Source organism: Faecalicatena contorta, assembly GCF_022835095.1.
In the GTDB taxonomy this organism is placed as follows: Bacteria; Bacillota; Clostridia; order Lachnospirales; family Lachnospiraceae; genus Faecalicatena; species Faecalicatena contorta.
The window spans coordinates 1-40,374 of sequence record NZ_BQNQ01000002.1; the positions used below are offsets into that span (position 1 = coordinate 1).

Annotated in this window: 62 protein-coding genes, 1 tRNA gene and 1 pseudogene; 58 read left to right on the forward strand and 6 right to left on the reverse strand. The window is 42.6% G+C overall.

The window, feature by feature from the left end; translation table 11 throughout:
- From MWG26_RS22350 to MWG26_RS22585, 48 genes are all read left to right on the forward strand, one after another.
- A partial coding sequence (locus MWG26_RS22350; protein WP_244062784.1) for a DUF927 domain-containing protein occupies window positions 1–1,330 on the forward strand: 1,330 nt, incomplete at its 5' end.
- A gap of 229 nt (window positions 1,331–1,559) precedes the next feature.
- Entirely contained in the window at window positions 1,560–1,763 is a 204-nt protein-coding gene (locus tag MWG26_RS22355) for a hypothetical protein (protein ID WP_117441396.1), read from the forward strand.
- Window positions 1,763–1,939, forward strand: a complete 177-nt coding sequence (locus MWG26_RS22360; protein WP_181969624.1) for a hypothetical protein — start codon at window positions 1,763–1,765, stop codon at window positions 1,937–1,939. Before MWG26_RS22355 ends, MWG26_RS22360 begins: the two co-directional genes overlap by 1 nt.
- Window positions 1,936–2,100 (forward strand): hypothetical protein, encoded by a 165-nt coding sequence (locus MWG26_RS22365; protein WP_181969623.1) that lies wholly within the window; start codon window positions 1,936–1,938, stop codon window positions 2,098–2,100. The genes MWG26_RS22360 and MWG26_RS22365 overlap by 4 nt, the downstream gene beginning before the upstream one ends.
- Before the next feature lie 11 nt (window positions 2,101–2,111).
- Window positions 2,112–2,297 carry a hypothetical protein gene (locus MWG26_RS22370; protein ID WP_117441397.1) on the forward strand — a complete coding sequence of 62 codons (186 nt, stop codon included), beginning with the start codon at window positions 2,112–2,114 and terminating at the stop codon, window positions 2,295–2,297.
- Window positions 2,281–2,508: a hypothetical protein gene (locus MWG26_RS22375; RefSeq protein ID WP_244062785.1), complete on the forward strand. Its 228-nt coding sequence runs from the start codon at window positions 2,281–2,283 to the stop codon at window positions 2,506–2,508. The genes MWG26_RS22370 and MWG26_RS22375 overlap by 17 nt, the downstream gene beginning before the upstream one ends.
- Window positions 2,509–2,626: 118 nt before the next feature.
- Window positions 2,627–2,794: a hypothetical protein gene (locus tag MWG26_RS22380; RefSeq protein ID WP_153922385.1), complete on the forward strand. Its 168-nt coding sequence runs from the start codon at window positions 2,627–2,629 to the stop codon at window positions 2,792–2,794.
- A gap of 34 nt (window positions 2,795–2,828) precedes the next feature.
- Window positions 2,829–3,113 (forward strand): hypothetical protein, encoded by a 285-nt coding sequence (locus MWG26_RS22385; protein WP_117441337.1) that lies wholly within the window; start codon window positions 2,829–2,831, stop codon window positions 3,111–3,113.
- Between the two features lie 127 nt (window positions 3,114–3,240).
- Window positions 3,241–3,444 carry a hypothetical protein gene (locus tag MWG26_RS22390; RefSeq protein ID WP_025654757.1) on the forward strand — a complete coding sequence of 68 codons (204 nt, stop codon included), beginning with the start codon at window positions 3,241–3,243 and terminating at the stop codon, window positions 3,442–3,444.
- Between the two features lie 80 nt (window positions 3,445–3,524).
- Window positions 3,525–3,713 carry a hypothetical protein gene (locus tag MWG26_RS22395; RefSeq protein WP_025654758.1) on the forward strand — a complete coding sequence of 63 codons (189 nt, stop codon included), beginning with the start codon at window positions 3,525–3,527 and terminating at the stop codon, window positions 3,711–3,713.
- Window positions 3,714–3,756: 43 nt separating this feature from the next.
- On the forward strand, window positions 3,757–3,969 hold the full coding sequence (locus MWG26_RS22400; RefSeq protein ID WP_240285518.1) for a hypothetical protein: 213 nt from the start codon (window positions 3,757–3,759) through the stop codon (window positions 3,967–3,969).
- A 29-nt stretch (window positions 3,970–3,998) separates the two neighbouring features.
- Complete coding sequence (locus MWG26_RS22405; protein WP_025657882.1) at window positions 3,999–4,211, forward strand: hypothetical protein; 213 nt, start codon at window positions 3,999–4,001, stop codon at window positions 4,209–4,211.
- A gap of 19 nt (window positions 4,212–4,230) precedes the next feature.
- Entirely contained in the window at window positions 4,231–4,578 is a 348-nt protein-coding gene (locus MWG26_RS22410) for a DUF3850 domain-containing protein (protein ID WP_117441133.1), read from the forward strand.
- Between the two features lie 151 nt (window positions 4,579–4,729).
- A complete protein-coding gene (locus MWG26_RS23210) occupies window positions 4,730–4,876 on the forward strand; it encodes a hypothetical protein (RefSeq protein ID WP_416388525.1) in 147 nt (48 codons plus the stop codon).
- Between the two features lie 34 nt (window positions 4,877–4,910).
- Window positions 4,911–5,255, forward strand: coding sequence for a DUF551 domain-containing protein (locus MWG26_RS22420; protein ID WP_117441131.1), 345 nt, complete (start codon window positions 4,911–4,913; stop codon window positions 5,253–5,255).
- Window positions 5,256–5,304: 49 nt separating this feature from the next.
- Window positions 5,305–5,781: a Thoeris anti-defense Tad2 family protein gene (locus MWG26_RS22425; protein ID WP_244062786.1), complete on the forward strand. Its 477-nt coding sequence runs from the start codon at window positions 5,305–5,307 to the stop codon at window positions 5,779–5,781.
- 20 nt (window positions 5,782–5,801) lie between these two features.
- Window positions 5,802–6,044 (forward strand): hypothetical protein, encoded by a 243-nt coding sequence (locus MWG26_RS22430; RefSeq protein WP_117441130.1) that lies wholly within the window; start codon window positions 5,802–5,804, stop codon window positions 6,042–6,044.
- Window positions 6,025–6,459, forward strand: coding sequence for a DUF1492 domain-containing protein (locus tag MWG26_RS22435; RefSeq protein ID WP_117441136.1), 435 nt, complete (start codon window positions 6,025–6,027; stop codon window positions 6,457–6,459). Before MWG26_RS22430 ends, MWG26_RS22435 begins: the two co-directional genes overlap by 20 nt.
- A 397-nt stretch (window positions 6,460–6,856) precedes the next feature.
- Window positions 6,857–7,813, forward strand: a complete 957-nt coding sequence (locus tag MWG26_RS22440; protein ID WP_117441129.1) for a hypothetical protein — start codon at window positions 6,857–6,859, stop codon at window positions 7,811–7,813.
- A 31-nt stretch (window positions 7,814–7,844) separates the two neighbouring features.
- A complete protein-coding gene (locus MWG26_RS22445; RefSeq protein WP_244062787.1) occupies window positions 7,845–8,417 on the forward strand; it encodes a hypothetical protein in 573 nt (190 codons plus the stop codon).
- A gap of 50 nt (window positions 8,418–8,467) precedes the next feature.
- Window positions 8,468–8,540 (forward strand) — tRNA-Ile (locus MWG26_RS22450).
- 613 nt (window positions 8,541–9,153) lie between these two features.
- Window positions 9,154–9,657, forward strand: a complete 504-nt coding sequence (locus MWG26_RS22455) for a terminase small subunit (protein WP_117441127.1) — start codon at window positions 9,154–9,156, stop codon at window positions 9,655–9,657.
- The gene (locus MWG26_RS22460) at window positions 9,657–11,021 is read left to right on the forward strand and encodes a terminase (protein ID WP_117441126.1); all 1,365 of its coding nucleotides are present in this window, start codon (window positions 9,657–9,659) and stop codon (window positions 11,019–11,021) included. Before MWG26_RS22455 ends, MWG26_RS22460 begins: the two co-directional genes overlap by 1 nt.
- Window positions 11,018–12,550 carry a capsid protein gene (locus tag MWG26_RS22465; protein ID WP_117441125.1) on the forward strand — a complete coding sequence of 511 codons (1,533 nt, stop codon included), beginning with the start codon at window positions 11,018–11,020 and terminating at the stop codon, window positions 12,548–12,550. Before MWG26_RS22460 ends, MWG26_RS22465 begins: the two co-directional genes overlap by 4 nt.
- Window positions 12,551–12,552: 2 nt before the next feature.
- Entirely contained in the window at window positions 12,553–14,409 is a 1,857-nt protein-coding gene (locus MWG26_RS22470; RefSeq protein WP_181969597.1) for a phage minor capsid protein, read from the forward strand.
- Window positions 14,387–14,611 carry a hypothetical protein gene (locus tag MWG26_RS22475; protein WP_117441124.1) on the forward strand — a complete coding sequence of 75 codons (225 nt, stop codon included), beginning with the start codon at window positions 14,387–14,389 and terminating at the stop codon, window positions 14,609–14,611. Before MWG26_RS22470 ends, MWG26_RS22475 begins: the two co-directional genes overlap by 23 nt.
- 45 nt (window positions 14,612–14,656) lie before the next feature.
- Complete coding sequence (locus MWG26_RS22480) at window positions 14,657–14,980, forward strand: YjcQ family protein (RefSeq protein WP_117441123.1); 324 nt, start codon at window positions 14,657–14,659, stop codon at window positions 14,978–14,980.
- A gap of 199 nt (window positions 14,981–15,179) precedes the next feature.
- Window positions 15,180–15,797 carry a hypothetical protein gene (locus MWG26_RS22485; RefSeq protein WP_117441122.1) on the forward strand — a complete coding sequence of 206 codons (618 nt, stop codon included), beginning with the start codon at window positions 15,180–15,182 and terminating at the stop codon, window positions 15,795–15,797.
- Window positions 15,798–15,816: 19 nt separating this feature from the next.
- Window positions 15,817–16,710, forward strand: a complete 894-nt coding sequence (locus MWG26_RS22490; protein WP_117441121.1) for a capsid protein — start codon at window positions 15,817–15,819, stop codon at window positions 16,708–16,710.
- 12 nt (window positions 16,711–16,722) lie between these two features.
- Window positions 16,723–17,013, forward strand: a complete 291-nt coding sequence (locus tag MWG26_RS22495) for a hypothetical protein (protein WP_117441120.1) — start codon at window positions 16,723–16,725, stop codon at window positions 17,011–17,013.
- 1 nt (window position 17,014) lies between these two features.
- The gene (locus MWG26_RS22500; RefSeq protein WP_117441119.1) at window positions 17,015–17,401 is read left to right on the forward strand and encodes a head-tail connector protein; all 387 of its coding nucleotides are present in this window, start codon (window positions 17,015–17,017) and stop codon (window positions 17,399–17,401) included.
- A 4-nt stretch (window positions 17,402–17,405) separates the two neighbouring features.
- Window positions 17,406–17,744, forward strand: coding sequence for a hypothetical protein (locus tag MWG26_RS22505; RefSeq protein ID WP_117441118.1), 339 nt, complete (start codon window positions 17,406–17,408; stop codon window positions 17,742–17,744).
- The gene (locus MWG26_RS22510; protein ID WP_117441117.1) at window positions 17,744–18,124 is read left to right on the forward strand and encodes a hypothetical protein; all 381 of its coding nucleotides are present in this window, start codon (window positions 17,744–17,746) and stop codon (window positions 18,122–18,124) included. The genes MWG26_RS22505 and MWG26_RS22510 overlap by 1 nt, the downstream gene beginning before the upstream one ends.
- Complete coding sequence (locus MWG26_RS22515; protein WP_117441116.1) at window positions 18,121–18,507, forward strand: minor capsid protein; 387 nt, start codon at window positions 18,121–18,123, stop codon at window positions 18,505–18,507. The genes MWG26_RS22510 and MWG26_RS22515 overlap by 4 nt, the downstream gene beginning before the upstream one ends.
- A gap of 16 nt (window positions 18,508–18,523) precedes the next feature.
- Window positions 18,524–18,976 (forward strand): phage tail tube protein, encoded by a 453-nt coding sequence (locus tag MWG26_RS22520; protein ID WP_117441115.1) that lies wholly within the window; start codon window positions 18,524–18,526, stop codon window positions 18,974–18,976.
- Window positions 18,977–18,996: 20 nt separating this feature from the next.
- Window positions 18,997–19,350 carry a hypothetical protein gene (locus tag MWG26_RS22525; protein ID WP_117441114.1) on the forward strand — a complete coding sequence of 118 codons (354 nt, stop codon included), beginning with the start codon at window positions 18,997–18,999 and terminating at the stop codon, window positions 19,348–19,350.
- A complete protein-coding gene (locus MWG26_RS22530; RefSeq protein WP_243002530.1) occupies window positions 19,313–19,675 on the forward strand; it encodes a Gp15 family bacteriophage protein in 363 nt (120 codons plus the stop codon). The genes MWG26_RS22525 and MWG26_RS22530 overlap by 38 nt, the downstream gene beginning before the upstream one ends.
- Before the next feature lie 24 nt (window positions 19,676–19,699).
- Window positions 19,700–22,891 carry a phage tail protein gene (locus tag MWG26_RS22535; protein ID WP_244062788.1) on the forward strand — a complete coding sequence of 1,064 codons (3,192 nt, stop codon included), beginning with the start codon at window positions 19,700–19,702 and terminating at the stop codon, window positions 22,889–22,891.
- Between the two features lie 14 nt (window positions 22,892–22,905).
- On the forward strand, window positions 22,906–23,256 hold the full coding sequence (locus tag MWG26_RS22540; RefSeq protein WP_153920228.1) for a hypothetical protein: 351 nt from the start codon (window positions 22,906–22,908) through the stop codon (window positions 23,254–23,256).
- Window positions 23,257–23,265: 9 nt separating this feature from the next.
- Window positions 23,266–23,502, forward strand: a complete 237-nt coding sequence (locus MWG26_RS22545) for a hypothetical protein (protein ID WP_117441110.1) — start codon at window positions 23,266–23,268, stop codon at window positions 23,500–23,502.
- A gap of 44 nt (window positions 23,503–23,546) precedes the next feature.
- Window positions 23,547–23,888 carry a hypothetical protein gene (locus MWG26_RS22550; protein WP_244062789.1) on the forward strand — a complete coding sequence of 114 codons (342 nt, stop codon included), beginning with the start codon at window positions 23,547–23,549 and terminating at the stop codon, window positions 23,886–23,888.
- Between the two features lie 16 nt (window positions 23,889–23,904).
- The gene (locus tag MWG26_RS22555) at window positions 23,905–26,013 is read left to right on the forward strand and encodes a hypothetical protein (protein WP_117441108.1); all 2,109 of its coding nucleotides are present in this window, start codon (window positions 23,905–23,907) and stop codon (window positions 26,011–26,013) included.
- Between the two features lie 17 nt (window positions 26,014–26,030).
- Complete coding sequence (locus MWG26_RS22560) at window positions 26,031–26,774, forward strand: hypothetical protein (protein ID WP_117441107.1); 744 nt, start codon at window positions 26,031–26,033, stop codon at window positions 26,772–26,774.
- Window positions 26,775–26,831: 57 nt separating this feature from the next.
- Complete coding sequence (locus MWG26_RS22565) at window positions 26,832–27,188, forward strand: hypothetical protein (RefSeq protein ID WP_117441106.1); 357 nt, start codon at window positions 26,832–26,834, stop codon at window positions 27,186–27,188.
- 106 nt (window positions 27,189–27,294) lie between these two features.
- Entirely contained in the window at window positions 27,295–27,582 is a 288-nt protein-coding gene (locus MWG26_RS22570) for a hypothetical protein (RefSeq protein ID WP_117441105.1), read from the forward strand.
- A gap of 89 nt (window positions 27,583–27,671) precedes the next feature.
- A complete protein-coding gene (locus MWG26_RS22575; RefSeq protein WP_117441104.1) occupies window positions 27,672–28,652 on the forward strand; it encodes a hypothetical protein in 981 nt (326 codons plus the stop codon).
- 76 nt (window positions 28,653–28,728) lie between these two features.
- On the forward strand, window positions 28,729–29,214 hold the full coding sequence (locus MWG26_RS22580) for a phage holin family protein (RefSeq protein WP_117441134.1): 486 nt from the start codon (window positions 28,729–28,731) through the stop codon (window positions 29,212–29,214).
- 48 nt (window positions 29,215–29,262) lie between these two features.
- Window positions 29,263–30,240, forward strand: coding sequence for a peptidoglycan recognition protein family protein (locus MWG26_RS22585; RefSeq protein WP_117441103.1), 978 nt, complete (start codon window positions 29,263–29,265; stop codon window positions 30,238–30,240).
- A 495-nt stretch (window positions 30,241–30,735) separates the two neighbouring features.
- Here the strand turns inward: MWG26_RS22585 and MWG26_RS22590 are convergent, their stop codons facing one another.
- The 5 genes from MWG26_RS22590 to MWG26_RS22610 form a co-directional block, all read right to left on the reverse strand.
- Complete coding sequence (locus MWG26_RS22590) at window positions 30,736–31,914, reverse strand: tyrosine-type recombinase/integrase (protein ID WP_117440616.1); 1,179 nt, start codon at window positions 31,912–31,914, stop codon at window positions 30,736–30,738.
- A gap of 500 nt (window positions 31,915–32,414) precedes the next feature.
- Window positions 32,415–33,236 (reverse strand): S-layer homology domain-containing protein, encoded by an 822-nt coding sequence (locus tag MWG26_RS22595; RefSeq protein ID WP_181969556.1) that lies wholly within the window; start codon window positions 33,234–33,236, stop codon window positions 32,415–32,417.
- A 101-nt stretch (window positions 33,237–33,337) separates the two neighbouring features.
- Window positions 33,338–33,805: a hypothetical protein gene (locus MWG26_RS22600; RefSeq protein WP_117440618.1), complete on the reverse strand. Its 468-nt coding sequence runs from the start codon at window positions 33,803–33,805 to the stop codon at window positions 33,338–33,340.
- A 62-nt stretch (window positions 33,806–33,867) separates the two neighbouring features.
- The gene (locus MWG26_RS22605) at window positions 33,868–34,338 is read right to left on the reverse strand and encodes an ImmA/IrrE family metallo-endopeptidase (RefSeq protein WP_117440619.1); all 471 of its coding nucleotides are present in this window, start codon (window positions 34,336–34,338) and stop codon (window positions 33,868–33,870) included.
- A 53-nt stretch (window positions 34,339–34,391) separates the two neighbouring features.
- Window positions 34,392–34,715, reverse strand: a complete 324-nt coding sequence (locus MWG26_RS22610) for a helix-turn-helix domain-containing protein (RefSeq protein ID WP_117440620.1) — start codon at window positions 34,713–34,715, stop codon at window positions 34,392–34,394.
- 145 nt (window positions 34,716–34,860) lie between these two features.
- Here MWG26_RS22610 and MWG26_RS22615 point away from each other — a divergent pair, with 145 nt between their 5' ends.
- On the forward strand, window positions 34,861–35,112 hold the full coding sequence (locus tag MWG26_RS22615) for a helix-turn-helix transcriptional regulator (protein WP_117440621.1): 252 nt from the start codon (window positions 34,861–34,863) through the stop codon (window positions 35,110–35,112).
- Window positions 35,113–35,223: 111 nt separating this feature from the next.
- Here MWG26_RS22615 and MWG26_RS22620 read toward each other — a convergent pair whose 3' ends face one another.
- The gene (locus tag MWG26_RS22620; RefSeq protein ID WP_117440622.1) at window positions 35,224–35,571 is read right to left on the reverse strand and encodes a hypothetical protein; all 348 of its coding nucleotides are present in this window, start codon (window positions 35,569–35,571) and stop codon (window positions 35,224–35,226) included.
- Window positions 35,572–35,680: 109 nt separating this feature from the next.
- Here MWG26_RS22620 and MWG26_RS22625 point away from each other — a divergent pair, with 109 nt between their 5' ends.
- From MWG26_RS22625 to MWG26_RS22665, 9 genes and pseudogenes are all read left to right on the forward strand, one after another.
- On the forward strand, window positions 35,681–36,442 hold the full coding sequence (locus MWG26_RS22625) for an antA/AntB antirepressor family protein (protein WP_117440623.1): 762 nt from the start codon (window positions 35,681–35,683) through the stop codon (window positions 36,440–36,442).
- A gap of 63 nt (window positions 36,443–36,505) precedes the next feature.
- Complete coding sequence (locus MWG26_RS22630; protein WP_117440624.1) at window positions 36,506–36,706, forward strand: hypothetical protein; 201 nt, start codon at window positions 36,506–36,508, stop codon at window positions 36,704–36,706.
- Window positions 36,707–36,765: 59 nt separating this feature from the next.
- Entirely contained in the window at window positions 36,766–37,026 is a 261-nt protein-coding gene (locus MWG26_RS22635; RefSeq protein WP_117440625.1) for a hypothetical protein, read from the forward strand.
- Window positions 37,027–37,207: 181 nt separating this feature from the next.
- Entirely contained in the window at window positions 37,208–37,405 is a 198-nt protein-coding gene (locus tag MWG26_RS22640; protein WP_117440626.1) for a hypothetical protein, read from the forward strand.
- A gap of 197 nt (window positions 37,406–37,602) precedes the next feature.
- Window positions 37,603–38,244, forward strand: coding sequence for an AAA family ATPase (locus MWG26_RS22645; protein WP_117440628.1), 642 nt, complete (start codon window positions 37,603–37,605; stop codon window positions 38,242–38,244).
- A complete protein-coding gene (locus tag MWG26_RS22650; protein WP_117440629.1) occupies window positions 38,245–38,838 on the forward strand; it encodes a hypothetical protein in 594 nt (197 codons plus the stop codon). It begins immediately after the preceding gene.
- Between the two features lie 2 nt (window positions 38,839–38,840).
- Complete coding sequence (locus tag MWG26_RS22655; RefSeq protein ID WP_243002512.1) at window positions 38,841–39,359, forward strand: ERCC4 domain-containing protein; 519 nt, start codon at window positions 38,841–38,843, stop codon at window positions 39,357–39,359.
- 4 nt (window positions 39,360–39,363) lie between these two features.
- On the forward strand, window positions 39,364–39,846 hold the full coding sequence (locus MWG26_RS22660; protein WP_117440630.1) for a CHC2 zinc finger domain-containing protein: 483 nt from the start codon (window positions 39,364–39,366) through the stop codon (window positions 39,844–39,846).
- A 4-nt stretch (window positions 39,847–39,850) separates the two neighbouring features.
- A pseudogene (locus tag MWG26_RS22665) lies at window positions 39,851–40,374 on the forward strand (DUF927 domain-containing protein); the annotation flags it as partial.

Below are 40,374 nucleotides of genomic sequence, written 5' to 3' on the forward strand. Positions count from 1 at the left end.
ACTATTGGTGCGCTTTCTGTCAGACGTGGAGAACTTCAATGACAACGAAATCAACGTCCAATATTCCAGCAGTAAGTTGGGGTGGATAAAAGGCGGCTTTATTCCTTATGACAAAGATATCGTGTTTGACGGTGACAGCCGTTTTAAGCAGGTGTTTGAAAGCATCGAGGAGCGTGGAAGCAGGGCTAAATGGTACAGTCATGTAAAGCAGCTGAGATCCACAGGCCGGCTAGAAATCAAATTCATGATGGCCGCTGCATTTGCAAGTGTCCTGATCGGCCCGTTGGGTGCCCTGCCATTTTTCGTGGATCTTTGGGGCGAAACAGAAGGCGGTAAGTCTGTCACATTGATGTTGGCCTGCTCCATCTGGGCGAACCCAGACGAGAGTCGGTATATAGGAGATTTCAAGACAACTGACGTAGCTCTGGAGGCCAGGGCGGATCTGCTGAACAATCTGCCGATGATGCTGGATGATACCAGTAAAACATCGGCCAGGATCCGGGACAATTTCGAAGGCATTGTATATGATCTGTGCTCTGGAAAAGGAAAGAGCCGGTCTAATAAAGAATTGGGGATGAACAGGGAAAACCGCTGGAAGAATACAATTCTGACCAATGGGGAGCGTCCATTGAATTCTTATGTGTCCCAGGGCGGTGCCATCAACAGGATCTTAGAGATCGAATGTGGGGAAAAGGTTTATCAAGATCCCCAGAAGACGGCAGAGATAATCAAACAGAACTACGGTTTTGCTGGCCATGAATTTGTCCAGGCGTTGAAAGATATCGGGATGGAAAAAGTCATGGAGATTCAGCAGGAGATTCAGCGGCAGATACATGACGATGAGAAGATGCAGAAGCAGAGTATTTCGTTGTCTATTGTTCTCACTGCAGATAGGATCGCAACAGATTATCTCTTTCAGGATGGGCAATATATCAGTCTGGATGAGGCTAAGACCGTACTAATGGACAGGAATGAGCTTTCAGACAATGAAAGATGCTATCAGTACATACTGGGGGAAATTGTCATTAATGGATCAAAATTCGACCCTATGACCCAGACAAATGAAAAATGGGGAGTTATTGAGAATGGGTATGCCATCATATACAACAATGTTTTCGAATCAATATGTAGCAAAGGTGGATTTTCTAAGAAAGCTTTTCTTTCATGGGCTGATAAGAATGGACTAATCCAGACAGAAAGCGGGCGCCTTAATAAGACGAAGAAGATCAATGGAAATGTATTCCGGTGCGTGTTTCTAAAAATGGAAAATGATATGGATAAGGACGGATTTCAGGCCGTAGATGATCAGGAGGAGCTGCCATTTAAGTGATAAGGGTAACCGGTAACCATGGTCACCATCGAAAATCACTTTTATAAATAGAAAAAAATATTGAACAGTCAGATAAAAAAGTTCCCTCACATGTAGAAATTCAATGGTTACTTGGTTACCGGAAGGGAAAAATGGCTTTAACCACAGTAATTACAAGGGTTTGAACGTAAACCGCATCGAGGTTACTTTAGCAGCAAAATGGTTACAAAAGGTTACTTGGAGGGAATATATGCACGAAAAAATAGTAGACATCCAGAACGCTTTCTGGAAGGCATACACAGATTTCAGGAAGACTAAGGATATGAGACAGTACAACGCAGACACACGAAGGATCTGCGACAAGTATAGATCAGACCCGTACATGCTGCAATTCTGCCAGAACATCATGCTTTCATGGGCACCTGTCATAAATGGCATGAAGGAGTGGTCGTGATGAAAATGAACAAAGCAGATACGGAACCCAGATCTGCCAAAGCAGAAGAAGTCAAAATATGTGATATATGCGGCGAAATGATCATTGGGGAGTATGACTATGTACGATCCAGAAGAAAGACAGAGTTGTATTTCCACAAAGGCATGAGCTGTAGGAAGAAGGTGCGTGGTAAATGACAAATCATGAATGTCTACAAATTTATAGATCTCAGAAAGAATGGCTGAATGAAGAAAAGGGGCTGGAAATGGATATGGAACTTAAACCCTGTGCAAATGCAGAGTGTCCATTTCAGGACGGCAAATGTGCTATTAATGGTTGCGGTGGATATGGAGAGTAAGAGGAACGTTAATGAATAATCAGGAAGAGCGTAAAAGAGTATGCTGCAATTGCGGAAACAATCTGAGAATTAGAAATCAGCACTTAGATTTCCGCAATGAATGTGCAATAGACGGGCATTACATAAGCTATTTAGATTGTTTTGATGGCTGGTGCAGACACTGGAAAAAGGAGAAAAAGCATGAGCTGGGCGGATAAGCAACTCAAAAAGGCCAAGATACATAGCCTGGTGGAACAGGCGTTGAAGGATCCGCAATTTCAGGAAGCACAGAAAAAGCAGACCGAGGATGCGATAAGAGAGGCATTTGACTGTTTCCTGCTGATCAGTGCAGATTACTTACACCGGCATCATAAGTATGGGAAAAAGCGCCTGACAAGATTTTTGGCTTTTGCGGTGGATCAGATGTAGTACATACCAGACGATCCAGACTATTTTCGACTGCTGAATGATGCGCTGGAAGAGGAGACTGGCGTGAATATTTTAGGTAACTCAATTAATCAAATTAAAATTTAGTGGAGGAATAACAATGGAAGAAGAAATCAAAAAAGCAATTACTTTACTAAAAAACAATGGATATTTTGTAACTAAAATCCCAAAAAACCTGTGCGATAATGCAAAAGAGTGTTCAGAAACAGGACACGGAGAATGTACTGATTGCAGTTGCTTTGCTTGCATTATCGGATGCGATTTTTAAAATTTTTCGGGAGAACCGAAGGAAAGAAACAGATATGATGGATGCAGTTAAAAGTGTAAGCACTATTAGAAATTTTATGGGAAATGCGGGACGTAATACGTGTAATGAATATTTGTATGAAGCCCTGAAAGATGCAGATGAAGCCCTGCAAAGGCAAATTCCACAGAAGACCAAAGAAGAAACATTTGACAAGGATATGAAAATTGGGCATGTGGTATTCAAGGCAGGAACAAAGGTACACCATTGTCCAGAGTGTCTTAGTATGGTTACTTGTTCGAATAACTTTTGCAATAGATGTGGTCAGGCGTTGATTTGGTAACTTAATATTTAGGAGGGGCAGGATGAAAAATACGGAAAGGATCAGAGCAATGACAGATGAGGAGTTGGCGCATTGTATGGCAAGAAGACGGTTAAAAAGAGATTGGGACATTTAGGAGGAAAAAGTCATGAATGAAGAGACATTGAAATATGCTGCAAAGCAGTTAGAGCAGTTACGAAAACCTGAGTTGGCTGGCAGGAGCCACGAAGAAAAGTATACAATTAACCAAATATTGGATGCAATAACTCAGGCAGATAAAGAGATAATAGTTGCTCTAACACATAAAGACCGGGAAATGCTTAAGGATATATTAAAAGATTTTTTGAATTAGGAAAGAGTACGGGAGCCGTACAAAGAATTTAAGAAACTGATAGGTAGATTGCAAAATTAAAATTCAAGGGAGAGATGAGAATGGATGGAAAATGTATGTATTGTGAACACTGTGACCTTATAACAGACAGTGACAATGATCTTAGATGGATATGCACGAAGGTCGAAAGCAGAAATTTCCTCACCGAGATTGACTTTGATGATTCTTGCGAAGAGTTCGAAACTGAAAGAAATGAAGAAGAGGATTGGGATCTGGATGAAGAGAATTAAGATTTAGGCAAAATCTAGAAAGGAATATATTATGTGGACTGATTTGAGTAGATTTAAGGTGATACATGGAGGCAAGGTGCTCAATGCGGTAGCTATAGCAGAAATAAGGATGCCGGAAGGAATGGACTGGGAAGATAGGGATACCATTATTAAACCAAAAACAATTGATGTGTTGGCAATCAATGAAGATGGGAATCTGGTATCCATTATGGATGAGGCATGGACGTTTCAATTTTTGCCGATAGTATCCAATTAACAATTTTAACATTTAGGAGGAAATCGAAAGTGAATGAAGAAGAAAAGTTGGCCTATGAATGGGCCAAAAAGCAAAATTATCAATCTGTTGCGGCTCAATATGCGAGAATACTTGTTACTTACATAGATTATGTAAGCAATTTACTAGAACAGGCAGCGGAAGAAATCGAAAACACGAATGGCAGGGAGACGGTTCTTTCGGCGCAGATAAGGGATGCTTTAAGTAGCAAAACTGACATTTAGTAAATGAAAGAGGTGGAAAATGTTACATCAATTAAAAATAGAAAGTAAATACTTCAAGAAGATTGTGGAGGGTGACAAAACATATGAAGTCCGTGAGAACGATAGAAACTTTCACAAAGGTGATTACCTCGGATTAAATGAAATTGCAGACCATGTATGCAATGAAAACGGAGAACAATTAGAAACTGGAAATTTTATACTTGTAAAAGTGCTTGATGTCCTTTCTGATAACAGGTTTGTAAAGCAGGGACATGTAATTATGAGTATCAGGCCATGTGAAATAAAAGAAATGGAATGGGATTATGCTCCGTGGTATTCAGAGTGCAATGCAGAAGCGCCGATGATTCCAAAGATTGCTAGCATTTAGAAAAGGAGGAAGAGAATATGCGGTTGATTGATGCAGATAAGCTGATATCAGAACAGGATGTGTATTTTGATGGAAATAGAACAGTTTCGACGAACAGCCCACTGTACGGCAATGGATCCCGGTATCGGAGCGGCTACCAGAAGGGAACGGGATCTATTGTCTCGTTACGACAATACGAAGCTGCAGAGTCGAAATGGCTTGGTATTCGAACGGAGATTGGTATTGGAATAATTCTGATCAGAGAATGGGCGGTGTGGTGGCCTGGATGCCAATACCGGGAAAGTATAGGATAGAATAGAGCATCCGGCTGCAAGTCGGTGAAGGGAGATTAGATGGAGAGATTAACAATCAAAGGGTATAAATATAATATCTTAGACTTCATGGATGATGGTATGCACTATTTTGCAAATAAATTAAGCAGGTATGAGGATACCGGCCTGACTCCAGAAGAGATCATAGATGGTAAGTTACTGACTGGTTGGATCCCGGTAACAGAGCGGCTGCCAGAACTACATAGAGATGTACTTGTGGCAGTGTGTGATGTTAATGAGGATGATGCGTCTACGTTTATAGATTGCCTTGTAGACAACAATGGCAGACCTACATGGAGTATGTATAACGGCGCATTGGATCGGGTTCTTGCATGGATGCCACTGCCCGATCGGTATAGACCGTAATTAAATTCCGGCGGTTGGCCGGGGGAAGAAGGAGATTATGACTAAATATATGAATTTTAAAGAAGCATTTGAAGCAATGAAAAATGGAGCAAAGGTAAAGTTACCATCATGGGGTGGATATTGGTTCTGGGACGAACGAAAAGAAACTATTATGATGAATTGTCGTCCCCAGGACGCAGACGAAGGGCAGAAACCGGTACTTGATATCAGAGAGACAAAGCGGGTGGAATATACTTTGCAAAATATTCTTTCCGATGAATGGATGATTGCGGATGAAACGAATTGTCCTATTCTTGGTGGAAAACAGAGGTTAGATTTCGGTACGGCATTCCGCATGGTAAAAAAGTATGGCAAGGGAATGAGATTGCCGCATTGGAAAGAAGATGTGGCAATCAGAGTACAGCATCCAGATGAGCACAGCAAAATGACGGCTCCATACCTATATGTGGAAAGTCGGTTTGGACGAGTACCGTGGAAAGAAACAATGATTGAGCTGTTTTCAGAGGATTGGGAGATTGTGGACTAAACCAAAATTTAGGAGGGAACATGAATCACAAAAAAGCGAAAAGAAAGGCTGACGATGTCAGAAGGAAGGATATGAAGCATATGGCGGAGGATGCTCCTGACAGTAATGCCGTAAAGTGGTTCAGGCGGCCGGTAGCATACCAGGCCGGGAAGATGGTACAGGAGCAGGCAGAGCAGATGGAACATAAAACGGCAGCGGAATACCTGGCAGAAAAGTATGACATAAAAGAAAGGGTGAATGTGGGTGGACAAGAAGACGCTTAAACAGTACAGGGCGCTACTCCGGGAACAGGAGCTAAATAACAAGGCCATAGACAGGCTATATGACCGTCTGGACAATGTTCCTGTGGTAGCCGGTAAAGTAGTAGGGTCAAGCTGTAATTTCCCGTATACGGAGGTAAGGACCACCGTACAGATGGATGAGCCAGTGGAGTCTGATGAGATCAAGCGAAGACTCAAGATACGAGAGGCTCGGCAAGAGAAGATCAGGGAGGCGGTGTTGGAAATAGAGGAGTTTATTGCAGGGCTCCCGGACAGCGAGATTAGGCAGGTCTTCGAGATGGTGTACATAGATGGCATGAAGATGTCAGAGGTTGCAGATGCTGTTCATTTGGATAAGAGCAGGATTTCAAGAAAAATAAGCGATTTCATAAAAAACGCAACAAACGCAACAAAATAGTATGATATAATTATTCTAGAACGATTGGATCAATTGTTCGGTGGTGTTTTCTCAAGACACAGCCGTTTACCGGCAGGATAGAAGACAGAGCCCTTGGGGCATTAATAAGTATCATCCTTGAGATAGCCATACATATTATGGCTGAAAGGCTCTCCGTTATATAGCGGGGAGTCTTTTGTATATAATGGGACATAGCTCATAAGTATGACCTCCTTCATACACCTATTGAAAAACGTCCTGCATGAAAATGTGGGGCGTTTTTTGGTGGATGAAATTATAACGCATATAATTGAAAACGTGTCTACAATTTGTTGATAATTGTCAGAATATGGTATATTATTAATATAATTGTGGTGATGCTTTGGTATTGGGATGTATATGTGGAGGATTAATAAAAATGGGAAAAAAGAAAATAAGTTTAGTGATTTATGGTCTTAGCGTTGTTGATGGAGAAAATAAAAGGATATCACTAAACCATATTATTGATAATCGTTCATTAATAGATATTGTTGAAAATTACATAAAAGATAACATCTCTTTATATTCCCAGAATTCATCTAAAGAAATACTATTTCAATTCGAACAAGTTAGCGCTGAAGCTGTGAAGAATGCGGATGGACAAAAGCGCTATGAGATTCTTTATGGAAGAGTAAAAACGGGAGAATATGGAATAGAATCTGAACTGGTTGATGTGCAGACGGGAGATGTTACTAATAGGACACCTAATCAGGCTGATATGATGCCATTTGGTTTTTGTATAGCTGTTCCTTTGGGGGAAATCAATAGTGCAGTTATAATTTTGCAAACGATGGGAGTTTATGGGATGAAGATGTCATTGCAGTATCATTTACAAAAATGCTTTACAGATTTGTCCCCGGATTTAAGGTTGCTTTTCCGTCCAATAGCACCTAAAGAATATATTGATAGATATTTTAATAATGGCGTACTAAATAAAATTAGGATGATAAGATATGAAATTCCAGAAGATGAATCAAATAAGTTGGAAATAAATTATGGTGTAAAGCAAACAAAGGAAGAGAGAATTATACATAAACCATTAGGATTTATGGAAAGAAAAAAGAAAAAATTTCAAGAGTGGTTTGCTGGCCAGAGGAGTTATACAAATATAATTGAAATAGAAGGATTCGATTATGACGATTTAAAATTAGAATTTTCTTTAGGGGGAACAAATAAGACATTTAATCTGAGAGATATGAATAGTTTAGTTGTAAATGAAGATATTACAAAACAAGTAAAGCAAAGCGGCGGTCATCCTGTCTATGATAGTTTAAAAGCTCTTATGAAAAAAACGGCACAGAGTTACTTGATAGGAATGGGCCTAATTGATGGTTAGGTGATAATAAATGCAGAAATTTTTAGAATATATGTCAGAACCACAAAATATTATGTGGATAATAATTGTTATCATTTTGATAATTAGTAAGTTTGGCATTGGATTAAACTATATATCAGTAAATGAAATAGTTAAAAACCATTTATATTGTTTTAGAAATAAAGATGGAAAATTACTCATAATTCCGGTCATTAACTATATATGTATTCCATTTTTAATGGGCGGAGCGACAGCAGTTGTAAAAAAAATTGACAGTAATACGATTAACGTAATTACAATCATAATTTCCATACTAACAGCTATGTTATTTACCATGCTAACAATGGTAATTGACATGAAAGCAAAAATCAAGAAGGATCCTGAGTATTTCAGTACAGAGGCGCAAATTTCTAAAACAGCATTACTGGAAACATATTATACTATCATGTTCGAAATATTAATAAGCGTTATTCTCTTGATACTATGCTTTTTTAATTGTTTCACGAGGGCGTATGGAAATGTACAAAGTTTCCTGATATATTCACTAACATATATGCTAATTATAAATCTGCTTATGGTAATAAAAAGAATATTTAGAGTAATTGATACTAACATGAGGAAATAAAGTATAAGGCACCTCCACGCCGAAGGTGCTTTTTCTATGCAATAAAATAACGGGACATAGCTCAGAAGGTAGAGCAACTGGCTTATATCCAGCGTGTCACCGGTTCGAACCCGGTTGTCCCTATTCGGAGTATGAGACAATATAATCTGCCTCTTATAGAGGGGGACGGCATCGGGGATCCGATGTGCAGCGGGACGCCGAGATTATATTGCAACTCCAAGAATGACGGCAATAAGTGTTGCCTGGTATCCGGGTCTTAAATGGATTGGTGCACATCCGGCTTATTGCGGCTCCAAGAATGACGGCAGTAAGTGTTGCCTGCAGAGCGGGCCTTAAATGGACTACGCGTGTCCGGCTTATTGCAGTCATAAAAACCTTGCCACGATTTCCCTTAAAATACCAGTGCCAATGCCGGCTGTGAACCGATAAGGCAAAGGGGAAAGCCTACGGGTGAGAAAGCATTGGCCGTCCAGTTTTGCGAGGTAGCTGGATAAGATGGTGGAGGAATGGTAAATATGCAGGATAGCGACCTGCGTCCCGGTTCGATTCCGGGCCCTCCCATTACTCATGTTTTTGTTGCGGTTGTTCATGGGTGTAACTAATAACAATAATTCAATAAGGTCATTGTTCAACTTAGTAAACATTGGGCATCAATGTGTCGTACAAGAACCGCAACGGTGCGGGCCGTCACTACCCGGCGGCCTGTATCTCGGAAAAGAAAGAGAGGTGAGCCTGAATGACAAAAAAACAAAAACTATTTGTAGAAGAATACCTGATAGACCTAAATGCCACTCAGGCAGCCATAAGGGCAGGATACAGCCCAGATACAGCAAAAGAGATTGGGTGTGAGAACTTAACAAAACCTAACATTCGCGCGTGCATAGACAGGGAAATGGCCGAACGGTCTAAGCGTACAGGAGTCAATGCTGACCGGGTTGTACAGGAGCTGGCTAAGATCGCCTTCGTGAATGCTGTAGATGTAATAGACCCTGAAACGGCCACGGTCAAAGAAGACGCTCTTCCGGAGGATACTGCAGCCATACAGTCAGTTAAAGTCAAGACCTTTGGTGATGATGGTCTGGAACGTGAAATCAAAATGGCAGATAAACTGAAAGCATTAGAACTGCTCGGCAAGCATATGGGAATGTTCAAAGATAAGGTAGAGCTGTCTGGAACACTTGATACCGAGAAGACAAAACTGGATGATCTCCTGCAACAGATGCGCGGCGGTGATGGGTAATGAGTGACCAGCGATTACTCTTGTCAGATAAGTATAAAGCATTCCTTCGCTGTGATGCTCCGGTGGAATTCCTGGAAGGGACCACAGCAGCTGGTAAGACAACAGTCGGCTTGTTCAAGTTTATGCTCAAAGTAGCCGAAAGTCCTAAGAAGCTGCATATTCTGGCCGCAGATGACACAGGAGCTGCTGAGAAGAATATCATCCAAAAAGATCTTGGGATTTTGGACGATTTTGGCGTGCTGGTGGAGTATAAGGGCAACGGTTCCGGTGAATATAAAATGCCTCACCTGCTGTATCATACATCCAGCGGCGATAAGATCATCTTTGTTGTGGGCTACGGCAACAAGCGGAAATGGAAGGATGCCCTGGGCGGCCAATACGGATGCCTGTACATTGATGAGATTAACACGGCGGATATTGAATTTGTTCGTGAGTCGGCCATGCGTAGCGATTACTTGATGGCTACCCTTAACCCGGATGATCCGAATCTGGATGTGTACAAGGAGTATATCAACTGTTCCCGTCCGCTTCCCGAATGGGAGGACGAGACGCCGCAGGAAATTAGAGATGAATTGAAAGAGGAACCAAAACCCGGCTGGGTTCATTGGTTCTTTTCTTTTGCCCACAACCTGGGACTTCCAAAAGAAAAGCTGGAGCGGATCATCCAGAACACGCCACCTGGCACAAAGATCTGGAAAAATAAGATAAAGGGCCTGCGTGGAAAAGCAACGGGCCTGATCTTCCCGAACTTTGACCGGGCAAAACATGTAGTAACCGTTGCATGGGTGAAACAGCAGGTTAAAGCTGGAAAGATTAAATTCAAGAAATTTACGGTCGGCCTGGATACATCATATTCCAGCAAGTCTCCGGATACGATTGCCATGATATTCCAAGGCATCACGGAAGATCGTAAGCTGATCACGTTGGCAGAGAAGACATACAGCAATGCTGATCTGGATCAACCGCTGGCACCTTCCGATACGGCGGTTAAATTCGTGTCCTTCCTGGAGCAGTGCCGTAAAGATTGGGGATTTGCAAAAGATACATTTATTGACTGCGCAGATGCAGCGACGATTACGGAGCTACGAAAGTACAAGCGCCTGCATGGTTGCATGTACAATTTTATAGAGTCATACAAAAAAGTGGAGATTATCGACCGCATCAAGCTACAACTTGGCTGGATTCAACAGGGGTGTTATCTGGTAGTAGATACCTGTACAGAGCATCTGGGAGAGCTTGACCGGTACAGCTGGGATGAGGATAAGGATATTCCGGAGGACCGCAACGACCATACAATTAATGCCAACCAATATGGATGGATACCATATCGGCAGATGATTGGATTCGAGGAGGATGAGAAATGAGGTGGACACAGAAGTTGAGTGACAATATCAAGAAAGGATTGCGAAGTTGGTTACAAGTACAGCCAGCACAGCCTTATGCCATACAGATCAATGAGGTGATGGACTTTGAACTGTCCGCAATCCGAAACCGGATCTGGTACCGTGGTGACGGAAATGAGCTGGAACAAATGTATCAGCAGAATCCAGAGTATGCGGATAAGACAAAGTTCTGGGCGAGCCGGTGCAGTCCAGGCATGGATATGCGTAAGATCCACACAGGCTTACCTGGACTGATCGTGCGGACGCTCAACAGCATTGTCGTAGCTGACATGAACGACTTTGAATTTGAGAAGCACACGCACAAACAACTTTGGGAAGAGATTGAAAAAGACAATAAATTCCGAAAGAAGTTTGAGAAGTCCCTGAAAGAAGTACTGTACATTGGAGACGGGGCCTACAAGATCACAATTGATACGGACATCAGTCAGTATCCCATGCTTGAGTGGTACCCAGGTGAGAAGATTGAACTCCTATGGCAGCGCGGCCGGCTGAAAGAAGTGGTGTTTAAGACGCCGCATATTGTCAATACACAACAGTATGTTCTCCACGAGCATTACGGATACGGGTATATAAATAACCATCTGTACCGGGGCGAGAATGAGGTTCCGCTAACAGCTATTGACGCTACAAAGGACATTAAGGATTGGACGTTTGATAAGTCGGTGATCCTGGCGGTGCCGCTACAGGTCTACGAGAGCACCAAATTTGAGGGCCGCGGAGGCTCTATTTTTGACGGCAAACTTGATAGCTTTGATGCCTTTGACGAGGCATGGTCACAATGGATGGATGCACTAAGGGCTGGCAGGGCAAAGACTTATATACCAGATTGCCTTGTGCCGCATGACCCAGAGACAGGGCAGATCATTAGGCCTAATCCGTTTGATAACAGATATTTTGCTGCCGATGGCGATATGAGAGAAGGGCAGAAAAATATCATTGAAACTACTCAGCCAGCCATACCACACGACAGCTACCTGGCAAGCTACGTGACAGCGCTCGACTTGTGCCTGCAAGGTGTGATTAGTCCAAGCACTCTTGGGATTGACATGAAAAAGCTGGACAATGCCGAAGCTCAGCGCGAAAAAGAAAAAGCCACACTTTACACGCGTAATGCTATCATCGAAGCACTGCAGGAAACGCTTCCGGAGCTGGTGTCTGTCTGCATCAACGCTTATAACATCTTACACAAGATGGCGATTGAACAAGTTGAGGTGAAGATTCCGTTCGGGGAGTATGCAAATCCCTCTTTTGAGAGCCAGGTCGAGACTGTAGCGAAGGGAAAACAGGGCGGTATCATGAGTATCGAGGCAGCGGTAGAAGAATTGTATGGGGACAGCAAGGATGAAGACTGGAAAGCCGAAGAGGTGAAGCGCCTAAAAACTGAACAGGGGCTTTTGGAAACAGACGAGCCCAGTGTTGCGGGGATGGACGGATTAATACAGGAACTTCCGAAAGAACCAGCAGAGGGGACGCCGAAAGCAGGTGATTAGGCATGGCAAAACAAAATCGGCAGGATGATGCATACAATCTCCGGCGAGTCTTTGAGGAAATGGAGCTTGATCTTGTGCGCAGTTTACGACGCAATCTTAAGCGTCATGAACAGGAAGAAAAAAAAGAAGGTTTTCGCTGGGAGATGTGGCAAAGGGCAAAGCTGCGGAACCTACAAAAATATCGAAAAGAAAGTAAAAAGACTGTGGATAAAATAAGTCCTGAGGTGGAGCGGGTTGTAAATGAGGCGCTGGAAGGCAACTATCAGCGTGGACAGAATTTATTTAACCGGATTTTGGATAATATAAAATCCATCTTTTTTAAGCGAAAGCGGGTCAAGCTTCCAAAAAGTATTGAAAGCCACAAGCCATCGACACCGCCGCCGAATGAACAGGATTTTTTTGGCGTGAACAAAAATAAGATAGATGTTATGCAGGAAGAGGCTGAAAAGGTAAATTCCCAGAAAGAGATACCGGCAGCCGAAAAGCCAGAGGACTTGCCCCCGCAAGAGAAAGAACCCAAACGGGATAATGCGCCAGCGGAAAAACAGGAACCGGAAGAAATGGGGGGCACTTTCCATCCTGATGGGAAGGAAAAAGCACTCCATGATGGCTCCAATGATATCAAACTTGATGATATGAAGAAAAAAGTGGTACACGACCTGAAAGAAGCCCAAAAGGCCGTATGGAGGCGGATGGATGATATATACCGGCAGACTGTTTACCGGGCAGGAATGAACATGGCTGCGGGGGCTAAGACGCTTGACCAAGCTATCGATATGGCAACGAAGGAGTTTCTGGATGCAGGTATTGACTGCATAGAGTACAAGAACGGCCGCCGTGTCAATATAGCCAGCTACGCAGAGATGGCACTTAGGACTGCGTCACAAAGGGCAGTTCTGTTAGGAGAAGGGAAAAAAAGGGATGAATGGGGCATACATACAGTTGTGGTATCGGCCCATGCAAATACATGTCCATTATGCGCTCCCTGGCAGGGCAAAGTTTTGATAGACGATGTATTTAGCAAGGGAACCAGAGAAGAGGCTGAGAACCCTGGATATCCGGCCTTGTCAGAAGCAATGCGGGCGGGCCTGCTACATCCAAACTGCCGGCATACCATATCAACATACTTCCCTGGTATCACAGTGCTTCCGGAAGTTCCGGACACGGCAGAGGCGATAGATACTTATAACGCAGAGCAACAGCAAAGGGCGCTTGAACGAAAGATCCGGAAATGGAAACGGAAGGAAGAAGGTTCTTGTGATCCTGAGAACTCAAGCTATGCCAACAAAAAGGTACGGAGATATCAGGAAGAACTAAGGGTGCACCTTGACCGGCATCCGAATTTAAGGCGCGACTATAACAGGGAGAAGACCAGAGGCGTTCCTGATAATCCGAAATCGTTAAAGGGTACGGGTGGTAAATTATCCCGTGGAACAGCAGAATGGAACCTCCGTCGTGATGATGAGGCAGAAAGCTATTATGAATCCTTACGTACAAGAAATGATGATGTCAGATCTGTCGCCAAGAACGTAGGATGGACAGAACGTAGTGTGGCGCGTATAAAGCAGCATGTATTCTTTAATAAGCACGTTTTAGATGATGGTATACGACGGTTTGATGCGGATTATAACATGGCGGTAGCGTGGCAGAGGCTGATAAATGGTGATTATCTTGATCGGGATGTTTTACTTTTAAAGCACGAATACCTTGAAAGCATAATAGAAAAGAAGTATAATTTAACATATAGGGAAGCACACGATAGGGCAACATTGAAGCACGACTGGAACGCGGTGTTAGAAAAGGAGGCGGGAGAATATGGCGAGGCCGATAATCTGCATGAGCTTATTGGAAAAGACTGATAATTTTGTAGTATACGAATACGGAGAGAACATGGAAAGCCTGGATGGTAAGATAAAGTTATCCTTGCAACGTCCCAGGCAGGAATACGAAATCATAAAAGAATCCGCAATGGGAAACAGTAATACTCTTCTGGCGCACAGCAAACTGGCCAGAATAATTGAAGAAGGGAAAATACCGGAAAAGGTTTGTAGGGCATCATGATACCACCAGTCAGAAAATGGCCGATGGTATTAATTGGGAGGGAATATGGACAATTTTAAGACCATTTACAAAATATTAAAAATACTTGAAAAGTCAATGGATTTAGATGAATTTGATATGTCCAGCATATCCAAAGAACGACTAGAGTTATCGGAAGCGCGGTGGTGCAGAATAATGGCGCTTCTGGTTGCGGAAGGATATGTAACAGGTATAGAAGTTTGGAATAGTATGGATTGCGGATATCCAAGAGTATGTTTGACACGTCCAGAAATCACAATAAAAGGCTTGGAATATCTGGAAGAGAACACTTTTATGAAAAAAGCAGCTAATTTGGCAAAAGGCATTAAAGATATCACACCAGGGCTATAAAGCTCTGGTATTTTTATACTCTTTTTTAGGAGGTGATCCAGATATCTCCCTTTGAGGCGCAGGGTAATGCGTCTTATTTTTGTGTCCGAAGACCTTAAACTACGCGGAGACACCGGGTAAACAACTGTCCGTGCAGACAGCACATGAAAAACTGTAATAGAGAGACACTCTTAAAACTGTTCGAAAGGAGAAACAAGGAATGAAAAATTTAATGAAGCTTGATTTACAGCATTTTGCAGAACCGGCAGGAGGTACAGAGCCGCCAGCAGGTGGGCAACAGCAGACACAAACGCCACCAGCACAGCAGACACAGGAATTAGCTATCGACTATGAAAAACTGGCTCAGATTGTGCAGGGGAAACAGTCAGTAGCGGAAGATAGCGCATTGAGAGGCTACTTAAAGCAGCAGGGCCTGTCAAAAGAGCAGATGGATCAAGCAATAGCAACGTATAAACAGCAGCAGGCGGCAAACCAGCCAGACGTAGGTGCATTGCAGACACAGGCCGCACAGGCCCAGGCAGCTGCGCAGCAGGCGCAGATTCAGGCAGCGGCCACTATAGCAGCGGTTGGTCTTGGGATTGACGCAAAGACTATCCCATATGTCCTTAAAATGGCTGATTTAAGCCAGGTTATGGGTGAGGATGGGGAAATCAACGATGAAGCATTAAAAACGGCCTTAAACAAGGTTCTGGAAGATGTACCAGCGTTGAAACCGGCGCCAGCTGGTCAGGCAGGTTTCGTACAGGTGGGTGCATCCGGCGGATCTAGCCAACAACAGACAACAGATGATGCCTTAAAAAAGGCATTCGGATTATAAGAAAGAGAGGAATTAATACATGGCAGTATATGATTATGCAACAACGTTTACACAGCTCCTGCAGCAGAAGTATGCAAAAGAGTTGTGCTCTGATGCACTGACACAGAGCAACCAGGGAGTGAAATTTATTAATGCCCAGACAATTAAATTACCAAGATTGGCAGTAACTGGCTATAAGGACCATACCAGGACGCCTGGATTTAACGCCGGTACTCTAAGCAACGACTGGGAGGCAAAAAAACTGGAACATGATAGAGATGTGGAATTCTGGATCGACCCGATGGACATTGATGAAACAAACCTTACCCTGTCTGTAGCCAATATTCAGAACACTTTTGAGACGGAACAGGCAATCCCTGAAAAGGACTCCTACAGGTTCTCTAAGCTCCATGCAGAGCTTACCGCCTATTCCGGCCGTATTGATACAACGGTCTTCACGGCGGCGAACTTCTTGGAAGCATTTGACGAAGAAATGGCTGTTATGGACGAAGCAGGAGTACCAGAAGAAGGAAGGATGCTGTATGTTACGCCGTCTATGTATAAAATCATCAAGGAGGCAGAGGGCATCCAGAGGGTTATGAGTGTGACCACACCGTCTACGATTAACAGGAATGTCCATAGTCTTGATAATGTCACGATCAAGATGGTGCCGGCAGCACGTATGAAGACAAAGTATGACTTTACGACCGGTTGCGTGGCTGCATCCGACGCGAAGCAGATTAACTGGATCCTGATCCATAACTCCTGTGTAGTATGCCGCGACAAATACAGCTATATCAAACTGTTCACGCCGGGAACTGACAGCCGCACGGCAGACGGCTATTTGTACCAGAACCGTAATTATGGTGATCTGTTCCTACTGGAGAAAAAAATCGAAGGCTGTGCAATGAACGTAGAAGCAGCCGGTGCGTAGAGGAGGATCAGTATGAGGGCAACAAAAGGAAACAAGGAGTACATGATTGATGGCTCACAGCAAAAGAGATATCAGGATGCCGGTTTTGACATTCTAAACGAGTTAGGGGAAGTGGTTGCTTATGGGCGAGGAAAAACCGTGCCATATGACGAACACATGAGAGCCATTGCAGAGATTGAAGTGCTGCGGAAGAGGGTTGCAGATCTCGAATCTACCACGGATACTGCGGCATCCGAAGAAGTGCACGACGTGATGGAGGCTGAACCGCCTAAGAAGGCGGGAACCAAGAAAGCGAGTGAGTAATATGGCTTATGAACCATATGCAGATACTGCGTATTATGCAGAAGTATACAAGGGCAGCATAGTTCCGGCTGAAGATCTTGAAAAGCTGCTTAAACAGGCAAGCAGGCACATTGATTCCCTGACTTACAACCGGATTGTGGGCCGGGGATTTTCTGATCTAACTCCATTCCAGCGGGGAAATATTCAGGAAGTCTGCTGTATGCAGGCGGATTTTGAGTATCAGAATCGCGAAATATTTGACATGATCCTGCAGGATTACTCCATTAACGGGGTGTCCATGCAGTTTGGGGAGAGCTGGAATGTGACAACCCAAAAGGGGATCCCTATGCGGCGTGATGTATATGAGCAGTTGTGCCAGACCGGATTGTGCTGCCGGTTAGCGAGGTGAGTCTATGAAGTATCCATGTTTAGTTATGAAACAATTATGTACTACGCATATCCATGTTCGGATAGAACAGGAAGGCGTTAGCGAAGACGGGGGCCCGTTATTGGCTTTTGAATCCGATCTCTTGTGTAATTACCAAGATACTGCGAAGACAGTCCTGACGGCAGAGGGGAAGCAAGTGCAGCTTTCTGGCGTGGCAATGTTCCCTGGTGACATCGCCCCTGACCTCCCTTCGCTAAGCGGCGGACAGGCCACAGTTTTTGGGGTGGAACGACAGATATTCCAAGGGATCAAAGCACGTAACCCAGACGGTTCTGTAAACTATACGGAATTGAGGCTGGTTTGATGGGCGTGAAAGTATACATAAAACTATACCCGGATCGCATCAGAAAGTTACAGGAAGCCAGCCAGCGGGCGTTTGAGTTAACCGTGCAGGCAGTCCTCACTGATGCACAACAGAGCCAAACTATCCCCAAAAATAACGGGGAACTCGAAAGAAGCGGTTTTGTAGAGACTGATGTGAAATCAATGGTGGCACATATAATTTTTGATACGCCTTATGCGCGCCGGCTTTACTGGCATCCTGAATATGGCTTTCGGCATGATAAGAACCAATATGCAGGTGGCCTATGGATGCAGACATACATAGACGGTCCGAAGAAAGAATTTGTGAAAGATACCTATGGTAAGTTCCTGAAACAGCTGGGAGGTGGGCTAATTACATGACACTGGCAGAAGTGAAAGATTTTTTGAAATCAAAAATAGATTGCCCTAACTGGTATGTTGGGAAAAGGGATGAAGCGAAAGAGAATAGCATAACAGTCTATCCTACCCAGGGGCCCGTACCAGTTATCCCAATCGGGGGGCTGGGTATGTCATCCTATGGCACCAAAGCAGTTTCAGTATTGGTGCATTGGGGGAAATATTGCACTCCAGCGGAAGAGAAAGCACAGGAGGTATTTAATGCATTATTTGGGCAATCAGGCAAAATTGCTGGAAAAGAGGTTGTTAAGTTCGATATGAGGACTTCTGAACCGGTTGGTATTGGGACAGATGATAAAGGCGTATATGAGTATGTCATTAATTTTATAATTTACTATAAGAAATAGAAAGGAAGGTATGAATATGGCATTTACAGGAGTATTCCCGGTTTATAATTTAAAATTTAAAGTTGGGACAAAAGGGAAATCAAGCACTGAAGAAGATATGGCTGAAATCTCAGATCTTGAGAGTTTTGGTATTAGTATTGATGGAGGCGTAGAAGATTGGACGCCTATGACAACTTTTGGGTGGGCCAGGGGCCTTATGACCGGCAAGAAATTCAGTATTGAAATGAAAGGCAAAAGGTGTGTCGGCGATAAAGGGAACGATTATGTTGCAAATACCGCATGGAAAGATGGACTGGACTGTTCCACAAAAGGCCAGATTGAATTTCCTGACGGTGCAAAGTTGTCGTTTGATTGTGTTATTAACGTAACTAATGTAGGCGGAGGTGACTCCACCAATGTAGCACCATTGGAATTTACCATGCAGGGTGACGGCAAACCAGTTTATACGCCGGCATCGGCTTCGGAATAGTAATTAGGAGGATTAATGTAATGGCAAGACAATACGATATCGCAAAAAAGTTAGCAGAGAGGAACCAGAAACCAACAGTATCCATCGATGATGAACATGTATTTAAGATCAACAACACTGCTCCTGCAGCAATGATGATCGAAGCACTGCAGAATGATAAAAGCTTAGGAGAATTCGAAATCCTGAAAAAGATTATTGTAATCGCACTGGGTGAAGAAGCTGCAGCCTATGTAGAAGCGCAGGAGCTTACAATGCCGGCATATACCATGATAATCAATGTTATTATGGCAGCCCTTGCAGACTCATCCCTCGAAGAAGTGGAGGAGATGGCGGAAGGTGGCCGATTTCAGGAAAAGGGGAAGAAACGTAAATAAGTGGTACGATCTGTACGAAGACTGGGATCTGATCGTATCATCATTTGCATTGCAGTATAAGTTACGAGAAGATGACATTGCGGTAATGGAGTGGGGAGAGTTTTGCACTCTGCTTACCGGAATTATGCCAGATACTCCATTGGGGATGATTGTAAAAATCAGGGCAGAAGAAGACAAAGATATGCTGGCGAATTTTACCTCTGAACAAATGAGTATAAGAAATACATGGCGTAGTAGGCACCCAATCACCGAAAACATGACGGTCGAAGAAAAAGAAGAATCTGTATCAATATTGCAAAATATGCTTGCTGAAACCTTCGGGTAAAATTATAGGAAGGGAGGAGTGGACATGGGAGAAAGCGTTGGAAAAATCAGTCTGGATCTGGAAGTTAAATCGGATCTGCTAAATGAGATTAATTCAGTATCCTCTAGTATCGGGGATCGCTTAAGAAGGACTCTAAATAAATCAGTCAAGAAAGTATTCAATAATACAGGAAAGAGCACCGATACTGCAATGAAAAGTGTCGAAAAGACAATTGAAGGTACAATGAAGAGGGCAACGGGTAATGTCAATAAAACCACTCAAAGCATGATGAAGAATACAACCGATATGATTAAGAAGACCTTCAGCGATACAGGCAAAATTGCAGGGGATACCATCAACAATATTGGGCAGAAATCAAGAAATCTCGCGCGTAGTATTCTGAATACATTTAAATTGAAAACACCTTCCACGGCTCCTGTGAGTGCTGAGCCTGTTGCACAGAAGGCATCCACTAAAATCCCTGTTGCAGCTACACCCAGAGCGCCCCCTACGTTAAATATCGACAGAGTATCATCTGAGATGGAAACTGTAAAACGAACAATGGATAATCTTGAGAGCAAAATAAGATCCCACAAACAGAAATTAAAGGATCTACGGGAGTCATATAACCGGGCCTTTAATCCAGACGTAAAGGCTACCATCCACAACAAGATTCTGAATGAAGAATCTGCTATTAATTCCCTTACTGGAAAGATGGATACTCTTGGGGCAAAGTATGAAAAATTGGAGAGACAGGCTAGTGAATTTAGCCAGGCACAGAATGCTTCAGCAAATGCTATTAAAGCCGCAACATCAAAAATGTCTGGCATGTCCTCAATATTGGGCAGATTTAATTCCGCAGGAAAGAAGTCTCCGTCTTTATTAAGCCGTATCGGGCAGGGTTTTAATAACATTGGACGGCATTCTAAAAAGGCCAGTGTTAATGTCAATTCTTTCGGTGGTGGAATTGGGAACAGCCTGGGGCAAATGATGAAATGGATGGTTATTCTTCCGGGCATTGCAAGCGGCATAAAAGCCTTAACGACCAGCCTGATATCATCGTTGAATACTAATGAGCAGTTTGTTTCTTCTTTGAATTTGATAAAATCGAATCTTATGGTTGCTTTTACTCCAATCTATAATGCAATTTTACCTGCTATCAATGCATTGATGAGCGCGATCGCTACGGCAACAAGCTACGTTGCTAGCTTTATTAGTTTGCTGTTTGGAAAATCATTCCAGCAAAGCTTTGAAAATACAAAATCGCTTATAGCTGCAAAGGATGCTATGGGAGCCTATGGAAACGCAGCGAAAAAGGCGGGCGGAGATGCAACAGCAGCCGGCAAAGCAGCAAAGGCCGCGCAGCGTGATATCTTAGGGTTTGATAAAATCGAGAAACTAAGTGACAATTCTGATTCAGATGGATCCGGAAGTGCAGATGACAGCAATGCACCTGTCTTGATTCAGCCCCCTAATATGGCTGCGTTAGATGCTGCAACGTTACCTTGGGTTAAAAAATTCAAGGATATAATGAGCAAAATTTTTGAACCATTTAAGCAGGCATGGGACAGGGAAGGAAAGGCTACAATTTCCAGCATGAAGTACGCTCTTAGCAGTGTCTGGGATCTTGTTAAGAGTATTGGGCGAAGTTTTCTGAAAGTGTGGACAAATGGAACCGGGGAGTTAATGCTGACAAATTTGCTTGTTATTTTCCAAAATATATTTAAGATAATCGGTAATATTGCTTCCGGCCTGCAGGATGCCTGGGAGAAGAATAGTACTGGTACAAAAATTATCCAAAGCATATTCAACCTGTTTAATATAATCCTTGGCACTATTCGAAACATATCCGGAGCGACTGTAGAATGGTCCGGAAAACTAAACTTCACGCCTCTCCTTACATCAATCCACGGCCTGTTGCAAGCGCTGGAGCCACTCACGTCAAACATAGGGGCGGGGCTGGAGTGGTTCTGGAATAATGTATTATTACCGATTGCAGGATGGACAATCCAAACTGCGGTGCCTACATTTTTAGACATGTTAGCCGCGGCAATTGGGGCTGTGAATGCTGTCATAGATGCTCTGAAGCCTCTTGGTACTTGGCTGTTTGATAATTTCCTTCAGCCATTAGCCGAATTTACAGGTGGTCTTTTTATTTCTGTCATGAAAACCATAACAGATTTGCTGAAAAAGTTTTCAGACTGGTGCCAGGAACATCAAACCACTATACAGAATATTGCAATTGTTGTAGGATCATTTTTCGCTGCATGGAAAATCGGGGAATTTGTAACTAAAGCAGTAGGCTTGGTTACCACAATTATTAATATTGTAGGCTCCATAAAAAGTGTTGCTGGCGCGCTGAGCTTGGTTACAACGGCTTTAGGCGGCCCAGTTACCATTGCAATTGCAGCGGCAATAGCAATAGGCATCCTACTCTGGAAAAATTGGGACAAAATTTCTACGAAAGCGAAAGAAGTGTGGGATTTTGTTAAGCAGAAATTCAATGAGTTTAGAGAATTTTTATCGGGGATATTCACGAGAGATTGGACAAAAAATTTTGGAGTGATTGGTAAAGTATTCAATGCGTTCTTTAAAAGTATCTCAGATATATGGAACTCAATCAAGCTGATTTTTAAAGGAATAATAGACTTTGTGGCAGGTGTATTTACGGGGGACTGGAAGCGTGCTTGGGAGGGAATAAAAAACATTTTTAAGGGCGTGTTTGACGGTCTATCTGGTATAGTAAAAAGTCCGATTAATGGAATTATCGCCATACTAAATGGACTTATAGGCGGGGGTGCAACAGCAGTAAACGCGGTTGCGAAAATGCTGAACAAATTAAAAGTTACAATACCCAGTTGGGTCCCAGGTATTGGCGGTAAATCTATCGGATTCAACCTCCCCACCTGGTCACCAGGTAAAATACCGTATCTCGCAAAAGGCGGCGTGATTGATCATCCGACCCTTGCAATGATGGGAGAAGACGGGAAAGAGGCAGTGGTGCCGTTAGAACATAACCGGGAATGGATTAAGCGTATCAGTGATGAAATGCGAAACCAGCAAAATACCGGAAATGAAGGGATGTCAGCGGAAGTAATCCAACTATTGGAAAAAATCATATTGTTACTGCAGACGCTTGACATTGTGAAGATAGATGAGGAATCTTTGAGAAAGTACTTTATAAAAACAACAAACAAAAATACACAAGCGACAGGAAAATGTGAGTTGTTAACGTAAAGGAGGGGAAGATATTGATAATTTGTAGGGCTGGTGTTGACCTTCCTGCTCCAGTGTCCATTTCCGTGGAAGATCAGATTATCTGGTCGAAGAATACAGGAAGAGCTGCCAACGCAGAGATGATAGGGGATATAATAGCGGAGAAAAAATCTGTGAAAATAAAGTGGGAATTTTTACAAGAGAGTGAGCTTGTCACTATAAAGAATTATTTAGTGGCAGGTTTTTTCCCATTTACATTCCATGACAATGGTACGGACATTACAATCACAAGCTATCGCGGTACGTTATCAAAAGAGCAGTTAGGACAACTGGGAGATGGGATATTTTGGTATCGGAGCGTTAGTGTCGATATAATTCAAAAATAGGAGGAAAAAATGTTAAAGACAAGCAAAACTATTAACCTGTCAGGAAATAGCATGATTAATGATAAGCCTGTGGTCTATATGCAGGCAAATATATCTACGGATGGGGGCACAACCAGCCATTCCAGTAGCATACAGGACAAAGCATTATATGAGACAAACAAAACTGAGTGCAGGCAGGATATGGCTGCATTTGATCAGATGGTCTATGAGATAGAAGATTCCATCCATACGGAGGTAGCGCAGTAATGAAAATCAAAAACAGTCAAATAGTCAATTTCATAAATGGGATAATGAATCTTAAAGAAAAAAAACTTCCAATTAAACTGGGGTATGCGATTTCACGTAACATTAAGATCATGGAACCGATAGCGACATCCTATGAGGAGGAAAGACAGAAGATACTTGGAAAATATGCTGAGAAGGATGACTCCGGAAAATTCAGAGTAGATGATGGATCATATATCATTGCGGATATTGTGGCATATGAGCGGGAAATGAATGAACTGTTGGCAATAGAAAATGAGATGCAGCTTCATACGGTTACAATTGATGAAATTGAGAAGTGCGACTTAGAACAGTTCGATTCATTGTCTGTCCAGGACATTACCTTGTTGGATCTGATGATGGAGTAGTATCGGGGGTGAGATAATGTATCAATCCTCAGCGGCGTTTACGGAATTGGTGCAGAAAGATTCCCGGACGTTTAAAAGCAAATTAATTCTCGGCGAAAATGAAATTGAATCAGGCATTAAAAGTATTACATTAAAAGGGGGTTCCAATAGTGGAACCTCTTTTATTATTGGCAGTTGCATCAGTCAGTACATAGAAGTAGAAATGGAAAAGCCATCCATATTCATAGAAAATGAAGAACTTGAATGGCGTATAGGAGCTGATATTTCTGCAACTGTGGAAGAATTTGTTCCGATGGGGTATTTTACTGCAGGGAAGCCTGAGGCTGACGAGGACATGATTAAATTCACGGCTTTTGATAGGATGCTAAAGGCAGACAGAGGATATTTTTCATCATTACCTGCAGCTACAACGACAATCGCAGTGCTGAACGAAATGTCTGCTTTCCTTAAGGTTCCGATAGCAACAGGAGGACTTAGTTCAATAACAATAAAACGCCCGGATGGTTACACCTGTAGAGAGGTTCTTTCTTATATATCACAAATGTATGCGGGGTTTGCTATATGCAACCGCCAGGGGCAAATTGAAATAAAGAAGTATGTAGTATCCAACATAAATATTGCTCCTGCAAGATACTGGGACACTTTTAAACATAACGATTTTCCATATACGTTTCAGAGAATCGTTTGCTATACGGGAAAAGACCAAAACGGAGAAAGCATCTCTATAACCGCCGGCAGTGGAAACCGAGAACTTACAATATCCAACCCGTTAATGACCCAGAGTATCTTAAACAGTGTGGCGGCGGCCCTGAAAGGGTTCAGCTACATGCCTGGAAGCCTTCGGTTTCTAGGGGATCCTCGGATAGATCCGTGGGACATCATTAAGGTGTCGGATCGGGATGACCACATCTATTCTGTTCCGGTCATGAGCATGACGCAAGATTTTGATGGCGGGCTGACCACCAGCGTGGAAGCTCCGGGGGAATCCGAAACAGAAGAGCAACAAGGATTTAAGGGCCCTGTTACGCAGGCAATAGAGCGTTATGCCGTACAACTTGCCTTAGTAGATCATGCAATCGTTAATAAGTTGGATGTCAATGTGGCTAACATCACCTATGCAAAGATAACGGATTTAGAAGCAACCAATGCCATCATAACAAAAATACAGACCGAAGAGCTGACGGCAATAAATGCAAAAATAAATACTGCCAATATCAATATTGGAAATATTGAAAATCTGCTGTCGGGGAATGCGGGAGTAGGAGATCTGACGAATATACACCTGACTTCTCAGAATGCAGTGATCGAAAGTGCGCTGATAAAAAGCGCGGTGATGCAGTCCGTGACCGTGAATGATCTGCTGGCTGGTACAATCTACACAAACAAATTCCAAATATGGTCTGATGCTTCCGGCGGGATGAAGATATTCGGGGCAACTCAGCAGTGGATGGACACTGATGGAAGAATAAGGATGCAGGCCGGTCTTGATTCAGGCGGAGCGTTTAATTACTATATCGTGGATCCGGAAGGTAATACGATGTTCGATGCCCTCAATGGCGTGTCTGCCGCGGGCATTAAGGCGCCGATAATCAAGGACTCGATGGTGGCAGATGATGCCAGTATCAGCGGATATAAGGTCAATGTCCAGACGCTGGTGCAGAACATCAATAGCAGCAATGTGCAGATTATGGGGAGTAAAGTTGTTGTTGATGGAACCAGCCAGACCATATCGGCAAAGTTCGACAGCATGCAGGAGGAGATTGACAGCATATCTGCTTCGGGTGGTGGATATATCTTGCAGACCTATGTAGAGGGCGGTCATACGGGTGACGGAGAGACGGCAACGATCCACGCCAGACTATACGCAAGCAACACCGAGGTTACGAATACATTCGGGCCGGATCATTTCGTATGGACCAGATTATCAGAAGATGATTCGGGCGATAGAGAATGGAATGGAAAGCAAATCACAGGGTATTCACTAACCTTGTCGGGGAGTGATGTAACAATGGCTGCGGATTTTGAGTGTAAATTCCTTATATGGGATGAATCACCAATACTTGATCACAACGGAAACAACATATTGGATATAAACGGAAATAATATTATTGGTTTGACAGCTTAAAACAGTAGGAGGAGAACATGCCAAAATTTAATGAATATACGGAAAAAACAAATCCGGATGATGTAGATATTTTTCTGCTGCAGGATGCTGCATCAACCAGGAAGATATCTTTTCTGAATATTTTTAATCGGATAAAAACAAAACTAGGGTTGGGGGAACTTGCAACCAAAAGCAAGGTAGCACAATCAGATCTAGAGGCTGCGCTGGCTAATTTAATTGCTGGCAAACTCACATCGTCTGGAATTGCCAATAATCTAACTACGACAGACACAACGAAAGTATTAGCGGCGCCGCAGGGGAAGGCTTTATTAGAATCGATTACGTCTGCATTAACGTTAATTGGGAGTCTGGACGCATTAACCACAACCGAGAAAACAAATCTGGTTGGTTCTATCAATGAGCTGGTTACATCACTTACTGCACTAAATAGCAATTTAAATGCATCAAATTTTGCCCTGACAAATTCAACCTATTACCCTACGACCAGTGTATTTGTAAGTGGACGCGTGGTACAGTTACAATGCGCTGGATTGATTTTAAAGGATGTCCCAGCAAACTCAGAATTTGTCATCGGCACGCTTCCGGCCGCATATAGACCGTCGTATAAAATTGTAAAATATGTCTTAGGCGGGGGCACAACAAGCCGTTTATTTAGGATATCTATAGACGTGGATGGCAAGGTAACCTACACGCCTACGGCAGATATCGCAACAGGTGTGGGCGTTAATATCAATGAGACGTTTGTGGCAAAGCCATCCTAATATAGCAATTTAACCATTTTTGTAATATTGCATAATTTAAAAAAAAAGGATATCATCATGAAAACTACAGAAAAATATATTATATTCATTACCGATGGGAAAGATATCGCCATTAATGACATTTCGGAAATATGGATGAATATTGCCGCTAAACTATCACAGGAATTTGATTTATATCCATATGCAATAATCCAGAAAGTCCCTATAGTTTGCAATTCATTAATTGGATGCCACAGCAATTATACAGAATGTGTTCAGATAACTTGTGTTCGAAATCCCATAATATGCAATGATTCTGATGTCTTCATGCAATGTTTCCACCGCTGTTATTTAGAGTTAAAATCTCATTATCCAACAAAACACCTAACCATTGAATCATCAAATGTGGATATTTCCTTTTTTCCTTCATTTTGATTAATGCCGCTTATAGGCTCAGCGGCTATTTAAGGCCCTGTTCTTATATTTCGGTAAATTATCTATTGCAAAGACACCCTAATACAATTTAAACAAGCTGGTATGTATGCCGGCAGTTGCGGACGTACTCCAGACAGCGTATACCCTGTTACTGGATGTCTTTGCAAGTTTTGGATATAGTGCATCTGATCCGCCGTCTATCTTGATAAGTACCGGCGCGGCATCGGCGGCACCCATTATTATCAGATATACACTCTGCTTGCCTGTTGATGCTGCGGAATTTAGCAAGGCCAAGAACGCACAGTTTTGGAAGCTGCCGGGATACAACTGGGAGCCGGAAAATGACAGTACATTGTCGGCGGAGTATGCGTCTGTAACTGAGGCGATGAGCTGATGCTCAAACCGTAGCCCGCCTAAATTGCTATTTAGTTGATTTACATAAAAACACAAATAAGGTCCTTAAAAAAAGAAAGAGGTGATACGATGTCCTTAATATTGGCATCCCGCGCAACGGTCTACGACAGATATGCAATATCAAGGAAGTTTACGGCACAGGAGACCGCGATCAATGTAATACAGGGTAATATCTCTCTCCTGATATCAGCATCCGAAATTGAGGAATTGAAAAACGGCGATAAGACAATGTACAGCAAATTATCGGCTGTCGAAATGGATTTGAACTCAATAAATTTGGCAGTATCATCCTCAGAATACAAAGACATTAACGGTGTCCTCAGTGCAATAACCCAGGCCAAGGCATCGATTGAACTTAATTCACAGGAGATACAGCTAAAAGTAAGTAAGGACAGCCTTATTTCCACAATAAATCAATCTGCGGAGTCAGTAACTATCAATGCTAACAAGATCAATTTAAATGGTATTGTAACAGCAAACCAGAACTTCAAAATCCTCGCTGATGGCAGTATGGAAGCCAAAAATGGCAAGTTCTTAGGTTCTGTTACCGTAGGCGGTATTCAGGATGACCGAATTAGTATACTAAACGCATCAGGGGCACAAATAGGCAGATGGGATAATAGTGGGATATATGCGGAAAACTGTGAATTCAAGTACGCTACTATTGGTTCAGAAAACTTCCAGGTAGATTTTAACAGCGGGAGAATGACCCTGTATTCTGAGTATAATGGAATAAAAGAATGGTATGCAAAGATATATCAATCAGGTGTTGTTTCGGGAACGGGATACTTAGGGCTAGCTATAGTGGCTAAACATATTAATTTAAGCGTAGAGCATTATAGAAATGGTTCTACGAGTAACTTCAGTGTATTAAAAAGTACGTGGGATTATAGTAAGAATGTCGGCGAAATTATATTAGGTACCAATGCTTATCTTGATACGATCAATGTAGAGGTAAGAGGCAATTTTATGGTGACTGGCACTACACGCCAAAATGGAGATATGTACATAGTCGGAAACCTATATGTAAACGGCAAACAAATTAATTAAGGAGAAGTAGATGAAAATCAGAGCAAGACCCTTGAGGTCTTATTTTTGTGAAAACAATAGAAAGAGAGTGAGGAAAATGAAGAAGATGGAACAGGCAAATTACATTAAGGCGGCAGTCGCGACCGTGTTTGGATTCCTGACGTCCCTGATAGGTGTTCTGGCATTGCCAGTAGTTCTGGTCGTTGTTTGTAACCTGATTGACTACATAACAGGGCTTATGGCATCGCCATACCGAAATCAGGACATTAATTCGTATAAAAGCATTCGCGGTATTATGAAAAAGATATGCATGTGGTTACTCATTGTGGTAGGGGCAATCATTGATCAGATGCTTATTTACGCATCGGATATAGTTGGATTTACCATGCCGTTTACATTTTTAGTGGCATGCATCGTTGCATTATGGATTATTTGCAATGAGATTATCAGTATACTTGAAAATGTTAAGGATATGGGAGTAAATATACCAGGTTTTCTGGAGCCGCTCGTAAAGAATATCAAATCACAAGTAGAGGATAAGGTAGATATTACTAATAAATCAGATTCAGGGGACGCAAAATAAGCGTCCTTTTTTACTGTGCGGCGCAATGCCGAAAGAAAGGAGATTTGTATGAGTATTTGTAGAGGAATAGCGAGAATTAGAGGAAGGAACCCAGTAGGTATTTTTATACACAACGATGCAGGGAGCCAGAATGCGAACGCAGCATTTTACAGAAATTGGCTACCTACACATGATTTAGGAAATGGATTTGCGCATTATTATGTGGCTGCAGATGGAATTTTACAAGCAGAGGACGATTATAACTGTGCATGGCACTGCGGGGATATGGATGGCAACAACAATTACCTGTCCATAGAGGTCTGCCAGAGCATGGGGGATTTGGACAATTTTAAAGCCAACGAGGAAAAAGCTCTTGCCTTGGCAGCGCAGAAGTGCAAGCAATACGGCATTACGCCATCGAGCAGCACAATTAGATTGCATCAAGAGGTATACGCTACAGCGTGCCCTCATAGGTCAGTTGAGATTCATGGAGGCAGGGATGCAACTAAGGCTTATTTTGTACAGAGGATTAAGGCACTCATGGGCGGCAATGCCGGAAGCCCTAATTATGTGGAGACACAGACGCCATCTCCGTCACCATCTTATGCCGGGACGCCGGGCGTGGACTTCACGTACATGGTCTTTACGGATAACGACGGATGGCTGCCGGAGGTTGTGAACTTGAATGACTATGCCGGAATCCGCGGCCACTGGATCCGGAAAGTCGCGATCAAAGTCGACAAAGGATCCATCAAATACCGCGTGCATGTCATGGGAGTCGGGTGGCTACCGTGGGTAACCGGGTACAACAAAAATGACCATAATAACGGATATGCCGGGAACGGACAGCCTATTGATGCAATAGAGATATATTATGAGACCCCGGCGGACTATGCGGCAAAATACGGTTACCAGAAGGCACAGTACCGGGTCAGCCCTGTGAATGGCAACTATTGGCCGTGGCAGTACGATAACGAGACATCTAACGGGCAGGATGGATATGCTGGATGTTTTGGACAGCCTATTGACCGATTCCAGATTTTTTAGGTACAATTATAGCCCGGAGCCATTGATATGATCCCTGCCTACTTGACAAGGGGACAACATCACTTATGGATTCCGGGCTTGAATGTAGTGGGAAAGAAGCTAAAAAAAGCAAGGAGATAGCTTCCACCTGGTTACACCTTAACATGCTCGGCGATAATAAGCAATCAAAATTTTAAATCTCAATGTTTGAATTTGCGATTTAGTGAAATAAACAGGATACTTTGGATTCAATTTCTAAGTATTTTATCGCTTTTTGGCCAGTTATAAATGTATGGAAATAATACTTAATAGTATCTTACTAGTATCATATCTCAATAGAATCCCCTATTTTCAAGCATTCCCATTCATAAAATCTTATAACTTCTTAAAAAAGTTGATGTATTTTAACATTTTGCCGTTTGTGTAGAATTGAAGAGTCGCGTATTTGATGGGTTTGTGATACTTTTGTGATATGTTAAAATCGCTCGTTTTTTACTTACTAGTATCACAAAAGTATCACGGAACCTTTATCATCTCAACCGCTTCTCGCAGCTCATCGATGGTCTTGTGAGTGTATACTTTCTCGTTAATATTACCGCCGGCATGGCCCATTAGTTTGAGCCTGCAAGAAAGGTTTACGCCGGAACTGTCCAACTTGGAGTTAAAGGTATGGCGGCAGTCATGCGGCGTATGTTCTGTAGTGATTCCGCAGTCAAGCAGAGCCTGGGCGAAATATTCACGGTATTTTCCTTCACCGATATTCACGTTACCATCATGGTAAATCAGGCTTTTAAAGCATAGGTTATATCTCGCTCTGACAAAGCCGTATATGGCAGAATGGATGGGGACAATCCTGTTTTTGCCTGCAGGGGTTTTAAGACCGCCATTAAATACCTTATTCTCCAGGTCGATATCTTTCAGCGGCATCCGGGCCAGTTCATTGAGCCTCCAGCCGGAGTAACAGTATATAAGGATGGTATCGACAAAAGGCCGATCCTTATTCTTCCAGAGAAGTGCAAGTTCATCCTCGGTAAATGGTACGCCTTTTTCTGTGTCATCCTCCTTATTAATTACTATGAAAGATGCATAGTCCTTGGAGGTTATGTCAAATTCCAGCGCGTACTTCCCCATATTCCTCAGTAGGGAAGATATATGCTCGGTCATGGAATGGGAATAGTCAGGGCAGTCTACAATCTTCTGCATCTCTTGAGTTCGTAGTTTTGAATAAACTTTATCATGGAGAGGGGCGCATTTTTTTAATGCTGCGCGGCTGGCGTATTCAGCAGACGAACGCTGCCCCTTCTGCTTTTTGTTCGGATCTTTTCCATATTTCCTCATGTACCATTTCTCGTAGACCTCAGTAAAAGTCAGACCGCGCAGGTTTACGTCATATGGGGTCTCGTTATATTTTGCTAAGGCTATCTCGGCCTGGACTCGATCTGGGAAGTTGTCTAGGATGTCAAATGCCGGATACCCGCGGTCGTCCAAGCGAGTGTTCACACGGACTTGATACGGCTTCCTCCGGTTACCGGATAGCTTTACGATTGTCCCTGAGCCATTAGGGCGCCGCCTCTTGCCCTTTTTAGTTGGTTTGGTAGGGATTGGCTTATCCTGCATCGGATAGCCGCAATGAGGGCATATAATGGCTTTACTGGATACTTTTCCTTCGCATTCTGGGCAAGTCATTAATGCCATGATATCATCTCCTCTCTCCTTAAAAATGGGTACAAAAAATACACCTATACAGGTGCAGGAGATTTGTGATATAATCTATTTGTTCAGGATAGTTATATCGGTCTCTGACCTGTATAGCATCTATATAAGCCGTTCCTGTTGGCGCAGGAGCGGTTCTTGACATTTAAAGTATATTTGGTATAATATACTTAACAAGACAGCCGACGAGTAGGTGCACGCTACCCGTTCCGGCGAATTAATTTAATAAGCTACAAAGAATAGCCGTTCAATCTTTACCAGAGACAGGAGCGGCTATTTCTTATTTTTCAAATTCAGAATTGCTACAATTAGTAACGCAATGGTGAGCAACACCATAAATTCTTCATATGTACTCATAAGCATCATCCTTTCCGCAAGACTCGAAACGGATAACGAGCCGCCTGTCGGCTGCCTAGGTAAGCCTATTATATTTTCAAGGTGCACCGCCTCGGTGGTGTGCACGGAGGCGGTGGATTATTACTTTATGGATTGCAATGTCCGCAAGAGGAATATCCGTCAGCTATGAGTTCATCCCTGCTTCTGTCTGAGGATGCGTAATTTTCCTGCGCAATCTTATTTACATCACGGCAAGAAGGATAATGGAACTTGTGAGTACTTGTGTTAAGGACATAAGTTGAACCTGTTTCAGGGGTGTCTGGAATTACTGGTGGTGTGATACTTGGACCACCAGTAAAACGAGAAATCATGGTAGCACAGACTGCTCTGCTAACGTTTCCTTGTGGATTTAATCGGCCCTGGTCTCCAGAGATAATTCCGTTCCCTACAGCCCAGCTCATTGCTTGTGATGCAAAGCTGCTTACTTGGCCGGCATCAGGAAAATCTGAATAATCAGTAGCTGTGGATGTATCCATACTATTTACATTTGCGTAGCGGTATAACATTGTAACCATCTGCTCCCTAGTAAGAGAATCGGCGGGGCCGAATTTCCCGTTACCATACCCGGTTACAATGCCATTTCCATTCGCCCAAGTTATAGGAAGTGAATAAAATTGTCCATCAGGAACATCACTAAATATTGCTTCGTAGGATGCGTCTGGGCTATCGGACATTCGGTAAATTACTGTCGAAAACTGCCCTCTAGCAAGATTCATAGTTGGTCCGAAGGTGTTCTCGTTTAATCCAGTCATTAGTTCCTTTTGGGCAACATCAGCTACATACTCATAATACCATGCGTTTGTTGGCACATCATGATAATTACTGACATCTTTTGCCATCACAGGATTTACAAATAGGGACACTGTCATCGATACCACTGATAGTAATGATAAAAACCTTTTTTTCATACTTTTTCTCCTTTTCTTCTGTACCTCATAACACCACATTTATGTTAAGCCGAATGGCGTAACATCAATTTATCAGTTCCTGTTGGCGCAGGGGCGGTTTTTTATTTATCCTTTTTCATTTGAGCGAAGCCAACAAAAGATAATATCATCTCAACTATTACAAAAATAAAATAGATTGGAAATAGTATCAGGGCTACTGCATACAGTATCGCCCCGGTTAATACGAACCCCCATTTATTCATAAATAATCCAAGGGCATTAAATACGACTGCGAGTGCTGTCATGGCAATGTGGGGTATAACCAATGTTGTTGCAATTGCAACTCCGACTTTTTGGGCGGTACCCACGGTATCACTGATCGTACCCGACCAATAAAACGCACAATATATGAGGTATAATACACCAAATATCAGGGATATCAACACGCATACATTAATTTTTTTCTCTTTAGGTTTTTCACATGCGTCGTTGCTTCTTTTCTTATAATAAGAGTCGCATGCATCACACACATAATATCCTTCCTTATTCTTAGCTGCTCTCAATTCGTTGCCGCATTTAGGACATTTCATAGTTTTTCCTCCTTTTCCTGTACATTTTACACCACGTATACGTTAAGCCATCCAGCATAACATCAATTTACAATTTTCCCCACCATTAAATGTGGAATGAACATAATATAGTAATTATCGATCATTTTACCTACGCCGTATTTCGCGCGATAGCAATCTACACATTTTTTGAGAAATTCTTCTGTAACCTCCAGATACTCGGCAGCTTCATACAGATTGCGACATCCGTACTCATAGGCGTCAATTATACCTCTTAGCCCTATAATCTTATTGTAAGCCCAAAGCCGAGCCTGACGTTCTTGCTTCCTATTCTTTACTTCTGCCATATCAATTATATTCCCTGTACTTGTATAATGGTGGCCGAGTTCTTCCGACAAAACGCAGGATTTTTCAGCGAGGGAATCCAGATTCTTGTTTAAACCAATAGTTCCATCGCAATACAGCCCTTTGATCTTTTCGGAATTGAAGTCATAGTCTATGACGTGTATGCCGTTTTGATAAGCTTCCTCTTCTAATTTTTCATATCCGTTCAAGAAAATCACCTCCTGAACCTATCGCATCGCAACGCATATCCAAAAAGCTGGACTTACTTTCTTTTGTTCTTAACAAATTCTGCAAATTGTTTAATTTCTTCTAATTCTTCTTCTGTATACTCATCACCGTCAAAATGGGCGGCAAGTGTATCGGGGCGTATGATGCGGGTGGTTTTATTTGTTCTTCCTAATAGATAATCTGTATCTACATTAAAAAAATCAGCAATTAACTCTAACGTTTCAAAGTTGGGCTGTCGTTCCCCTCGTTCGTACATATTAACAGCACTTTTAGATATACGAAGAGCTCTCGCAAGCTCTTGCTGAGACATGTTTTTTTCAGTTCTTAATAATCGTAAAACATTTGCAAAATTAGCCATATGTTCACCCCTTCCTTATAAATCGTATTATACACGATACGTGTTTAAAAGTAAATAGAAAAATGCACATTTTGTGCTTGACATATGAGCACGATTCGTGTATTCTATAAATGAGCACAAATCGTACTCAGAAGGAGGTGGGAAGATGAATAGGAAAGCAATAGCGAAACGACTAATTCTATTGAGAGGAAACAGAAGCAGAGAAGAGGTTGCAAAAGCATGTGGAATCAGCATTTCTGCACTTGCCATGTATGAACAGGGTGAACGGATTCCGAGAGATGATATTAAAATAAAAATTGCCTCTTACTATAATCGTACAGTTGATTTTATTTTTTTTGCAAAAATAGAGCACGAAAAGTGCTCAGAAGCAGACAAAGTACCGGATGAGAGGAGGTGAGTAGGATGGACGATTTGCCGTGGGATGACAACTTGAGCAAAGCACATAAGTGGAGCAAACAAGCAAAGGTTATATCTATATGTGCTTTGCTGATAAGTGTTACATCTTTGTTTATAAGAATATTTGGATTACTCCAATAGCAACAGAAACTATAAGAGAAACGATGGCAATTATCTTTGAAATAAGAGCTTCTTTTTTAGCGGCAACCGTTTCTGCTTTTGCCATATCAAGCTGTTCGTTAAGTGTCGCTGAGATTTCATTTAATTGTTTTTCGTAAGATGACTTTATATCATCAGCCATTTTTGCTAAAACTGAATCTTCATACCCCGGAAGTCTTGATTTAGTTTTCATAAATAATAGTTCCGGAGGTTCAATTTTAGGAACATCAAATTTAGGCATTGTAACATCATATTTTGGAATCTCAATGTTAATCTTTGGAGGATGAACGTCAAACTTCAATTATGATTCTCCTTCTGTTTTACTTGGCCTGGCGGGGCCTGTACTTATATTATAGGAAGTTTGGGAGAAAATGTAAATATTTGTATCAATGAGATAAAAAGGAGGAAGCATGAACGAATTAAAAGTAATTGAAAACGAACTTGTTCCGGTATACGAGACAAGCACAGGAGAAAAAGTTGTATACGGATCAGAACTGCATGAGGTTCTGGGGGCACCAAGTGTTTACCGTGAATGGGTGAAACGCAGATTATCAGACATTGACGCTGTAGAAAATGAAGATTTTCAAGGCGTAGAAATTTCTACACCTTCCGGTCAGACGAAAAAAGACCACATCGTCAAGTTAGACACTGCCAAAGAAATGGCAATGCTTGAGCGCAATGAAAAAGGCAAACAGGTGCGCAGATATTTTATCCAGGTGGAAAAGAAATATAAGACCGCATCTCTAGCCACACAGGAACTTTCACCGCAGTTGCAGGTAATGATCAACCTAGAGATTGAGCAGAGGCGGCAGGCAGAAAAACTGGAGCATGTGGCAAACCGGATCGAAAGCATCCGTGAGGTCGTAGCCATCGATACAACATCATGGCGCGATGATACCGGAAGGATCCTGAGGAAAATCGGGATGGAATGCGGAGACAATAAGTCATATCAGGATGTAAGGGCAGAGTCATACCAGTTGTTGGAAAAACGCATGGGCGTGAATGTGAAGCAGAGATTGACCAATAAGCGCAGAAGGATGGCCGATGAAGGCATCTGTAAATCCAAAAGGGACAAGTTAAATTACCTCGATGTGATTGCAGATGACAAGAAACTCATTGAGGGGTATACGGCTATCGTAAAAGAATTAGCAATCAAGTACGGGGTGGCGTAAGATGTGCCCCATAAAACGGACTTTGATTGGGAGAGTGGAGAGTAGAGAAGGAGGTGGTGCGAGGTGCTGAGAAAATTTGAGGCATTACAATTAATCACAGATGTGAAAAAGTATTCAGAATTGGTTTTTGATTTAGTGACACACACAGGAACACCTGAAAAACTGACAAAACTCCTTGATGAAGAGTTTTCCGACAAAGGGCTACAGACCGTGGAATCCATATCCCGCTCAGATTACCCATTATCTTTAGGACGCAAACAATAATAACAGCCGTTACCGCTTAGGAGGAACTGAAACATATATCAAGAAAGAAGGTGTAAAACATGCCAAAACCAAGAGATGAGTCCATGCTCCGGGCCGATCCGCAGAAGATGCTTATAGCGATCGGCAATGCAGGCATGGATCTGCAAGAGCTGTCCGTGGCATCAGGGGTCAATTATGGTGTCATCTGTCTGATGCGGCGGGGGCGGCTGATGAAGCCCTGGAAACTCGGGAAAGTTTGCAAGGCATTGGGGATCCGGGTAGAGGATATCGTGCAGACAGAGGAAGGAGGTGAACAAAGCCATGAGACACAGACCGTGTGACCGCCCGATGACGGACTGGCAGCTGGTGAGAGTGCTGGCGGGGCTGGTAGTAGTATGGGGAGCCATGGTATTAGTGTACATAGCCATGGCATAAAAAAGAGTACATATCAATGGGCTGGAACCCGATACGTACTCCGCAAAATAACCACTTAAATTATAAATCAATCGGAGGAATTTGTAAATGGAAGAGAAAGAAAAAGAATTATTAGATGCAATTCGTCCCATAAAAAGATTTGCCAAGAAATATGGCTACAAACATATTTCGGCGGCTTATATAGAGGACAACAAAACAGAATTTTTGAATGCATTTTCTGAATTTTATGAACAACCACAACCAGATATTGATGTATTTGAAATGGAGGAAATCAATTGTATATAGGAGTAAACGTAGAGGCTGGCAAAAAAGTTCCGGAAGAAGACTCTTTTTCTTATGCTTGTGATCGCTGTAGGTTTGGAGATCTTGAGATGAAAGAAACATTTTTGGAGATCGCCAAACATGCAGAAAATATGGAAGATTTTACGGAAACGCTTGTCGGATGGTTCTATTCGGGAAATTGGGTGAAGGAGGAGAATTAAATGTCAAAAGTTATTTGCATTGCTGGTGAGTCTGGATCCGGTAAAACAACGTCAATGAGGAATCTGGATCCACAGAGCACATACTATATTGATGCTGATAAAAAGGGATTATCTTGGAAGGGATGGAGAAAGCAGTACGGTCCTGATAATAAAAATTATCTTGCATGCGATGATGCGAATGTGGTACGGCAGTACATTAAAAGGATTGCCGAGGCCTGCCTGCAGGTCAAAGTGATTGTGGTTGATACTGTTAATGGGCTTATGGTAGCGGATGAGATGCGCCGGAGCAAAGAGAAAGGATATGACAAATGGGTCGATCTGGCAACTTGTGTCTGGGATATGATTGTGGAGTGTTACGATTATCGAGATGATCTGACGATTGTATTTACAGCTCATACGCAGACCGAAACCGACGACGCTGGATATCGATTTACGAGAATCCAGACATCGGGGAAGAAACTAAATAAGATTGTGCTTGAAAGTAAATTCACAACAGTTTTGCTCTCTAAATGTGTAGACGGGCGGTATCTGTTTGAAACCAGAGCAAACAATAGTACGGCGAAGTCTCCTATGGGAGCATTCGAAGATTTTGAAATAGACAACGATATTGTGGAAGTAATAAAGGCATTGGAGGAATTTTAAATGAGAAAAATCGAAGGATACAAAGAAGCGCAGGCATATTCAGATCAGGAGCGTCTGCCAGTTGGTGGATACATCCTTGGGATTAAGAACGTGGAGTATAAGGAAAATGACTGGGGTGATGTAATCATTCTGTCATTCGATATTGAAGAGGGCGAGTTTAAAGGATTTTTCGCTCGGAATTACAAGGAACAAACTGGTGAAGACAAAAAATGGAAAGGTACATACCGCCTGCGTGTTCCAAAAGATGATGGAAGCGAACAGGATAGTTGGACTCTAAGAAGGTTTAAAACGGTTATCACGAATTTTGAAGAAAGCAATAGTGGTTTTCACTGGGATTGGGATGAGCAGAAACTCAAAGGAAAGAAGATAGGCGCATTATTTAATAACAAAGAATACAACTTTAATAACCGTTCAGGATTTTTTACAAACTGCCATTCACTGGTGACTGTTGAAAAAATTAAAAGTGGAAAGTTTGAAATCCCAGCAGATACGCTTCTCAAAACAGGATCTGCATATTCAACGCAACAGGCTCCAGATTCCGATGGATTCATGAATATTCCGGATGGAATTGACGAACAGCTACCATTTAACTAAGTATGACGCCGTTTGAACTGAAGGCTTCTCTGGAATCCATGAAACTGCTCGTGGATACCAGGGAGCAAAATACAGAGAAGTTAAGAGATAGAATATCCGCCTGCGGATTACCCCATGAGCGTCGCAAGTTGGATGTAGGTGATTATTCTTGTGCCTGCATTCTGCCAGATGGATCAGAGCTGGATTTCTCAAAATTTATTGTAATTGAGCGCAAAATGAATCTGGATGAGCTCTGCCAGTGCTTCGGCAGGGAACGGGCCAGGTTTGAGAGAGAGTTTGATAGGGCCGCAGAAGCGGGTATAAGGATTTACTTGTTGGTAGAAGGTGGAACCTGGGAAAAGGTTTATAACGGTAAATATCGCAGCCTTTTTGCCCCACAGGCATTAGTGGCAAGCATTGACGCTTTCCGAGCAAGATATGGTATGCAGCTTGATTTTTGTAAGGCTGAGACAACGGGCAGGTTGATCCATGACATATTATATCGAGAGCTGAAAGAATATCTGGAAGGAATGGAGGAGTAGGCGAATGACCAAAGAAGAGATTAAGGCAACATATTCCATGTGGGACATTCTGGCCAGATACGGCATCCAGCCCAACCGATCAGGATTCGTTCAATGTCCGTTCCACAAAGGTGACAGGGAGCCTTCTATGAAGATATACAGGGACGGCTATAACTGTTTCGCCTGCGGGGCAAATGGGGATATATTTTCGTTCATCATGACAATGGAGGATCAGGGCTTTAAAGAGGTGTATTTAAGCCTTGGCGGAACTTACGAGAACGAAACCTACAGCGATAAGCTGGCGCGGTATCATGCCATGAAAGAGCAGGAAATGAAGCGTAAGCAGGCTGTTGAAATGAAGGCACGCAGGAAATTAAACAATGATCTGATTGACATATACAGGAATGGATACCAGAAGGCAGAACCATTATCCGATGCATGGGCAGACTGCTATAATGCCCTGCAATACCAACTGTATCTGCACGAAATATTAAACGAACCGAGGTGATAGCATGGAGCCTTTAGACAGGCTTGATAAACAATCAATACTGGCAGAAACAGTTTTCAAAGAACTGTTCAGCCAGGAGGACGAAATTAAGAAGGCAAGACTCATGCTTGATCTGGAGGATCGAGCTGAAGAGCTCGGGGTAAAAACCAAGTTTAGAACTATGCTGAATGCATATAAGAGAGTAGAGAAAGAAATGCAGAAAAGAGGTGATAACTCTCCGAGTCTTGTGGAAAACTGGACGAATTTCACAGGCCCTTATGATAACATGCGCTGCGGCTTATGGATTGCATCAGATAGAGGAATCTATTCACAGAAAGATGGGGGATTGGAAGAGACGGCTTGTTATCATCCTATTCTGCCAGTGGAACGTTTAAAGAATTTGGAGACAGGTGACGAGCAGTTAAGGCTGGCGTATAAGAGGAACAACCGCTGGGAAGAGATGATTGTGCCGAAGGACCTGGTTGCTACGGCAAGTAAGATTACCTCTCTCTCGAAACGAGGAGTTGCAGTCACAAGTGAGAATGCGAA

What these genes read in the sequence shown, in the direction of transcription:
- MWG26_RS22355 (WP_117441396.1), top strand. Translation starts at nt 1,560, where the DNA reads ATGCACGAAAAAATAGTAGACATCCAGAACGCTTTCTGGAAGGCATAC.
- MWG26_RS22360 (WP_181969624.1), top strand. Translation starts at nt 1,763, where the DNA reads ATGAAAATGAACAAAGCAGATACGGAACCCAGATCTGCCAAAGCAGAA.
- MWG26_RS22365 (WP_181969623.1), top strand. Translation starts at nt 1,936, where the DNA reads ATGACAAATCATGAATGTCTACAAATTTATAGATCTCAGAAAGAATGG.
- MWG26_RS22370 (WP_117441397.1), top strand. Translation starts at nt 2,112, where the DNA reads ATGAATAATCAGGAAGAGCGTAAAAGAGTATGCTGCAATTGCGGAAAC.
- MWG26_RS22375 (WP_244062785.1), top strand. Translation starts at nt 2,281, where the DNA reads ATGAGCTGGGCGGATAAGCAACTCAAAAAGGCCAAGATACATAGCCTG.
- MWG26_RS22380 (WP_153922385.1), top strand. Translation starts at nt 2,627, where the DNA reads ATGGAAGAAGAAATCAAAAAAGCAATTACTTTACTAAAAAACAATGGA.
- MWG26_RS22385 (WP_117441337.1), top strand. Translation starts at nt 2,829, where the DNA reads ATGATGGATGCAGTTAAAAGTGTAAGCACTATTAGAAATTTTATGGGA.
- MWG26_RS22390 (WP_025654757.1), top strand. Translation starts at nt 3,241, where the DNA reads ATGAATGAAGAGACATTGAAATATGCTGCAAAGCAGTTAGAGCAGTTA.
- MWG26_RS22395 (WP_025654758.1), top strand. Translation starts at nt 3,525, where the DNA reads ATGGATGGAAAATGTATGTATTGTGAACACTGTGACCTTATAACAGAC.
- MWG26_RS22410 (WP_117441133.1), top strand. Translation starts at nt 4,231, where the DNA reads ATGTTACATCAATTAAAAATAGAAAGTAAATACTTCAAGAAGATTGTG.
- MWG26_RS22420 (WP_117441131.1), top strand. Translation starts at nt 4,911, where the DNA reads ATGGAGAGATTAACAATCAAAGGGTATAAATATAATATCTTAGACTTC.
- MWG26_RS22425 (WP_244062786.1), top strand. Translation starts at nt 5,305, where the DNA reads ATGAATTTTAAAGAAGCATTTGAAGCAATGAAAAATGGAGCAAAGGTA.
- MWG26_RS22430 (WP_117441130.1), top strand. Translation starts at nt 5,802, where the DNA reads ATGAATCACAAAAAAGCGAAAAGAAAGGCTGACGATGTCAGAAGGAAG.
- MWG26_RS22440 (WP_117441129.1), top strand. Translation starts at nt 6,857, where the DNA reads ATGGGAAAAAAGAAAATAAGTTTAGTGATTTATGGTCTTAGCGTTGTT.
- MWG26_RS22445 (WP_244062787.1), top strand. Translation starts at nt 7,845, where the DNA reads ATGTCAGAACCACAAAATATTATGTGGATAATAATTGTTATCATTTTG.
- MWG26_RS22455 (WP_117441127.1), top strand. Translation starts at nt 9,154, where the DNA reads ATGACAAAAAAACAAAAACTATTTGTAGAAGAATACCTGATAGACCTA.
- MWG26_RS22460 (WP_117441126.1), top strand. Translation starts at nt 9,657, where the DNA reads ATGAGTGACCAGCGATTACTCTTGTCAGATAAGTATAAAGCATTCCTT.
- MWG26_RS22465 (WP_117441125.1), top strand. Translation starts at nt 11,018, where the DNA reads ATGAGGTGGACACAGAAGTTGAGTGACAATATCAAGAAAGGATTGCGA.
- MWG26_RS22470 (WP_181969597.1), top strand. Translation starts at nt 12,553, where the DNA reads ATGGCAAAACAAAATCGGCAGGATGATGCATACAATCTCCGGCGAGTC.
- MWG26_RS22475 (WP_117441124.1), top strand. Translation starts at nt 14,387, where the DNA reads ATGAGCTTATTGGAAAAGACTGATAATTTTGTAGTATACGAATACGGA.
- MWG26_RS22480 (WP_117441123.1), top strand. Translation starts at nt 14,657, where the DNA reads ATGGACAATTTTAAGACCATTTACAAAATATTAAAAATACTTGAAAAG.
- MWG26_RS22485 (WP_117441122.1), top strand. Translation starts at nt 15,180, where the DNA reads ATGAAAAATTTAATGAAGCTTGATTTACAGCATTTTGCAGAACCGGCA.
- MWG26_RS22490 (WP_117441121.1), top strand. Translation starts at nt 15,817, where the DNA reads ATGGCAGTATATGATTATGCAACAACGTTTACACAGCTCCTGCAGCAG.
- MWG26_RS22495 (WP_117441120.1), top strand. Translation starts at nt 16,723, where the DNA reads ATGAGGGCAACAAAAGGAAACAAGGAGTACATGATTGATGGCTCACAG.
- MWG26_RS22500 (WP_117441119.1), top strand. Translation starts at nt 17,015, where the DNA reads ATGGCTTATGAACCATATGCAGATACTGCGTATTATGCAGAAGTATAC.
- MWG26_RS22505 (WP_117441118.1), top strand. Translation starts at nt 17,406, where the DNA reads ATGAAGTATCCATGTTTAGTTATGAAACAATTATGTACTACGCATATC.
- MWG26_RS22510 (WP_117441117.1), top strand. Translation starts at nt 17,744, where the DNA reads ATGGGCGTGAAAGTATACATAAAACTATACCCGGATCGCATCAGAAAG.
- MWG26_RS22515 (WP_117441116.1), top strand. Translation starts at nt 18,121, where the DNA reads ATGACACTGGCAGAAGTGAAAGATTTTTTGAAATCAAAAATAGATTGC.
- MWG26_RS22520 (WP_117441115.1), top strand. Translation starts at nt 18,524, where the DNA reads ATGGCATTTACAGGAGTATTCCCGGTTTATAATTTAAAATTTAAAGTT.
- MWG26_RS22525 (WP_117441114.1), top strand. Translation starts at nt 18,997, where the DNA reads ATGGCAAGACAATACGATATCGCAAAAAAGTTAGCAGAGAGGAACCAG.
- MWG26_RS22535 (WP_244062788.1), top strand. Translation starts at nt 19,700, where the DNA reads ATGGGAGAAAGCGTTGGAAAAATCAGTCTGGATCTGGAAGTTAAATCG.
- MWG26_RS22545 (WP_117441110.1), top strand. Translation starts at nt 23,266, where the DNA reads ATGTTAAAGACAAGCAAAACTATTAACCTGTCAGGAAATAGCATGATT.
- MWG26_RS22550 (WP_244062789.1), top strand. Translation starts at nt 23,547, where the DNA reads ATGAATCTTAAAGAAAAAAAACTTCCAATTAAACTGGGGTATGCGATT.
- MWG26_RS22555 (WP_117441108.1), top strand. Translation starts at nt 23,905, where the DNA reads ATGTATCAATCCTCAGCGGCGTTTACGGAATTGGTGCAGAAAGATTCC.
- MWG26_RS22560 (WP_117441107.1), top strand. Translation starts at nt 26,031, where the DNA reads ATGCCAAAATTTAATGAATATACGGAAAAAACAAATCCGGATGATGTA.
- MWG26_RS22565 (WP_117441106.1), top strand. Translation starts at nt 26,832, where the DNA reads ATGAAAACTACAGAAAAATATATTATATTCATTACCGATGGGAAAGAT.
- MWG26_RS22570 (WP_117441105.1), top strand. Translation starts at nt 27,295, where the DNA reads ATGCCGGCAGTTGCGGACGTACTCCAGACAGCGTATACCCTGTTACTG.
- MWG26_RS22575 (WP_117441104.1), top strand. Translation starts at nt 27,672, where the DNA reads ATGTCCTTAATATTGGCATCCCGCGCAACGGTCTACGACAGATATGCA.
- MWG26_RS22580 (WP_117441134.1), top strand. Translation starts at nt 28,729, where the DNA reads ATGAAGAAGATGGAACAGGCAAATTACATTAAGGCGGCAGTCGCGACC.
- MWG26_RS22585 (WP_117441103.1), top strand. Translation starts at nt 29,263, where the DNA reads ATGAGTATTTGTAGAGGAATAGCGAGAATTAGAGGAAGGAACCCAGTA.
- MWG26_RS22590 (WP_117440616.1), bottom strand. Translation starts at nt 31,914, where the DNA reads ATGGCATTAATGACTTGCCCAGAATGCGAAGGAAAAGTATCCAGTAAA.
- MWG26_RS22595 (WP_181969556.1), bottom strand. Translation starts at nt 33,236, where the DNA reads ATGAAAAAAAGGTTTTTATCATTACTATCAGTGGTATCGATGACAGTG.
- MWG26_RS22600 (WP_117440618.1), bottom strand. Translation starts at nt 33,805, where the DNA reads ATGAAATGTCCTAAATGCGGCAACGAATTGAGAGCAGCTAAGAATAAG.
- MWG26_RS22610 (WP_117440620.1), bottom strand. Translation starts at nt 34,715, where the DNA reads ATGGCTAATTTTGCAAATGTTTTACGATTATTAAGAACTGAAAAAAAC.
- MWG26_RS22615 (WP_117440621.1), top strand. Translation starts at nt 34,861, where the DNA reads ATGAATAGGAAAGCAATAGCGAAACGACTAATTCTATTGAGAGGAAAC.
- MWG26_RS22625 (WP_117440623.1), top strand. Translation starts at nt 35,681, where the DNA reads ATGAACGAATTAAAAGTAATTGAAAACGAACTTGTTCCGGTATACGAG.
- MWG26_RS22635 (WP_117440625.1), top strand. Translation starts at nt 36,766, where the DNA reads ATGCCAAAACCAAGAGATGAGTCCATGCTCCGGGCCGATCCGCAGAAG.
- MWG26_RS22640 (WP_117440626.1), top strand. Translation starts at nt 37,208, where the DNA reads ATGGAAGAGAAAGAAAAAGAATTATTAGATGCAATTCGTCCCATAAAA.
- MWG26_RS22645 (WP_117440628.1), top strand. Translation starts at nt 37,603, where the DNA reads ATGTCAAAAGTTATTTGCATTGCTGGTGAGTCTGGATCCGGTAAAACA.
- MWG26_RS22650 (WP_117440629.1), top strand. Translation starts at nt 38,245, where the DNA reads ATGAGAAAAATCGAAGGATACAAAGAAGCGCAGGCATATTCAGATCAG.
- MWG26_RS22655 (WP_243002512.1), top strand. Translation starts at nt 38,841, where the DNA reads ATGACGCCGTTTGAACTGAAGGCTTCTCTGGAATCCATGAAACTGCTC.
- MWG26_RS22660 (WP_117440630.1), top strand. Translation starts at nt 39,364, where the DNA reads ATGACCAAAGAAGAGATTAAGGCAACATATTCCATGTGGGACATTCTG.